55 protein-coding genes and 1 riboswitch (1 of these 56 only partly in view) are annotated in these 53927 nt (G+C 72.1%); of the genes, 26 read left to right on the plus strand and 29 right to left on the minus strand.

Translation table 11 applies throughout. From position 1 onward, the window contains the following. On the plus strand, positions 1-725 hold the 3' portion of the coding sequence (gene meaB, locus ACFWHU_RS20595) for a methylmalonyl Co-A mutase-associated GTPase MeaB (RefSeq protein ID WP_385804707.1). 280 nt of this gene lie to the left of the window's left edge; 725 of the gene's 1005 nt are visible here — the last part of the coding sequence; its start codon lies beyond the left edge, outside the window; its stop codon occupies positions 723-725. Further along, a complete protein-coding gene (locus ACFWHU_RS20600; RefSeq protein WP_387226164.1) occupies positions 722-1789 on the plus strand; it encodes an enoyl-CoA hydratase/isomerase family protein in 1068 nt (355 codons plus the stop codon). The genes meaB and ACFWHU_RS20600 overlap by 4 nt, the downstream gene beginning before the upstream one ends. 29 nt (positions 1790-1818) lie before the next feature. Here ACFWHU_RS20600 and ACFWHU_RS20605 read toward each other — a convergent pair whose 3' ends face one another. After that, entirely contained in the window at positions 1819-2562 is a 744-nt protein-coding gene (locus ACFWHU_RS20605; RefSeq protein ID WP_385804711.1) for a TVP38/TMEM64 family protein, read from the minus strand. A gap of 139 nt (positions 2563-2701) precedes the next feature. Here ACFWHU_RS20605 and ACFWHU_RS20610 point away from each other — a divergent pair, with 139 nt between their 5' ends. The 4 genes from ACFWHU_RS20610 to ACFWHU_RS20625 all read left to right on the plus strand — a co-directional run bounded on the left by ACFWHU_RS20610 (position 2702) and on the right by ACFWHU_RS20625 (position 5852). Further along, a complete protein-coding gene (locus ACFWHU_RS20610; protein ID WP_387226166.1) occupies positions 2702-3400 on the plus strand; it encodes a DNA alkylation repair protein in 699 nt (232 codons plus the stop codon). A gap of 103 nt (positions 3401-3503) precedes the next feature. After that, positions 3504-3641: a hypothetical protein gene (locus ACFWHU_RS20615; protein ID WP_385804715.1), complete on the plus strand. Its 138-nt coding sequence runs from the start codon at positions 3504-3506 to the stop codon at positions 3639-3641. 98 nt (positions 3642-3739) lie between these two features. Beyond that, on the plus strand, positions 3740-4918 hold the full coding sequence (gene tuf / locus ACFWHU_RS20620) for an elongation factor Tu (protein WP_385804717.1): 1179 nt from the start codon (positions 3740-3742) through the stop codon (positions 4916-4918). Positions 4919-5006: 88 nt separating this feature from the next. Then, positions 5007-5852 carry a spermidine synthase gene (locus tag ACFWHU_RS20625; protein WP_387226169.1) on the plus strand — a complete coding sequence of 282 codons (846 nt, stop codon included), beginning with the start codon at positions 5007-5009 and terminating at the stop codon, positions 5850-5852. A gap of 51 nt (positions 5853-5903) precedes the next feature. On the opposite strand, the gene ACFWHU_RS20630 is transcribed toward ACFWHU_RS20625, so the two are convergent. Continuing rightward, positions 5904-6962, minus strand: a complete 1059-nt coding sequence (locus tag ACFWHU_RS20630; protein ID WP_387226171.1) for a hypothetical protein — start codon at positions 6960-6962, stop codon at positions 5904-5906. Positions 6963-7070: 108 nt separating this feature from the next. Between ACFWHU_RS20630 and ACFWHU_RS20635 the strand changes: the two genes are divergently transcribed. Both ACFWHU_RS20635 and ACFWHU_RS20640 read left to right on the plus strand, forming a co-directional pair. After that, positions 7071-7508, plus strand: coding sequence for a DUF4442 domain-containing protein (locus ACFWHU_RS20635; RefSeq protein ID WP_385804723.1), 438 nt, complete (start codon positions 7071-7073; stop codon positions 7506-7508). A 133-nt stretch (positions 7509-7641) separates the two neighbouring features. Further along, positions 7642-8316 (plus strand): DedA family protein, encoded by a 675-nt coding sequence (locus ACFWHU_RS20640; protein WP_385802983.1) that lies wholly within the window; start codon positions 7642-7644, stop codon positions 8314-8316. A gap of 16 nt (positions 8317-8332) precedes the next feature. Here the strand turns inward: ACFWHU_RS20640 and ACFWHU_RS20645 are convergent, their stop codons facing one another. Then, positions 8333-8863 (minus strand): gamma carbonic anhydrase family protein, encoded by a 531-nt coding sequence (locus ACFWHU_RS20645; RefSeq protein ID WP_387226173.1) that lies wholly within the window; start codon positions 8861-8863, stop codon positions 8333-8335. Positions 8864-9065: 202 nt separating this feature from the next. Here ACFWHU_RS20645 and ACFWHU_RS20650 point away from each other — a divergent pair, with 202 nt between their 5' ends. Further along, the gene (locus tag ACFWHU_RS20650; RefSeq protein ID WP_385802986.1) at positions 9066-10292 is read left to right on the plus strand and encodes a cytochrome P450; all 1227 of its coding nucleotides are present in this window, start codon (positions 9066-9068) and stop codon (positions 10290-10292) included. A 65-nt stretch (positions 10293-10357) separates the two neighbouring features. Here ACFWHU_RS20650 and ACFWHU_RS20655 read toward each other — a convergent pair whose 3' ends face one another. From ACFWHU_RS20655 to ACFWHU_RS20675, 5 genes are all read right to left on the minus strand, one after another. Further along, positions 10358-11656 (minus strand): cytochrome P450, encoded by a 1299-nt coding sequence (locus tag ACFWHU_RS20655; RefSeq protein WP_387226176.1) that lies wholly within the window; start codon positions 11654-11656, stop codon positions 10358-10360. After that, positions 11653-12267 (minus strand): ATP/GTP-binding protein, encoded by a 615-nt coding sequence (locus ACFWHU_RS20660; RefSeq protein ID WP_385802990.1) that lies wholly within the window; start codon positions 12265-12267, stop codon positions 11653-11655. Before ACFWHU_RS20660 ends, ACFWHU_RS20655 begins: the two co-directional genes overlap by 4 nt. Then, positions 12248-12607 carry a DUF742 domain-containing protein gene (locus ACFWHU_RS20665; RefSeq protein ID WP_385802992.1) on the minus strand — a complete coding sequence of 120 codons (360 nt, stop codon included), beginning with the start codon at positions 12605-12607 and terminating at the stop codon, positions 12248-12250. The genes ACFWHU_RS20660 and ACFWHU_RS20665 overlap by 20 nt, the downstream gene beginning before the upstream one ends. Then, positions 12604-13026: a roadblock/LC7 domain-containing protein gene (locus ACFWHU_RS20670; protein ID WP_385802994.1), complete on the minus strand. Its 423-nt coding sequence runs from the start codon at positions 13024-13026 to the stop codon at positions 12604-12606. The genes ACFWHU_RS20665 and ACFWHU_RS20670 overlap by 4 nt, the downstream gene beginning before the upstream one ends. Positions 13027-13181: 155 nt before the next feature. After that, the gene (locus ACFWHU_RS20675; RefSeq protein WP_387226178.1) at positions 13182-14906 is read right to left on the minus strand and encodes an ATP-binding protein; all 1725 of its coding nucleotides are present in this window, start codon (positions 14904-14906) and stop codon (positions 13182-13184) included. A 392-nt stretch (positions 14907-15298) separates the two neighbouring features. Here ACFWHU_RS20675 and ACFWHU_RS20680 point away from each other — a divergent pair, with 392 nt between their 5' ends. Beyond that, positions 15299-16042, plus strand: a complete 744-nt coding sequence (locus tag ACFWHU_RS20680; protein ID WP_385802998.1) for an acyltransferase — start codon at positions 15299-15301, stop codon at positions 16040-16042. A 59-nt stretch (positions 16043-16101) separates the two neighbouring features. On the opposite strand, the gene ACFWHU_RS20685 is transcribed toward ACFWHU_RS20680, so the two are convergent. Beyond that, positions 16102-16968 carry an EamA family transporter gene (locus ACFWHU_RS20685; protein ID WP_385803000.1) on the minus strand — a complete coding sequence of 289 codons (867 nt, stop codon included), beginning with the start codon at positions 16966-16968 and terminating at the stop codon, positions 16102-16104. A gap of 95 nt (positions 16969-17063) precedes the next feature. On the opposite strand from ACFWHU_RS20685, the gene ACFWHU_RS20690 reads away from it, so the two are divergent. After that, the gene (locus ACFWHU_RS20690) at positions 17064-17636 is read left to right on the plus strand and encodes a helix-turn-helix domain-containing protein (protein WP_385803002.1); all 573 of its coding nucleotides are present in this window, start codon (positions 17064-17066) and stop codon (positions 17634-17636) included. A 132-nt stretch (positions 17637-17768) separates the two neighbouring features. After that, positions 17769-18332 carry a YbaK/EbsC family protein gene (locus ACFWHU_RS20695; RefSeq protein WP_387226181.1) on the plus strand — a complete coding sequence of 188 codons (564 nt, stop codon included), beginning with the start codon at positions 17769-17771 and terminating at the stop codon, positions 18330-18332. 33 nt (positions 18333-18365) lie between these two features. Here ACFWHU_RS20695 and ACFWHU_RS20700 read toward each other — a convergent pair whose 3' ends face one another. Beyond that, a complete protein-coding gene (locus ACFWHU_RS20700; protein ID WP_147875912.1) occupies positions 18366-18773 on the minus strand; it encodes a CoA-binding protein in 408 nt (135 codons plus the stop codon). Between the two features lie 100 nt (positions 18774-18873). On the opposite strand from ACFWHU_RS20700, the gene ACFWHU_RS20705 reads away from it, so the two are divergent. The 4 genes from ACFWHU_RS20705 to ACFWHU_RS20720 all read left to right on the plus strand — a co-directional run bounded on the left by ACFWHU_RS20705 (position 18874) and on the right by ACFWHU_RS20720 (position 24794). Then, entirely contained in the window at positions 18874-19500 is a 627-nt protein-coding gene (locus ACFWHU_RS20705) for a YigZ family protein (RefSeq protein ID WP_385803005.1), read from the plus strand. A gap of 93 nt (positions 19501-19593) precedes the next feature. After that, positions 19594-20760, plus strand: a complete 1167-nt coding sequence (locus ACFWHU_RS20710; protein ID WP_387226185.1) for an exonuclease SbcCD subunit D — start codon at positions 19594-19596, stop codon at positions 20758-20760. Next, positions 20757-23780 (plus strand): AAA family ATPase, encoded by a 3024-nt coding sequence (locus tag ACFWHU_RS20715; RefSeq protein WP_387226187.1) that lies wholly within the window; start codon positions 20757-20759, stop codon positions 23778-23780. Before ACFWHU_RS20710 ends, ACFWHU_RS20715 begins: the two co-directional genes overlap by 4 nt. Before the next feature lie 66 nt (positions 23781-23846). Continuing rightward, entirely contained in the window at positions 23847-24794 is a 948-nt protein-coding gene (locus tag ACFWHU_RS20720) for an SDR family oxidoreductase (protein ID WP_387226189.1), read from the plus strand. Between the two features lie 22 nt (positions 24795-24816). Here the strand turns inward: ACFWHU_RS20720 and ACFWHU_RS20725 are convergent, their stop codons facing one another. Then, positions 24817-25263 carry an Lrp/AsnC family transcriptional regulator gene (locus tag ACFWHU_RS20725; protein ID WP_387226191.1) on the minus strand — a complete coding sequence of 149 codons (447 nt, stop codon included), beginning with the start codon at positions 25261-25263 and terminating at the stop codon, positions 24817-24819. A 95-nt stretch (positions 25264-25358) separates the two neighbouring features. On the opposite strand from ACFWHU_RS20725, the gene ACFWHU_RS20730 reads away from it, so the two are divergent. After that, entirely contained in the window at positions 25359-25886 is a 528-nt protein-coding gene (locus tag ACFWHU_RS20730) for a rhodanese-like domain-containing protein (protein ID WP_387226193.1), read from the plus strand. A 140-nt stretch (positions 25887-26026) separates the two neighbouring features. Here ACFWHU_RS20730 and ACFWHU_RS20735 read toward each other — a convergent pair whose 3' ends face one another. Beyond that, positions 26027-27709 carry a DUF885 domain-containing protein gene (locus ACFWHU_RS20735; RefSeq protein ID WP_387226195.1) on the minus strand — a complete coding sequence of 561 codons (1683 nt, stop codon included), beginning with the start codon at positions 27707-27709 and terminating at the stop codon, positions 26027-26029. Between the two features lie 41 nt (positions 27710-27750). Beyond that, a complete protein-coding gene (locus ACFWHU_RS20740; protein WP_078078511.1) occupies positions 27751-28251 on the minus strand; it encodes an Lrp/AsnC family transcriptional regulator in 501 nt (166 codons plus the stop codon). Positions 28252-28334: 83 nt separating this feature from the next. Here ACFWHU_RS20740 and ACFWHU_RS20745 point away from each other — a divergent pair, with 83 nt between their 5' ends. Next, the gene (locus tag ACFWHU_RS20745) at positions 28335-29540 is read left to right on the plus strand and encodes a trans-sulfuration enzyme family protein (protein ID WP_385803082.1); all 1206 of its coding nucleotides are present in this window, start codon (positions 28335-28337) and stop codon (positions 29538-29540) included. A gap of 16 nt (positions 29541-29556) precedes the next feature. On the opposite strand, the gene ACFWHU_RS20750 is transcribed toward ACFWHU_RS20745, so the two are convergent. From ACFWHU_RS20750 to ACFWHU_RS20760, 3 genes are all read right to left on the minus strand, one after another. Then, entirely contained in the window at positions 29557-31038 is a 1482-nt protein-coding gene (locus ACFWHU_RS20750; protein ID WP_387226198.1) for a GNAT family N-acetyltransferase, read from the minus strand. Between the two features lie 192 nt (positions 31039-31230). Further along, positions 31231-32832 carry an alkaline phosphatase D family protein gene (locus tag ACFWHU_RS20755; protein WP_387226200.1) on the minus strand — a complete coding sequence of 534 codons (1602 nt, stop codon included), beginning with the start codon at positions 32830-32832 and terminating at the stop codon, positions 31231-31233. A gap of 175 nt (positions 32833-33007) precedes the next feature. Continuing rightward, entirely contained in the window at positions 33008-34486 is a 1479-nt protein-coding gene (locus ACFWHU_RS20760; RefSeq protein ID WP_387226202.1) for a PLP-dependent aminotransferase family protein, read from the minus strand. Positions 34487-34533: 47 nt separating this feature from the next. Between ACFWHU_RS20760 and ACFWHU_RS20765 the strand changes: the two genes are divergently transcribed. Both ACFWHU_RS20765 and ACFWHU_RS20770 read left to right on the plus strand, forming a co-directional pair. Then, the gene (locus tag ACFWHU_RS20765; RefSeq protein WP_385803021.1) at positions 34534-35466 is read left to right on the plus strand and encodes a DMT family transporter; all 933 of its coding nucleotides are present in this window, start codon (positions 34534-34536) and stop codon (positions 35464-35466) included. A gap of 259 nt (positions 35467-35725) precedes the next feature. Beyond that, on the plus strand, positions 35726-36490 hold the full coding sequence (locus ACFWHU_RS20770) for a GntR family transcriptional regulator (RefSeq protein WP_385803023.1): 765 nt from the start codon (positions 35726-35728) through the stop codon (positions 36488-36490). 177 nt (positions 36491-36667) lie between these two features. Here ACFWHU_RS20770 and ACFWHU_RS20775 read toward each other — a convergent pair whose 3' ends face one another. Next, a complete protein-coding gene (locus ACFWHU_RS20775) occupies positions 36668-37825 on the minus strand; it encodes an ROK family transcriptional regulator (RefSeq protein ID WP_385803025.1) in 1158 nt (385 codons plus the stop codon). A gap of 185 nt (positions 37826-38010) precedes the next feature. On the opposite strand from ACFWHU_RS20775, the gene ACFWHU_RS20780 reads away from it, so the two are divergent. Then, positions 38011-38448: a hypothetical protein gene (locus tag ACFWHU_RS20780; protein ID WP_387226205.1), complete on the plus strand. Its 438-nt coding sequence runs from the start codon at positions 38011-38013 to the stop codon at positions 38446-38448. Positions 38449-38457: 9 nt separating this feature from the next. Here the strand turns inward: ACFWHU_RS20780 and mug are convergent, their stop codons facing one another. The 7 genes from mug to ACFWHU_RS20815 all read right to left on the minus strand — a co-directional run bounded on the left by mug (position 38458) and on the right by ACFWHU_RS20815 (position 45103). Next, complete coding sequence (gene mug, locus ACFWHU_RS20785; RefSeq protein ID WP_387226207.1) at positions 38458-39012, minus strand: G/U mismatch-specific DNA glycosylase; 555 nt, start codon at positions 39010-39012, stop codon at positions 38458-38460. Between the two features lie 10 nt (positions 39013-39022). Then, positions 39023-40465: an adenylosuccinate lyase gene (purB, locus tag ACFWHU_RS20790; RefSeq protein WP_387226209.1), complete on the minus strand. Its 1443-nt coding sequence runs from the start codon at positions 40463-40465 to the stop codon at positions 39023-39025. Between the two features lie 96 nt (positions 40466-40561). Then, entirely contained in the window at positions 40562-41368 is an 807-nt protein-coding gene (locus ACFWHU_RS20795) for an SGNH/GDSL hydrolase family protein (RefSeq protein WP_385803032.1), read from the minus strand. Between the two features lie 46 nt (positions 41369-41414). Next, complete coding sequence (locus ACFWHU_RS20800) at positions 41415-42437, minus strand: hemolysin family protein (protein ID WP_385803034.1); 1023 nt, start codon at positions 42435-42437, stop codon at positions 41415-41417. Then, positions 42434-43792: a hemolysin family protein gene (locus ACFWHU_RS20805; RefSeq protein WP_385803036.1), complete on the minus strand. Its 1359-nt coding sequence runs from the start codon at positions 43790-43792 to the stop codon at positions 42434-42436. The genes ACFWHU_RS20800 and ACFWHU_RS20805 overlap by 4 nt, the downstream gene beginning before the upstream one ends. A gap of 139 nt (positions 43793-43931) precedes the next feature. Beyond that, positions 43932-44570, minus strand: coding sequence for a LysE family translocator (locus ACFWHU_RS20810; protein ID WP_387226212.1), 639 nt, complete (start codon positions 44568-44570; stop codon positions 43932-43934). A gap of 74 nt (positions 44571-44644) precedes the next feature. Beyond that, the gene (locus ACFWHU_RS20815) at positions 44645-45103 is read right to left on the minus strand and encodes a GNAT family N-acetyltransferase (RefSeq protein ID WP_385803040.1); all 459 of its coding nucleotides are present in this window, start codon (positions 45101-45103) and stop codon (positions 44645-44647) included. A 122-nt stretch (positions 45104-45225) separates the two neighbouring features. Here ACFWHU_RS20815 and ACFWHU_RS20820 point away from each other — a divergent pair, with 122 nt between their 5' ends. The 3 genes from ACFWHU_RS20820 to ACFWHU_RS20830 are packed head-to-tail and all read left to right on the plus strand — an operon-like array spanning position 45226 to position 46819. Beyond that, a complete protein-coding gene (locus ACFWHU_RS20820) occupies positions 45226-45504 on the plus strand; it encodes a toxin-antitoxin system HicB family antitoxin (protein ID WP_387226215.1) in 279 nt (92 codons plus the stop codon). A 33-nt stretch (positions 45505-45537) separates the two neighbouring features. Further along, positions 45538-46389 (plus strand): PP2C family protein-serine/threonine phosphatase, encoded by an 852-nt coding sequence (locus ACFWHU_RS20825; RefSeq protein WP_387226217.1) that lies wholly within the window; start codon positions 45538-45540, stop codon positions 46387-46389. A gap of 16 nt (positions 46390-46405) precedes the next feature. Then, a complete protein-coding gene (locus ACFWHU_RS20830; RefSeq protein ID WP_385803046.1) occupies positions 46406-46819 on the plus strand; it encodes a fic family toxin-antitoxin system, toxin component in 414 nt (137 codons plus the stop codon). A 27-nt stretch (positions 46820-46846) separates the two neighbouring features. Here the strand turns inward: ACFWHU_RS20830 and ACFWHU_RS20835 are convergent, their stop codons facing one another. The 4 genes from ACFWHU_RS20835 to bioB all read right to left on the minus strand — a co-directional run bounded on the left by ACFWHU_RS20835 (position 46847) and on the right by bioB (position 50849). Then, the gene (locus ACFWHU_RS20835) at positions 46847-47527 is read right to left on the minus strand and encodes a class I SAM-dependent methyltransferase (protein WP_385803048.1); all 681 of its coding nucleotides are present in this window, start codon (positions 47525-47527) and stop codon (positions 46847-46849) included. Positions 47528-47610: 83 nt separating this feature from the next. Then, positions 47611-48396, minus strand: a complete 786-nt coding sequence (gene bioD, locus ACFWHU_RS20840; protein ID WP_387226219.1) for a dethiobiotin synthase — start codon at positions 48394-48396, stop codon at positions 47611-47613. 1 nt (position 48397) lies between these two features. Further along, on the minus strand, positions 48398-49714 hold the full coding sequence (locus ACFWHU_RS20845) for an adenosylmethionine--8-amino-7-oxononanoate transaminase (protein ID WP_387226222.1): 1317 nt from the start codon (positions 49712-49714) through the stop codon (positions 48398-48400). Then, positions 49707-50849, minus strand: coding sequence for a biotin synthase BioB (gene bioB / locus ACFWHU_RS20850; protein ID WP_387226224.1), 1143 nt, complete (start codon positions 50847-50849; stop codon positions 49707-49709). The genes ACFWHU_RS20845 and bioB overlap by 8 nt, the downstream gene beginning before the upstream one ends. A gap of 143 nt (positions 50850-50992) precedes the next feature. Here bioB and ACFWHU_RS20855 point away from each other — a divergent pair, with 143 nt between their 5' ends. Together ACFWHU_RS20855 and ACFWHU_RS20860 are read left to right on the plus strand one after the other, a co-directional pair. Then, positions 50993-52201, plus strand: a complete 1209-nt coding sequence (locus ACFWHU_RS20855; RefSeq protein WP_387226226.1) for an 8-amino-7-oxononanoate synthase — start codon at positions 50993-50995, stop codon at positions 52199-52201. A 250-nt stretch (positions 52202-52451) separates the two neighbouring features. Next, complete coding sequence (locus ACFWHU_RS20860) at positions 52452-52883, plus strand: ATP-binding protein (protein ID WP_387226228.1); 432 nt, start codon at positions 52452-52454, stop codon at positions 52881-52883. Between the two features lie 65 nt (positions 52884-52948). Here the strand turns inward: ACFWHU_RS20860 and ACFWHU_RS20865 are convergent, their stop codons facing one another. Beyond that, entirely contained in the window at positions 52949-53422 is a 474-nt protein-coding gene (locus tag ACFWHU_RS20865) for a C40 family peptidase (RefSeq protein ID WP_387226230.1), read from the minus strand. A gap of 3 nt (positions 53423-53425) precedes the next feature. Beyond that, a riboswitch (cyclic di-AMP (ydaO/yuaA leader) is annotated at positions 53426-53609 on the minus strand. Positions 53610-53927: the final 318 nt, after the last annotated feature.

A 53927-nucleotide genomic window follows, 5' to 3' on the forward strand; every position in this document is an offset into this window, starting at 1 on the left:
CCAGCAGGACCGGCGGCTCCATCCTGGGCGACAAGACCCGTATGGAACGCCTGGCGGTCGACCCGGCGGCCTTCGTCCGGCCCTCACCCACGGCGGGCACCCTGGGCGGCGTCGCCAAGGCCACCCGCGAGACGATCATCGTCATGGAGGCGGCGGGCTACGACGTGGTCCTCGTCGAGACCGTCGGCGTCGGCCAGTCGGAGACCGCCGTCGCGAACATGGTCGACTCCTTCCTCCTACTGAGCCTCGCCCGTACAGGCGACCAGCTCCAGGGCATCAAGAAGGGTGTGCTCGAGCTGGCCGACCTCATCGCCGTCAACAAGGCCGACGGGCCGCACGAGCGGGACGCCCGCTCCGCCGCGCGTGAACTCGCGGGCGCGCTGCGCCTGATGCACCCCGCCGACGCCGCGTGGACACCACCGGTACTGAGTTGCAGTGCCCGCGAGGGCACCGGGCTCGACACCGTCTGGGAGCGCCTGGAGCAGCACCGGAAGGTCCTCGACACCAGCGGGCGCCTCCAGCGCAAGCGCAGCGACCAGCAGGTCGACTGGACCTGGTCGATGGTCAAAGACCATCTGCTGGACCGGCTGCGCGACCATCCGGGCGTACGCCACCTGGCTCCCGCGCTCGAACAGCGGGTAAGGGACGGCTCGTTGACGGCGACGCTGGCCGCCGAGCGGATCGTCGAGGCGCTGGACCTGCCGACCGGGGGAGAGGACCGATGACCGAACGCATTCCTACGGAGGACGAGACCGTTCTCGTACGGCGCGACGGGCGCGTGGGGCGGCTCACGCTCAACCGGCCGCGCGCGCTCAACGCCCTCACCCACGCCATGGTGCGGCGCGTCGACGCCGCGCTCGCCGCGTGGGAGGACGACTCCTCCGTAACGACGGTGGTCATCGACGGCGCCGGCGGACGCGGACTGTGCGCGGGCGGCGACATCCGGGCGATCTACGAGGACGCGCGTACCGGCGGCTCGGAGTCGCCCGCGTTCTGGCGCGACGAGTACCGCCTCAACGCCCGGATCGCACGTTTCCCGATGCCGTACGTCGCCTTCATGGACGGCATCGTGATGGGCGGCGGGGTGGGCGTCTCGGCACACGGCGACGTCCGGATCGTCACCGAACGCTCGCGGGTCGCCATGCCCGAGACCGGGATCGGCCTCGTACCGGATGTCGGCGGTACGTATCTGCTCTCCCGGGCACCCGGTGAACTCGGTACGCATCTCGCCCTCACCGGCACGGCGGTGGGCGCCGCCGACGCGATCCTCTGCGGACTCGCCGACCACTGCGTGCCCTCCGAGCGGCTGCCCGACCTGGCGCGCCAACTCGCCGACACCGACGTGGCGGTGGCCGTACGGCGCCACGAGTCCGCGCCGCCCGAGGGGGAGTTGGCGGCCGACCGCGAGTGGATCGACGCGTGTTACGCCGCGGACTCGGTGGAGGAGATCGTGGACCGGCTCTTCGCCAGCGGGCACCACGGGGCGAAGCAGACGGCGGAGACCATCCTGACGAAGTCACCGACCGCGCTGAAGGCGACGCTGGCCGCCGTGCGCGGGGCAAGGCGGCTGGAGACGCTGGAGGAGGTGCTGGACGTGGAGTACCGGGCGTCGTGCGCGGCGCTGCGGACGCCGGATCTGGTGGAGGGGATCAGGGCGCAGGTGATCGACAAGGACCGGACGCCGAGGTGGGTGCCGGGGGAGCTGGGCGCGGTGACGCCGGGCGACGTGGCGCGCTTCTCGCAGACGCCGCCGGGTGGTGACCTGGGGTTGGCGGGCGGGCTCTCCTGAGCCTGCCCGGCGGTCGAGGGCGCAGCCGGTCAGGCGACCGGCTCCGGGACCCTGGCCTCCGCGGGCGCCGGGCTCGCGGGACGCAACCGGTGGCGCTTGAACCAGGCCAGCACGCCCGCGCCCGCCCCCGTCAGCACGATGAACCCCATCGCCAGCAGGAACGCGGGCGACGTCGGCGACCCCGCCTGGCTCCCCGCGACCACGTACGCCGCCGTGTTCGGGATGCAGCCGATGCCCGTCGCCAGCAGGAACGGCAGCCAGCCCATCTTCGACACCGCCGCACAGTAGTTGGCGGCCACGAACGGGACCCCGGGGAACAGCCGCACCGCCATCATCGAGCGGAACCCGTGCCGGCTCAACTGCCCGTCCGCCGCCGTCAGCCAGCGGCCCCGCAGCAGCGGACGCAGCGCCTCCTGACCGAGGAAGCGGCCGAGGCCGAAGGCGATGCCCGCGCCCAGCACCGTCCCCGCGATCGCCGCCGGGAGCCCGAGCTGCGTACCGAACAGCGCGCCCGCCGCGAGGTTGAGCAGCGGACGCGGCACGAAGGCCGCCGTGCACACCCCGTAGGCCGCGGCGAACAGCACCACGGCCGCGCCGCCGCTCAGCTGCGGCCAGCCGGCCGAGACGAATCTCTGCGGCTCGTAGACCAGCACCGCGGTCCCCGCGCACACCAGCAGGAGCACGAGGAGGGAGAGCCTGGACCAGGGTGAGAGCAGCACCCTCGTACAGCGGACCGTGAGGCCGGCGGACGGCCTGTCGACAGGGTCGAGCATTCGGGGAGACTAACCGACGACGAGATGTGATTGTCATCAAGAGGCGGGAGACAACCGCCACTCGGGCGGTCGCCCGGCCCGTCCGGGGCCGTACGCGGACCACCACGCATTGTCAGTGGCGGCGCATAACCTGCACGTCATGACCCTCGCACCGCCCCCCAGCGCTCTCGCCGACACCGTGCTGGAACGGCTCGTCGTCGGTTACGCCACAGCGGCCGATCCGGTACGGGCGGCGCGGTCCGCCGCGTATCTCAAGGGCGTCGCCCCCTTCCTCGGCATCCCCGCGCCCCAACGCCGCGCCCTGTCACGGCAGGTGCTGGACTCGCTGCCGCGTCCCGACGAGAGGGACTGCGTGGCGATCGCGCTGCGCTGCTGGGAGCTGCCCGAGCGGGAGTACCAGTACTTCGCGGTCGACTACCTCCGCCGTCACGTCCGCCGTCTGTCGTCCGGCTTCCTCCCGGTCGTACGGCATCTCGTCTCCACGGTCTCCTGGTGGGACACCGTGGACGCCCTCGCAGTCCATCTCGCCGGCGGACTCGTCACCGCCGACCGCGCGCTCGCGGCCGAGATGGACGACTGGATCGAGGACGACGACCTGTGGATCGCGCGCACCGCGCTGCTGCACCAGCTCACCTACAAGGAAGCGACCGACACCGAGCGGCTGTTCGGCTACTGCCTCCGGCAGTCCGGGCACCCCGACTTCTTCATCCGCAAGGCGATCGGCTGGTGCCTGCGCGAGTACGCCAAGACCGACCCCGCCGCCGTCCAGGACTTCGTCGCAGGCGCCCGCGACCGGCTTTCCCCGCTCTCCGTACGCGAGGCGCTGAAGAACCTCTGAGCCGTACGCCCGAAAGGCCTAACGCCTACAAGGCGAGCGCCCACAGAGCGGTACGCCCGTAAACCTGTCGACGCCGCGCCGCCGGTCGGACATCATCGACGACATGTTCCGGTACGCCTTCCACGCAGCGCCGTCCGCAGTCGCGGACGCGCCGAAGGCTGCCGCGTTCCTGGCGGCGCACGCGGAAGCGGCCGCAGCGGAGGCCGCCGCGGCGGCGCCGCTCGACGGCGCCCGAAGCTGACCCTTCCCGGATCGTCCGGCGGACCCCACAGGGGGAGGGTCGGCAAGGCCCCGGGGGTCCCCTTCACGCTTCGAGTTCCTGGAAGGAACACGTCAGCCATGCCCAAGACGGCATACGTGCGCACCAAGCCGCACCTCAACATCGGCACCATGGGCCATGTCGACCACGGCAAGACCACTCTGACCGCTGCGATCACCAAGGTCCTCAGCGAGCGCGGGACCGGCACGTTCGTGCCGTTCGACCGGATCGACCGGGCCCCCGAGGAGGCGGCGCGCGGCATCACCATCAACATCGCGCACGTCGAGTACGAGACGGACACCCGCCACTACGCGCACATCGACATGCCCGGCCACGCCGACTACATCAAGAACATGGTCACCGGCGCGGCGCAGCTCGACGGCGCGATCCTCGTCGTGTCCGCGCTCGACGGGATCATGCCGCAGACCGCCGAGCACGTACTGCTCGCCCGACAGGTCGGCGTCGACCACATCGTCGTCGCCCTCAACAAGGCCGACGCGGGCGACGACGAGCTGACCGACCTGGTCGAGCTGGAAGTGCGTGAGCTGCTGAGCTCGCACGGGTACGGCGGGGAGAGCGTCCCCGTCGTCCGGGTCTCCGGGCTCCGGGCGCTGGAGGGCGACCCGCGCTGGACGGACGCCGTGCAGGCGCTGCTCGACGCGGTCGACACGTACGTGCCGGTCCCCGTCAGGTACACCGACGCGCCGTTCCTGCTCCCGGTGGAGAACGTCCTGACCATCACCGGGCGCGGCACGGTCGTCACCGGCGCCGTCGAGCGCGGCACGGTACGCGTCGGCGACCGGATCGAGGTGCTCGGCGGCGGGTCCGGGCCGCAGCTCAGTACGGTCACCTCGCTGGAGACCTTCGGGAAGCCGATGGAGTTCGCCGAGGCGGGCGACAACGTCGCCCTGCTGCTGCGCGGTGTGCCACGCGACGCGATCCGCCGGGGCGATGTGGTCGCCGCGCCGGACAGCACCGTGCCGAGCAGGCGGTTCACCGCGCGGGTGTACGTCCTGTCGGCGAAGGAGGGCGGACGTACGACACCGGTGACGACGGGGTACCGGCCGCAGTTCTACATCCGCACGGCCGACGTGGTCGGTGACATCGACCTCGGCGAGCTGGCCGTCGCGCGGCCCGGTGACACGGTCTCCCTGACCGTGGAGCTGGGCCGGGACGTGCCGCTGGAGTCCGGGCTCGGCTTCGCGATCCGCGAAGGCGGGCGCACGGTCGGCGCGGGCACGGTGACCGAGCTGATCTGACCACCCGCGGGCCGCCGCGCCCGTCTCCTCCACTCCGGGGGAGGCGGGCGCTGTCGGCTCCACCGGGCACGGCACGCACAATGGGACGGTGAGCGAAGCCATCCCCGTCATCCGGACCGTCGACTGCGGCACCGCCCGGCTGCTGCCGGACGTGGACCGGGAACGGGCGTGGCTGCTGACGGTCGACGGCGCGCCCCAGTCGTACGTCGACCTGGACGAGCCGACCCATCTCGAATTCGAGTACACCCGGCGCCTCGGACACGTCGTCGATCGCGCCGCCGACGAGGGCGACCCGCTCACCGTGCTCCATCTCGGCGGCGGCGCCCTCACCCTGCCCCGCTATGTGAGCGCGACCCGGCCGGGCTCGACACAGGACGTCGTCGACGCCGACGGGGCGCTGCTCGCCCTGGTCGCCGAGGAGTTGCCGCTCCCGGACGGGGCCGGGATCGCCGTGCACGACGCCGACGCCCGCGAATGGCTCGCCTCGGCGCCGGCCCGCTCGGTGGATCTGCTCATCGGTGACGTCTTCGGCGGCTCGCGGGTGCCCGCCCATCTGACGTCCGTGGAGTACGCGCGCCTCGCCGAACGGGTGCTGCGGGCCGACGGCCTCTACGCGGCCAACCTCGCCGACGGCGCGCCCTTCACCTTCCTGAAGTCCCAACTGGCCACGTTCGCCTCGGTGTTCGAGGAGCTGGCGCTCATCGCCGAGCCGTCGGTGCTGCGCGGTCGCCGCTTCGGCAACGCCGTACTCCTCGCCTCGCACGCGCCGATCGACACGGCGGCCCTGGCCCGCCGGACCGCGTCCGACGCCTTTCCGGCCCGCGTCGAACACGGCGCGTCGCTGCGGCGGTTCACCGGAGCCGCCCCGATCGTCCGGGACGCCGACGCGGTGGCATCACCCGAGCCGCCCGAGGGAGCGTTCAGCATCGGCTGAGCCCCGAGGCCGGCGCGCACGCGGGGCTCGGGGCTCAGCCGGTCCGGTCGGCTACTTGGCCAGCCGGACGGTGCTCATGATCTTCATCAGCGTCTCGTCGGGGATCTCGTCGTCGACGCCCCTGGCGCCGTACAGGACCCACGTCGTGAAGTCGCCCTTGGCGTTGGTGAAAGTGAAGGCGATCGACTTGCCGTCGGTGTCGCACTTCTCCTTCTTGGGCAGGCCCGTGCTCGCGGCAGTCGAGTAGTGCCCCTTGAGCCCGGCCTTGGTCGTGTACGCCTTGGACTTCTCGACCTTGATCGCCTTCTGCTGCTGCGCCTCGGTCGCCTCCTGCGCGTACGCGGCCCAGACCCAGCTGCCGGACTCGTTGCTGGCGGCGGTCGCCGTGTCCTTGGCGCCCTTGCCACCCTTGGTGCCGGTGCCGCCGAGACTGACGTCCTCGATCTCGCCGTCCTTGTCCGTGTCCTGCTCGCACCAGGCGGACTTCAGGAAGGCCGGAGCGGAGAAGGTGATGGCGGGCGAGCCGTCACCCTTCTCGACGTCCTCGAAGCCCGAGAACACGTCGGGCTTCTCGACCACCCAGTCGGCGGGGACGTCGAACTGCGTCCCGTGATTGGGGTTGGTCACGACCTTCCAGCCCGCGACGGTGGGCTCGCCGACACCCGAACCGTCGCGCGGGTTGTCCTCCGGCGTCGGCTTCGTCTTCGGCTCCTTCGACGCGGACGCCTTGGGGTCGTCGGCGACGTTCGAGCTCTCGTCGTCGTTGCCCAGCACGAAGAAGCCCGTGGCCGCCGCCGCGACGACGACCGCCGACGCGGCGATGATCGCGACCGTCTTGGTGCGCTTCTTGTCCTGGGAGGGATCGGGGCCGCCCGGCCCGCCGCCGTACCCCGGCACCGCGTACTGCTGCGGCACGGTCGGCTGCTGGTACGGGTTGGGCGGCTGCTGTCCCGGCTGCTGCGGGTAGCCGGGCTGCTGCTGATACCCGGGCTGCTGATATCCCGGCTGCTGATAGGGATTCGGCTGCTGGTACCCCGGCTGCTGGTAAGGGTTGGTATTCGGATCCTGCGGGTTTTGCTCGCCCCCGGGCGGCTGCTGTCCTGGCCACATGGCGAGTAACGATAGATGGGTCGTCCCCGCACTGCTACGGCCGCCCTGTCGCAGGATGGCAACTGAGGCTACTCGCGGGTAATATCGCGCCGTATGAGCTCCGATCAGATGACCGTCGGCGAGATGCTCGCCGCCACCGTTCCCATGGCGAGGACTCTCAACATGGAGTTCCTCGAAACCACCGCCGAGCGCGCCGTCGTACGGCTTCCGGACCAGGCCGCCTTCCACAACCACGTCGGGGGCCCACACGCCGGCGCGATGTTCACACTCGGCGACACCGTCAGCGGCGCCGTCGTGCTCGCCGCCTTCGGCGACCAGCTCACCCGAGCCGTACCGCTCGTCGTCAAGGCGGAGATCGGCTACAAGAAGCTCGCCATGGGCGTCGTCACGGCGACCGCCACCGTGGACCGCCCGGTCGCGGACGTCGTCGCCGAACTCGACGGGGGCGGGCGCCCGGAAATACCCGTCACCGTCGTCTTCAACCGGGAGGACGGCGCCGTCACCGGCGAGATGACCATCATCTGGACGCTGCGCCTCAACACCTGACCGGGCCGCCGCCGACGACCGGGGCGCGGTCCGCCCCGGTCATCGAAGGGTGTGCCACCCAGGTAGGCTGCCCGGCGTGCGCCTGGAAGGCGCACGCCGGGCAGCGGCACATCCGACACAGGAGGAATCGGTCTTGCACGTCCAGGAGTGGCTGGAGACCGTACCGGCGATCAGTGTCTATGCCCTGGTCGGCGTGGTGATCGGGCTCGAAAGCCTCGGTATCCCGCTGCCGGGCGAGATCGTCCTCGTCAGCTCGGCCCTGCTGGCCTCGCAGCACGGCGACATCGATCCGTACATCCTCGGCGCGTGCGCCACCGCCGGCGCGATCATCGGCGACTCGATCGGGTACGCCATCGGCCGCAAGGGCGGCAGACCGCTGCTCGCCCGGCTCGGCGGGAAGTTCCCGAACCACTTCGGCGAGGCACAGATCGCCATGGCCGAGCGGTCGTTCCAGAAGTGGGGCATGTGGGCGGTCTTCTTCGGCCGCTTCGTCGCACTGCTGCGGATCTTCGCCGGGCCGCTCGCCGGCGTGCTGCGAATGCCCTACTGGAAGTTCCTCATCGCCAACGTCCTGGGCGGAATCGTCTGGGCCGGGGGCACGACCGCCGTCATCTACTCGCTGGGCATCGTCGCCGAGGCATGGCTGAAGCGCTTCTCCTGGCTGGGCCTCGTCCTCGCCGTACTGATCGGCCTCACGTCGATGCTCGTCATCAAGAACCGCGCGAAGAAGGCGTCCGCGCAGGCCGGGACCTCCGCCGAGGGCGCGGCGGGCCCGCTCGACCCGGAGCCCGTACCCGCCACCGACTGACGGCGGCCGCCCGCTCTCACTCCTCGTGCACGGCCCGATGCCGGTTCGCCAGCTCCAGATAGACCGCCGCGTTGAGCTTGATGCCCTCGCGCTCCTCCTCGGTCAGCTCCCGCCTCACCTTGGCGGGCACCCCGGCGACCAGCGAACCCGCCGGTACGCGCATCCCCTGCGGCACCAGCGCCTGGGCCGCGACGAGTGAGCCGGCCCCGATGTGCGCCCCGTTGAGTACGGTGGCGCCCATGCCGACCAGCACGTCGTCCTCGACTGTGCAGCCGTGCAGCACCGCGTTGTGACCCACCGAGACCCGCTCGCCGATCGTGACGGGGGAGCCCGGATCGACATGGATGGTGCAGTTGTCCTGGATGTTGCTGTCGGCGCCGATGGCGATCGGACCCCCGTCGGCACGCAGCACCGTGTGGTACCAGACGCTCGAACCGGCGGCCAGGGCGACCTCGCCGATCACCACCGCCGTCGGCGCCACGAACGCCGTCGGATCGATCACGGGCTCCTGTCCGCCCACACCCGCGATCAATGCCCGCTCTGCCATGCCGTCTCCTCCGCCTGCCGCCCGGCGCGTCCGTCTGTGCCCCGTGCGTGCCCTCGCGTGTCCGTACGTCCACCGGAACCGTAAGCGACGGGCGCCCCCGCTCCGGCACCAGGTGGGCGACGACACCCCCTGTCTGAACTGACGGCCGATCAATAGCCTGGCCGAAGGCGAATGTTGCCGTCGCTTCGACCTAGGGAGCCCCATGGCCACCGCACAGCAGGTCCCCGACATCCTGTCTGCCGAGTTCGCCGAGAATCCGTACCCCGCCTACCGCATGATGCGTGAGAGCGCGCCGCTGATCTGGCACGAGGCGACCAACAGCTACCTCATATCGCGGTACGAGGACGTGGAACGGGCCTTCAAGGACAAGGCGTCGGCGTTCACCACCGAGAACTACCACTGGCAGATCGAGCCCGTGCACGGGAAGACGATCCTCCAACTGAGCGGCCGGGAGCACGCCGTACGCCGCGCGCTCGTCGCTCCCGCGTTCCGGGGCAGCGACCTGGAGGAGAAGTTCCTGCCGGTCATCGAACGCAACTCCCGCCGGCTCATCGACGCCTTCCGGCACACCGGCAGCGTCGACCTGGTGGACGGCTTCGCCACCCGCTTCCCGGTCGACGTCATCGCCGAGATGCTGGGGCTCGACCGGGCCGACCACGCCCGCTTCCACGGCTGGTACACGACCGTCATCGCCTTCCTCGGCAATCTGTCCGGCGATCCCGAGGTGACAGCCGCGGGTGAACGGACCCGGATCGAGTTCGCCGAGTACATGATCCCGATCATCCGGGCGCGCCGGGACAGTCTCGGCGACGACCTGCTGTCCACGCTCTGCGCCGCCGAGGTCGACGGGGTGCGGATGAGCGACGAGGACATCAAGGCGTTCTGCAGCCTGCTGCTCGCGGCCGGCGGCGAGACCACCGACAAGGCCATCGCCTCGATCTTCGCGAATCTGCTGCTCCACCCGGACCAGCTCGCCGCCGTACGCGAGGACCGGAGCCTGATCGACCGGGCTTTCGCGGAGACCCTGCGGTACACACCGCCGGTGCACATGATCATGCGGCAGACCGCCGAGGAGGTCACCCTCAGCGGTGGCACCGTACCCGCCGGCGCCACCGTCACCTGCCTCATAGGCGCCGCCAACAGGGACGGTGACCGCTTCGCCGAGCCGGACACCTTCAACATCTTCCGCGAGGACCTGACCACGACGACCGCGTTCTCCGCCGCCGCCGACCACCTGGCCTTCGCGCTCGGGCGGCACTTCTGCGTCGGCGCGTTGCTGGCCAGGGCCGAGGTGCGGGTCGGAGTGGGGCAACTCCTCGACGCCATGCCCGGGTTGCGGCTGGCGGACGGGTTCGACCCGGTCGAGCAGGGGGTGTTCACCCGAGGCCCACGGTCACTGCCGGTGGAGTTCACCCCCGTCGCGAGCTGACCCACCACGCGTTCGCCGGACGGGCCCGGCCCGGCCCGTCCGGCGGTGGACGGCGACGGCGCCGCTCACCGCACCACCGGCGTGAACTCCACCGGCAGCGCCGTCAGACCACGCATCCAGATCGACGGGCGCCACCTCAACTCGCCGGGCCGCACGGCCAGTACGACATCCGGCAGCCGCTCCAGCAGCGTCTCGACCGCCGTACGGGCGATCACATCGGCCAGCAGCGGCGCCGGATACGGACACCGGTGCTCGCCGTTGCTGAAGGACAGATGCGCCGAGTTCTCCGCGCCGATGTGCCCGTCGGGCCAGATCTGCGGATCCGTGTTGGCCGCCGCGAGCCCCAGGACCAGACAGTCGCCCGCCCTGATGTGCCGACCGCCCAACTGTGTGTCGCGCACCGCCCACCGGCCGATGAAATTCTGTGTCGGAGTGTCCAGCCACAGCACCTCGTTGAGCGCCTGTCCGACACTGAGCCGCCCGCCCGACACATTGAGCGCGAACCGGTCGTCGGTCAGCAGCAGACGCAGCGTGTTGCAGATCCAGTTGGCCGTCGGCTGCTGCGCCGCCGCGATCACGGAGATCAGGTCCTGGACGATCTCGTCGTCCGCCAGACCCGCCGGATGGCCCAGCATCCGCGAGGTGACGTCCGAGCCGGGCCGGGCGCGCTTGTCCTTAACCAGCCGCTGGATGCGCTCCTGCACCCGTACGTACGCCGAGACCGGGTCGTCGCCCTCCGCCGCGTCCAGCGACACCCGTAGATCACGTACGAGCTCCTCGGTGTCGGCGCCGCCCGCCGGCATGCCGCACATCTGGACGGCCGCCCGCATCGGCAGCGCGTGCGCGTAGGCGGCCATCAGCTCGGCGCCCCCGGAGCCCGCGAACGCGTCGATGAGCTGTTCGGCGATCTGCCGGCAGTCGTGGGCGAGTTCGAACTGGTCCACCGCTTCGAGGGCCTGGGTGATCACGCCGGCCCGCCGCTGGTGCTCGGCGCCCTCGGCGAACAGCACGGACGGCTGATGGCCCACGTACGGCAGCAGCGGCCAGTCGGCTGGGATCGCCGCCCACTGGTTCCAGCGGCGCGAGTCCCTGGCGAACAGCTCGTCATGGCTGGTGACATAGCTGACCTCCGAGTACCCGAGGACCAGCCACGCCGGGATGCCGCCGTCCAGCAGGACGGGGGCGATCGGGCCGTGTTCACGGCGCAGGCCGCGGTAGAGCTGCGACGGGGTCTGCTGGAATTCGAGACCGCTCAGCGGCACCGAGTCGGGGTGCGCGGCGGGGCAGCCGGGCTGCGGCTGCGTCTGCGGGGGCGCGCCCGGTGCGTCAAGTGCCTCGGGCCAGTGGGTGTGTGGATCGGTCATGGCGTCAACTCCCGTGCCATCGCCAGTTCGTACAGGTGGTCCACGAGGGCGATCAGGACGTTCTTGCCGGACGAGCGGACCCGCGCGTCGCAGTCGATCAGCGGGACGTGCTCCGGCAGCGACAGCGCCTGCCGGATCTCGTCGAGCGAGAACGCGGAGATGTCGGCGTCGAACCGGTTGACCGCGACCACGAACGGCGTCCTGTGGTGTTCCAGCCGGTCGATGGCGTACCAGGACTCGCTCATCCGCCGGGTGTCGACCAGGACGACCGCGCCCAGAGTGCCCGAGAAGAGGCGGTCCCACAGGAACCAGAACCGCTCCTGGCCCGGCGCCCCGAACAGATACAGCACCACCCGGTCGCTGAGGCTGATCCGGCCGAAGTCGAAGGCGACCGTCGTCGTGGTCTTCGTGGTGAGTCCGGCGGTCTCGTCGACACCGACGCCGGCCTGTGTCATGACCTCCTCGGTGTTGAGCGGACGGATCTCGCTCACCGAACGGACGAGGGTCGTCTTGCCGACTCCGAAACCGCCCACGATCACGATCTTCAGTCCGGTCTCGGCGGTGTCGGTCAGTGGGGTACGGGCGGGCAGCTCAGAGGTTGCGGAGTCCATGGAGCACCTCCTTCAAGAGGGCCGGGTCGGGAAGTGCGGAGGCGGAGCGCGTCACGGGCGGATGGCGGGCCGTGATCCGGCCCGTCGCCCGGAGGTCGCCGAGCAGGATCCGTACGACCGTCACGGGCAGTCCCAGCTCCGCCGAGATCTCCACGACCGCCGTGGGGTGCCGGCACAGATCGAGGATCGCCCGGTGTTCCGACTGCGTGCCCGGAACCGGCGCGCACTCGCTGACGATCAGGGTGACCAGGTCGAACGAGTCGTGGTCGGCGCGGCTGCGGCCACCGGTGACGGTGTACAGCCGGTCGGGGTCACCGGTGTCGACAGGCCGGCGGGTCATGACGGGGCGGCCTCGGGAGACACCGGGGTCCGGGGCTCGGCCCGCAGATGCTCGCCGATCTGATCGACCAGTTCGGTCATCTGATGGCCCACCACGCCCGGGTCCGCGCCGTCCTCGGCCACCACCGCGAGATGCGCGCCGTCGCCCGCCTCCACGATGAACAGCAGACCGCCGTGGAACTCCGTCATCGAGTGGCGTACACCGCCGGCGCCGTTGCCGAACTCGACGGAGGCGCCCTGCGCGAGGGCCTGGATGCCGGAGCAGATCGCCGAGAGCTGGTCGGCCTGGTCGAGTGTGAGATGGCGGCTCCAGCAGAGTTTGAGCCCGTCGCGGGAGAGCACCAGGGCGTGCCGGGTGCCGGGGGTGCGCTCCAGCAGGCTCTCCAGGAGCCAGGTCAGGCTGTTGTCGGTCGTCGGCATGGGGTGCATGGGTTGCGTGGGGCGGGATCCGCCGGGGGGAAGCGGATCACCGGCCCGTGCCTCCAATCTGAGGTTGCGTACGTTGCTCACGTTCGCTGACGGGGGTGGGCGCCTGGTGTGCCCGTACTTCCGGCGCCGTACGGGGAACGAGAGCCTCAGGACATGTCGCCGGGCTTCGGCTCCGGCTCCTCGAAGGCACCGTCGATGGGAAGCCGGGCGCGGTGGAAGGCGCCGAACTGTGATCCGGCGTCGCGGCCGGGCGGCAGGGCCCCGGGCGCCGCGCCGTTGCGCGGGCGACCGGCGTCGCCTGTGCCGTCCGCGGGCGGCCTGTCGCGGTCCGCCGCCGCCATCGTGCGTCCCGGTGGCCGTACGGGCAGCCCGCCCGGCGTCGCCACCCTGGGACCGTCCTTAGGCGCGCCGGGCGACGGCAGCGCCGCGGGCAGCGGCACCGACGGGGGCGTGACGGCCGGCTCGGTGACCGTGACCGCCGGGACGGGCGCGGCGTGCCGGCCCCTCGGGTCGGACGCGGCGCTCCGCTGCTGGGCGAGGAGTTGCGGCGGGAAGAGCACGACGACGCCGGTGCCGCCGCGTGAGGAGGGGCGGAAGTTGACGCTCAGGTGGTACTTGGCCGCGAGCCGTCCCACGACGGCCAGGCCGAGGCGGGTGCCCTGGAGGGTCGCCAGGTCGTTGGCGCGTCCCGACACCGATTCCTCGGCGCGTCGCATCGCCGCGTCCGCCATCTTCAGGCCGCTGTCCTCGATGGTCACCACGATCCCGGCGGAGCGCTCCTCGACGTAGACGTGCACCTCGTCGATCGGCGGGGAGAAGTTCGCGGCGTTGTCCATGAGTTCGGCCAGCAGATGCATCACGCCCTCGGCGGCGAATCCCGCGACGGCCGCGGTGCTGGAGCAGTGCAGCCGTACCCGCCGATAGGCCGCGATCCGGCCGACGGCGCCGCGCAGGATGCTCTCCATCCTGATCGGCTTGTTCCAGGCGCGGCTCGCCCGGCCGCCCATCAGCAGCGCCAGCCGGTCGGTCATCAGCCCGAGCTGCGAGGTGTTGTGATCGAGCTTCAGGAGATCGCCGAAGACCTCCTCGCCGTGACGTTCCTGCATCTCGCGCAGATCGGCGAGCATGCTCACCGCCTTCGCCTGAACCCGGCTCAGGGCCTTGGCGCTGGCCGCCTGGGCGGCGGAGCCGCGCCGCTCGCTGATGGCGAAGTCCCGCACGACCGCCTCGGTCAGGACGCGGAGCCGGGGATCGGACGGTCGCTTCAGATCGGCCAGTACGGTGTCGGCGCCCCGGCCCTCGCGGAGGGAGCCGAGCGCGGTGGGCAGCGTCACCGTCGACAGGAGGTCCAGATCGTCGGCGATTCGGCCGAGCCTGGCCACGACTGACTCGTGGTCGCCGGTCGCGGCGGTGGCGCGGTGCTCGCCGAGCGCCACCTCGTCCGCGAACGCCCGCAGGACCCGCTGGAGTTGGGGGTCGGACGGCGTAGGGACGGCGGCGAGCGTCTCCTCGGTGCCCGCCCCCTCGCGGAGCCGCTTCACGACGGTGGGCAGCGTGACGTTCACCAGATGGGCCGACTCCGCGTTGTTCCTGGCCAGTCGCGCGTGCAGGGCCTGGAGCTCGCCGCCGGCCGTCACCGATCCACGGCGGTGACGCCGCAGCAGCAGTCCGGCTCCGACGACGACGGCGGCGAGGACCGCCCAGGCGACGGCGAGTGTCGTCAGCGTCCAGGCGCGTGCGGCGGCGGGGGCGGTCACGATCGCGGCGCCGGCCGCCGCCCCCGCCACCAGCAACAGGGCGGGCGGGCCGACGAGTGACAGGGGGCGCGTTGTGAGTATGCGGTGGGGGCTCGGTGCGACTGGCACAGACATTCCGCGGTCCCTCGGTATTCGAGTGCGGGGGGAAACAGACAGGCCGGGCGGCGCGCGTCGGCCGTGGTGGGGGGTGGGGGCGCCGGTCACCGACTGGACGGTGATCTCCCGGGAATCTCCCGGGCCATGCGTGGCGCTCACGCTACTCACGCGCGGCGGGAAGACAGGGCCGTCGCGGGGCGGTGCCCACCAATGAGGGAGTTGGCCCTGAACTCACCCCGCCGGGGGCCGAAGTCGTGGTACCCGCGCGGGAGGGGAGGGCGGGGCCAGAGGGACCGGAGGGGAAGCCGGGGCAGAGGGACAGGAGGAGAGCAGGAGGGGAGCGGAGGCGTGGGGCGAACGTCACAGCACGGGGCCCCGGCTCGCCCCGGCGCCGCCGATACCGTGGACGGGTGCCGAAGAGCAGAGACACGTTCGCCCCACTGACCGCCTGGCGCCGTCGGCTCGTCTCGCGCGCCGTCCAGGGCGGCTGGCGGTGGATCCAGGAGGCGGGCGCCGTGAGCGCCGAGCATCCGGGGAAACTGCGCTTCGGCGGGATCGGCACCGGGACCCGGCTCGCCTTCCCGCAGGGCACGGTATTCGGCGAGCCGTGGATCGAGCTCGGCGACCACTGTGTCATCGGCGAACACGTCACGCTCACCGTCGGGATGATGCCCGGCCTGGACCTGGGCGCGGAGCCGATCCTGCGGCTCGGCGACGGCGTCGTCCTCGGCCGTGGCAGTCATGTCATCGCCGACTCGGCGGTGACCATCGGCTCGAACACGTACTGCGGCCCGTACGTCTACATCACGTCCACGAACCACAGTTACGACGATCCGGAGGTGCCCGTCGGCAAGCAGTGGCCGCGTACCGAGCGGGTCTCGGTGGGGCCCGGGTGCTGGCTCGGCACCGGCGCGGTGATCCTTCCGGGTGCGCGGCTCGGCCGCAACGTGGTGGTCGCGGCGGGCGCTGTCGTACGGGGCGAGGTGCCCGACCACGCGGTGGTCGCCGGGGCGCCCGCGCGCGTCGTACGGAGCTGGGATCCGGAGCGGGGCTGGCAGCCGCCGTTGCGTACGCCCGCTCCCGTACCGATCCCCGAGGGCGTCACCCCGCAGGAGCTGCTCGCGCTGGCCGAGCTGGATCCGGACCTGTCGTAGCGCGCCCGGCGGCGGGGTCCGCCGGGTCGTGACGGTGGGGGCGTCGTACGAGCGGGTGGTCAGCCCGCGGCCAGCAGGACCGTGCCGATCAGCGCGAGCCCGGCGCCCGCCGCCTGGACGGCGCGCAGCTTCTCCTTCAGCACGCCACGAGCGGCGATCGCGGTGATCACGGGATACAGCGAGGCCAGGACGGCGGCGACCGTGACAGGACCGTTCTGCGCCGCGATCGAGTAGGTGCCGTTGGCCGCGACGTCCGCGAGGCCGACGAACGCCAGCGCGGGCAGGGCCGCCCGGATCACCTGGAACCCGCCCTCCTCCGGCAGTGCGCGTGCGCCCCGCCTCACCGACACGAACAGCGCGGTACCGCCCACAGCGACGTTGGTGACGCGCTGCACGAACAGTGCCAGGAACAGGCCGGTGATCGACGTCGACGCCTCGGCGATCAGTGCCATGACCGCGCCGAATCCGATCGCGGCGACCAGCGTCAGCGCGATCGCCTGACGCTGGACCGCCGCTCCGCGCAGCTCGGGCCCGCCGGCCAGCACGATGCCCGCGACGGCCACGGCGATCCCGGCGAGCTGGAGCAGTCCGGGGCGCTCGCCCACGACGATGCCCACACCGACCGGTACGGCCACGCCGATCGAGCCGAGCGGGGACACGACGCCCATCGGGCCGAGCGCGAGTGCTTTGTAGAAGGCGAGCATGGCGACGGGGCCGACGACGCCGGCCGCGACCGCGTACCAGAGCTGAGGTCCGGTCTCGCTCCACGCGCCGGTCGCGACGACGACCACGCCGAGGACGGCGACGGCGATCGACTGCGACACCACGACCACCGTCAGGGCCGGCGTGCGCCGGGTGAGCAGCCCGCCGCCGAAGTCGGCCAGACCCCAGAGCAGGGCGGTGGCCAGCGCGAACAGTGCGGTCATGGAGCGAACCTCGCCAGTACAGTGTGATGGACGGTTGGTGCACCACACCGTAGTGCACTCTATTGAACTGTTCCATTGAATATATTGGACGGAATGTGTCGGAGCTCGATCAGCTGACCCAGTCGCTCGCCCGTAACCTCAAACGGTGGCGCGGCGAGAGAGCCTTCACTCTCGACGCCCTCGCGGCCCGGTCGGGGGTGAGCCGGGGCATGATCATCCAGATCGAGCAGGCGCGCACCAACCCCAGCGTCGGCACGACGGTGAAACTCGCCGACGCGCTCGGCATCAGCATCACCACGCTCCTCGACTACGAACAGGGCCCGCAGGTCAGGGTCGTACCGGCCGAGCAGGCCGTCCGCATGTGGTCCACCGACGCGGGCAGCTCCACCTCCCTGCTGGTCGGGACCGAGTCACGCGGCCCGCTCGAACTGTGGTCGTGGAAGCTGATGCCCGGCGAGCACAGCGAGTCCGACGCGCACCCGGACGGCACGACCGAGCTGCTGCACGTCTCCGCGGGCGAGCTGACCCTCGTCGTGGACGGTGCGACGCACGCCGTGGCCGAGGGCTCGTCGGCGGTCTTCGAGGGGAACGTGCCGCACGCCTACCGCAACGAGGGCGACACGACCGTCGAGATGACGATGGCCGTCTCCATCCCGCCCGCGCGCTGAACGACCGCACACCGTGCTCACCCGCACCGAGCTCACCTGCACCGTGCTCACGCGCCCCGTGCTCACGCCACTCACGTTCATCCGTCGAGACGCCCGCTCCCGGCCGTCGGCCCGCCTGTTAACTTGACGCCCATGCGCGCCCCCATCGGAGACTTCACCGACGCCCGACCCGCCCCCGACTGCCTCGACCTGCTCACGGAGCCCGTCGCCGCCGCCGTACGGGCCTGGCAGGGCGATGTGCCCGCCGAGCAACTGCTCTACGTGGACACCGACCCGGAGATCGCGGACACCGCCGCCTTCGTCGAGCACCACGGGGCCGATCTGCTCGACCGGTCCGCCAACTGCGTCGTCGTGGCGGGCAAGCGCGGCGGCGAGGCCACGCTCGCCGCCTGTCTCGTGCTGTCCCGGACGCGCGTCGACGTCAACGGAGTCGTACGCAAGCAACTCGGCGCCCGCAAAGCCTCGTTCGCCCCGATGGACTCCGCGACCGGTGAGACCGGCATGGAGTACGGCGGCATCACACCGATCGGCCTGCCCGCCGGCTGGACACTGCTCGTGGACGCGGCCGTCGTGGACACCGAGTGGGTACTGATCGGCAGCGGACGCCGCCGGGGGAAGCTGATCGTGCCCGGCAAGGCGTTCACCACCCTGCCGGGCGCCGTGGTCATCGACGGGCTCGGCGTCGCCACCGACTGAAGACGCTCAGCGCTCCTACGGCCGGCGGTCTCCTCAGCCGAGGCGCGGTATCTCGATGGCGGGGCAGCGGTCCATCACCATGTCGAGACCGGCGGCCCGCGTGCGCTCGTACGCCTTCTCGTCGATCACCCCGAGCTGGAACCAGACCGCCTTCGCACCGATCGCGGCGGCCTCGTCGGCGACCGGCCCCGCCAGCTCGCTGTTGACGAACACATCCACCACGTCGACGGGGAACGGGATCTCCGCCAGCGACGCGTACCCCCGCTCGCCGTGGACCGTCTCCGCCTTGGGATGCACCGGCACCACGCGCTTGCCGAAGCGCTGGAGCACGGCCGCCACGCCGTAGGCCGCCCGCGAACGGTTGCCGGACAGGCCCACGACCGCCCAGGTGTCGCCCGTGGAGGTCAGAATCCTGCGGATCGTCTCATCGTCTGCGTACATGCCCGGACAACGGACGGCGCGGCCCGGCAATTCCCCCGCCCCACCCATTGGCGAGGGCCCGCCATGCGCGCCCGGTGGTGGCAGAGCCTAGGGTGGCGCGATGCATGAGCAGTACCGCACCGTCGCCCGACAGGGTGTCCACGAGACCGAGGTCAACCGGTCGCGTTTCCTCTGCGCGCTCGCGCCCGCCGCCACCGAGGAGGAGGCACGGGACTTCGTCGCGGGCGTCCGCAGGGAACATCCCACCGCCACGCACAACTGCTTCGCCTATGTCATCGGCGCCGACGCCTCCGTACAGAAGGCCGGCGACGACGGCGAGCCGGGCGGCACGGCAGGTGCGCCCATGCTCCAGATGCTCATGCGCCGGGACGTGCGGTACGTCGTCGCAGTCGTCACGCGCTACTACGGAGGCGTCAAGCTCGGCGCGGGCGGGCTGATCCGCGCCTACGGAGGCGCGGTGGGCGAAGCGCTCGACCGGGTCGGCACCGTCACCCGCCGCCGCTACCGGCTCGCCACGATCATCGTCGACCACCAGCGCGCCGGAAAGCTGGAGAACGAACTCCGGGCCACCGGCCGCACCGTGCGCGACGTGCGGTACGCGGAGATAGTGACCATGCGGATCGGACTGCCCGCCTCCGACGTCGGCGCCTTCCGCGACTGGCTCGCCGACACCACCGCCGGAACAGCCCTGCTGGAGTTGGGCGGTGAGGCGTACGGCGACATCTGACACCCACCGGGACCGACGGGCCGTCAGTCGCCCCACGGGCGAAATGCCGGTACCCACACGTGATGTCCGACCCCACCGTTACTCTCAAGGATCATGAGATTCCTGCACACGTCGGACTGGCACCTGGGACGGTCGTTCCACCGGGTCGGCCTTCTCGACGCACAGGCCGCCTTTCTCGACCATCTCGTCGCGACAGCGCTGGCGCACGAGGTCGACGCGGTCCTCGTGGCGGGCGACGTGTACGACAGGGCGGTGCCGCCGCTCTCCGCCGTCGAACTCTTCGACCGGGCGCTGCACCGGCTCGCCGAGGCGCGCGTACCGACCGTGATGATCTCCGGGAACCACGACTCGGCCCGCCGACTGGGCGTCGGCGCCGGACTCATCGACCACGCGGGCATCCACCTGCGCACCGACCCGGCCCGCTGCGCCACCCCCGTCGTGCTCTCCGACACCCACGGCGACGTGGCTTTCTACGGCCTGCCCTACCTCGAACCGGCCCTGGTCCGCGACGAGTTCAAGGCCGCCAGGACGGGCCACGAGGCCGTGCTGTCCGCCGCCCTCGACCGCGTACGGGCCGACCTCGCCGCACGGCCGGAAGGCACCCGGTCCGTCGTCCTCGCGCACGCCTTCGTGGCCGGCGGCGCCGCCAGCGACAGTGAACGCGACATCACCGTCGGCGGTGTGTCCGCCGTGCCCACCGCGACGTTCGACGGCGTGGACTACGTGGCCCTCGGGCATCTGCACGGCTCACAGGCCCTCACCGAGCGCGTCCGCTACTCCGGTTCACCCCTCGCGTACTCCTTCTCCGAGACCGACCACCGCAAGACGATGTGGCTCGTGGACCTCGGAGCCCGCGGCGAGATCGACGCCGAGCGGATCGACTGCCCGGTACCGCGCCCGCTCGCCCGCGTCCGCGGCACCCTCGCCCATCTCCTCGACGACCCGGCGCTCACCCGCCACGAAGAGTCCTGGATCGAGGCGACGCTCACCGACCCCGTACGTCCCGCCGAGCCCATGGCGCGCCTCGCCGAACGCTTCCCGCACACCCTCAGCCTCGTCTTCGACCCCGACCGGGCCGACGAGGACGTCGTCGCCTCCTACGCACGGCGCCTCGAAGGCCGCAGCGACCAGGAGATCGCCGAGGACTTCGTGGCACACGTCAGAAACGGCGCCGGCCCCGACGACCGGGAACGGACCGTGCTGCGCGGCGCCTTCGACCATGTACGCGTCGACGCCGCCGTACGCGAGGTGACCGGATGAGACTGCACCGGCTGACCATCACCGCCTTCGGCCCCTTCGCCGACACCCAGGAGGTCGACTTCGACGCACTGTGCGCCGGCGGGATCTTCCTGCTCCACGGCGCGACCGGCGCCGGGAAGACCTCGGTCCTCGACGCCGTCTGCTACGCCCTGTACGACGCGGTGCCCGGCGTTCGCCAGATCAAGGGCGGCGCCGCCAAGGACGCCTCCCTGCGCAGCGACCACGCCCCCGCGGGCACGTACACGGAGGTCTGCCTCGAACTGACCGTCGGCGGACGGCGGTTGGAGATCACCCGCAGCCCCGCACAGACACGCCCCAAGAAGCGCGGCACCGGCGTCACCATCGAGAAGGCCCGGAGCGGGCTGCGGGAGCAGGCCCCCGCGAGCGGCGACTGGCGCGCGCTGAGCCGCTCCCACCAGGAGATCGGCGAGGAGATCGGCCAGCTCCTCGGAATGAGCCGGGAGCAGTTCTGCCAGGTGGTCCTCCTGCCGCAGGGCGACTTCGCGCGCTTCCTGCGTGCCGACGCCGAGGCGCGCGGCAGACTCCTCGGCCGCCTCTTCGACACCCGCCGGTTCGCCGCCGTGGAGGAGCGGCTCGCCGAACTGCGCCGGGGCGCCGAACAACAGGTAAGGGAAGGCGATCAGCGGCTGCTCGACATCGGGCAGCGGATCGCCGGGGCGGCGCGTGGAGGCATCGAACACCCGCTGCCCGCACGGCAGCCCGGCGATCCGGGCCTCGCGCCCGCCGTCCTGGAATGGGCCGCCGTCGCCCGCTCCACGGCCCACGAACGCCGGGACATCGCCGAGTCCGCCCTCGCGGGCGCCGAGAGCGGGCAGGCCGCCGCACGCCGACTGCTCGACGACGAACGCGAACTGGCGCGGCTGCAACAGCGGTTCGCCGACGGACGGCGGCGCGCCGACGCCCTCGAAGCCCGCCGCCCCGAGTACGAGGCTGCGCGAGCCAGGCTCGACCGCGCCCGCAAGGCGGACCAGGTCGCCCCCGCACTCGCCCTGCGCACCGACGCCGAGCGCGCGCACCGCACGGCCGCCGCCGACCTCGACCGGGCACGCGCCCTGCTCCCCGCCGAACTGACCGACACCGGCGCCGACCATCTCTCCGCGCTGGAGCGGAAGATGCTGGAGGAGCTGGGCCGGGTCGACGCGGCCCGGGGCGCCGAGCGGCGCAGCGCGGAGATCAGCCGCGAACGGGCCGAACTGGACCGTCAGGCGCGCGCGGACGAAGAACTGCTGGCCGACGCGGCGGGATGGCTCACCGGCTGGGAGGCCGCCCGCCGGGGACACCAGGAACGCGTCGAGACGTCCCAGGAGGCGGCGACCCGCGCCGAACAGCTCGCGGGAGCGCTCGAACCGGCGCGCGCACAGCTCGACGCGGCCCGCGCGCGCGACGCGCTCGACGCACGGGCCGCCGCTTCGGAACGCCTCCTGAACACCGCCCGTGAGCACGCCAACGACGCCAAGGAGACCTGGCTCGACCTGCGCGAGCGACGGCTGCGTGGCATCGCCGCCGAACTCGCCGCCCGGCTCGTGGCGGGGGAGCCCTGCGCGGTCTGCGGCTCCGCCGACCACCCGGCGCCCGCGCGGGCCTCGGCGGGCCAGGTCGACCAGGCGTCGGAGGACGCCGCGCTCGCCGCCTCCCGCAGAGCCGAGGCGGCCGTCACGGAGGCCGAGCGCGACCACGCCTCCGTAAGAGAGGAGTACGCGGCGGCCCGGTCCGCGGCCGGCGGATCGACCGTCGCCGAACTGGTCGCGCTCACCGAGCGCCTGGGCCGCGAGCACACGGCGGCGCACCGCCTCGCCGCCGACACACACGCCGCCCGTGAGGCGCTGGCCCGCGCCGAACGGGAGCGTGAGGACCGGCTCACCGCACAGCGGTCCGCCGAGAACCGCGTCGCGGCCCGTACCTCACGGCGCGAAGCGCTCGACCAGGAACAGACCGGCCTCGAATCGGAGCTGGTCCGCGCCCGCGGTGACGCCGACAGCGTCGCCGAGCACGCCGATCGGCTGACGAAAAGGGCCCGGCTGCTCGCCGAAGCGGCCGACGCGGTAAGGGACTTCGACACCACGGCCCAGCGCCTGAAGGACGGCGACGGCCGGCTCGCCGATGCCGCGTTCCGTGCGGGATTCGAAACACCGCGCGAGGCCGCGGCGGCCTTGTTGTCCGGCCCCGAACAACGCGAACTGACCCACCGGATGGACGACTGGCAGGCCGAGGCCGCCACCGTCGCCGACCGGCTCGCCGAGTCGGACGCACGCGACGCCGCAGAGGCACCGCCCGCCCGGCTGGACACGGCGCTGATGTCCTACGAGGCGGCCGAGACCGCGCACCGCGCCGCCTCCTCCGCGCTCACGGGTGCCCGCGAGCGGAGCGGCGAACTGGTCAGGCTCTCGCGGCAGGCCGAGGAGGAGGTGCGACGCCTCGGCCCGCTCCGTACGGAGTACGAGCGGGTGGCCCGCCTCGCCGCGCTCACCGCGGGCACCTCCACCGAGAACGACCGCAAGATGCGCCTGGAGTCGTACGTCCTGGCCGCCCGGCTCGAACAGGTCGCGGACGCGGCGACCGCGCGGCTGCTGCGCATGTCCTCGGGCCGCTACACCCTGGTCCACTCGGACGCGAGGAGCGGCGGCGGCAAGCGGTCAGGGCTCGGACTCCACGTGGTCGACTCCTGGACGGGCAGCGCGCGGGACACGGCGACCCTGTCCGGCGGGGAGACGTTCTTCGTCTCCCTCGCCCTCGCGCTGGGTCTCGCCGACGTCGTCACCGACGAGGCGGGCGGCGCGCGTCTGGACACCCTCTTCATCGACGAGGGGTTCGGCAGTCTGGACGACCAGACGCTGGACGAGGTCCTGGACGTGCTGGACTCGCTGCGCGAACGCGACCGCAGCGTCGGCATAGTCAGCCATGTCGCGGACCTCCGCCGCCGGATCCCGACCCAGCTGGAGGTGACGAAGACCCGCCGGGGCTCGACGGTCAGTCTCCGGACGGGCGGCGCCGACGGCTGAGCGCGGCTCGCCCGCCCCGGGGAATCCGTATGACACGCGCCGGACGGCCGACCATGATGGGTGCCCATGCCTCAACTTCCCGAGCCCAGCGCCGAATCCCTCCGCCGTGAGTACATGCCGCTGCGGGGTCGTACGGCCCTCGTCACCGGTGCCAGCCGGCGCGGCGGCATCGGGTACGCGGTCGCCCGCAGGCTCGCCGCGTACGGCGCGAGCATCTACCTCCATCACCATGTGCCGCACGACCGGGCCCAGCCCTGGGGAGCGGATCCCGACGGCCCCGAGGGCGTCGCGGCGGGCGTGCGCGAAGCCCTCGGGTATCCGGGCGCCCAAGTGGCGCACGGGCCCGGCGACCTCTCCGATCCCGAAGGCCCGGCCAAGGTCTTCGCGGCGGCGAGTGAGGCGCTCGGCGGCGTGGTCGACATCCTGGTGGCCAATCACGCCCTCAACGGCTCGGACGGCAGCCTCAAGGACATCGACGCGCAGCTGCTCGACGCGCACTGGGCGACCAACACGCGCTCCGTGATCCTGCTGATCCAGGCGTACGCCAAGCTGCGGGCCGCCCATCCGGTCCGTATCCGGCGCGGCAGCCGTGTCGTGATGATGACCTCCGGCCAGGATCTGCGGGCCGGTATGCCCGAGGAGATCGCCTACAGCCTCTCCAAGGGCGCCCTCGCCTCGGCCACCCACACTCTGGCCGCCTCACTCGGCGGCATGGGGATCACGGTCAACAGCGTCAACCCCGGCCCCGTGGACACGGATTACCTCACCGGCGAGGCGTACGACAGGATCGCCGGGATGTTCCCGGCCGGACGGTGGGGGATGCCGGACGACCCGGCGAGGCTGATCGCGTGGCTCGCCACGGACGAGGCCGAGTGGATCACCGGCCAGGTCATCAACTCGGAGGGCGGTTTCCTGCTGAGCGGGGAACACTTCAGTCCCGTCCCGGGCGGCCCCTGGCCCCGCGAACGCCCGGCGGACCCGCGCCCGGGCTCTCGCCCGCGCCCGGTCGAGTAGCCGGGCCGTCAGGGCTCTCCTCCTACGGAGCCACCGACCGGCGCCGCAGCGGGGACGAGTAGACCACGCTCGTCGTGACCGAACCCAGCGTCGCGATCCGGCCCGTGACCGCCTCCAGATCGCTCATCGACCGGGCGGCGACCTTCAGTACGAAGCAGTCGTCGCCCGTCACATGGTGCGCCTCCAGAATCTCCGTCATGCCCGCCAGCAGATCGTGGAACGGCTTGTAGTTGCCGTGCGGATAGCGGAGCCGTACGAAAGCGAGGATCGGCCGCCCGAGCCGCTCCTGGTCGACCACGGCCGTGTACCCGGAGATCACCCCGGCCTCCTCCATACGCCGCACCCGCTCCGTAACGGCGCTCGCCGACATCGAGACGGCACGCGCCAGTTCGGCGAAGCCGGTCCGTCCGTCGCGTTGCAGGACGTCCAGAATGAGCCAGTCCGTGGCATCCGGGGAAAACTCGGTCATGAGCCACAATTAGCAGAGAGATCCCCGGCCGAACAAGTCAAGTGCCGGGGAATCTGCCTTCATAAGAGCGTCCCCGCCGCCATACCGTTCTGGGCATGACCACTTCCACCCGCGCCGGTTCAGGTGCCAACGCCGTCCTCGCGGTGGCCCCCGCCGCCCCCGCCGAAGCCGCCGCCCACTTCGCGGCGCGCCTCGCCTCGTACACCGATGTCTCCGACGTCGCCGCCGCGCTGTCCACCGGCGCGGACCCGGGCTTCGTCCTGCTGGACTCACGCTCGACGGAGTCCTGGGAGCAGGGCCATGTCCCGGGCGCCGTCCATCTGCCGACCGCGCTGATCCCCGGGCGGGCGCAGGAGTTGCTCGACAGGTCCGTGCCCGTCGTCACGTACTGCTGGGGCCCCGGCTGCGACGGCGCCGCCCGCGCGGCCCTCGCACTCGCACTGCTCGGCTACCCGGTGAAGGAGATGCTCGGCGGCATCGAGTACTGGATCAGGGAGGGCTTCGAGATCGAGACGGGCACGGGCCCGGGTGCGGGTGCGGGGCCGCGGGACGCCGGCCGAAGGGAACGGCGCGAGCCCGACCCCCTGACGACACCCCGCGCCGCGGCGTCCTGCGGCTGCTGACCGGACCCGATCAGCCCGCCCGGCGCGCGGCTGAGCGCGGCCGAGCGCGCCGGACAGCCGCGTCGCGTCCACCCGCCGTACGGAGCGGCCACACGCCGTACGGAGAAGGCGCCCGGCGTCATCACGCCGGGCGCCACCGTTCAGAGCTTGGACAGCTCGTCCACCAGATCGTCCAGCCCCAGCGAGCCCTGCGACAGCGCGGCCATGTGCCACGCCTTCGCGTCGAACGCGTCGCCGTGCCGCTCGCGCGCGTTCGCCCGGCCCAGCAGCCACGCCCGCTCGCCCAGCTTGTAGCCGATGGCCTGGGCCGGCATCGACAGATAGCGGGTCAGCTCGCTCTCCACGAAGTCCGCGGGCCTGCCGCTGTGGTTCCCGAAGAACTCCTGCGCCAGACCGGGCGTCCAGCGCTCACCCGGGTGGAACGGCGAGTCCGCCGGGATCTCCAGCTCCAGATGCATCCCGATGTCCACGATCACCCGGCACGCACGCATCATCTGCGCGTCCAGATAGCCGAGCCTGCGCTCGGCGTCCGGCAGGAAGCCCAGCTCGTCCATCAGCCGCTCCGCGTACAGCGCCCAGCCCTCGGCGTTCGCGCTGACACCGCCCACGGACGCCTGGTAGCGCGAGAGCTGGTCGGCGACATGGGTCCACTGCGCGATCTGGAGGTGGTGGCCGGGAACGCCCTCGTGGTACCAGGTCGACACCAGGTCGTACACCGGGAAACGCGTCTCGCCCATCGTCGGCAGCCAGGTGCTGCCCGGACGCGAGAAGTCCTCCGAGGGGCCGGTGTAGTACGGCGCCGCCGCACCGCCCGCCGGAGCGATACGGGACTCCACCTTCCGTACCCGGTCGGCGAGTTCGAAGTGGGTGCCGTCCAGCGCCTCGATGGCCTCGTCCATCAGGGCCTGGAGCCACTTGCGTACCTCCTCCACGCCCTCGATGTGCTCGCCGTGCTCGTCGAGGTGGGCCAGCGCCTCCCAAGGAGTCGCGCCGGGGAGGATCTTCGCGGCTTCGGTGGTCATCTCGGCGTGCAGCCGGTGGTACTCGGACCAGCCGTAGGCGTAGGCCTCGTCGAGATCGAGGTCCGTGCCGTTGAAGTAGCGCGACCAACGGGCGTAGCGCTCACGGCCCACCGTGTCGCTCGCGCCCCGGACGGCCGGCGCGTACACGTCGCGCATCCAGTCGCGCAGTGCGGCGACCGCGCCGGTGGCGCCGGCCGCCGCCGCGTCCAGCTCCGTACGGAGCGAGTCGGGCCCGGCGGACGCGAACTCGTCGAACCAGCCCCTGCCGTCGCCCGCCCACTCCGTGAGCTGGCCGACGAACGTCGCGGTGGGACGGGGCCCGGCCGGCAGATTCCGCTCCAGGCCGAGGGCCAGCGACTCGCGGAACCCGTCCAGCGCGGCCGGTACGGCGCGCAGGCGCTGGGCCACAGCCGCCCAGTCCTCGTCCGTCTCGGTCGGCGTCACGGTGAAGATCTCGCGGACGTGGTGGGCGGGGGAGTGGATGTTGCTGACGGCGCGCAGGTTCTCCTCGGCGTCGTGGACGGCGAGTTCGGCGGTGAGCCGTTCACGGAGCAGCCTGGCGCAGCGCCGCTCCTGGTCGTTGTCGGCTCCCGGCAGCTTCGTCGCGATGTCGAGCTTGGCGAGGGTCGCGCGGGCGAGGTCGGCGACCTCCCGCGCTCCGGCCGGTGAGAAATCGGGCAGGCGGCCGGAGCTTGCCGCGACGCCCAGGAAGGTACCGGTGATCGGATCGAGTTCGATGAGTGCGTCGACATAGGCGTCGGCGACCTGGCGGGGCAGCGCGCTGCTGGAGGTGTCTGGCATGGCGACATCCTCTCCGAGCGAGGACCGCGCGTCACCCTACTTCAGGACCGCGTTGCCGGTGGAATGGCTGATGAAGGCGGCATGAGGGGACCGCAGTCCCACTGCTGGAAGACCAACCGCGTCTCGACACGGGCCACTTCCGGCCGTGAGGTGAACTCGTCCACCACGAGCCGCTGAAGATCCGCCGTGTCGGCCACCGCGACAAGGACCAGATAGTCGTCGGGCCCGGTCAGATGGAACAGCGAGCGGGACTCCGGCAGGCCCCGGATACGCTCCACGAACGGCTTGATCAGCTCGCGGCGGTGCGGCCGGACCTGCACGGACAGCAATGCCTGGAGCCCACGGCCGAGTTTGGCCGGATCGAGGCGCAGCTGGTGTCCCAGAATCACACCGGAGCGGCGAAGTCTGGCCACCCGGTCCAGACAGGTGGACGCGGCGACGCCGACCTCGGCGGCGATCTCCCGGTAGGTGGTCCGTGCGTCGTTCTGCAACAGGCGCAGTATGTGCAGATCGACCGTGTCCAGTACGACTGACTCACTCATCCGGCGAACGTAACACGGAGGATTCCCCGGGGTTCCCGCCGGATGTTCAGAGTGCTCCCATGGACTCCCTGGATGCCGACGGCATGACCGAACCCGTAGCCGTACCCCTGTCCGCGACCTTCCCCCGGGCGCTGGCGACCGAGGCCGTGCACGCGGGTCGCGAGGACCTCGCACGGCTCGGTGTGCACGCGGCGCCGATCGATCTGTCGACGACCTACCCCTCCTACGACACCCGTGACGAGGCGGCGCGGATCGACGAGTTCGCCGCCACCGGCGCCCGCCCCGAGGGCCCGCCCGTGTACGCGCGCCTGGACAACCCGACGACGGCCCGCTTCGAGACGGCGCTCGCCCGGCTGGAGGGCACCGAGAGCGCGGTCGCCTTCGCGAGCGGCATGGCGGCGCTCACCGCCGTCCTGCTCGTACGGTCCGGACTGGGCCTGCGCCATGTCGTCGCCGTACGGCCTCTCTACGGATGCAGCGACCACCTGCTGACCGCCGGCCTCCTCGGTACGGAGGTCACGTGGACCGATCCGGCGGGCATCGCCGACGCGATCCGCCCCGACACCGGCCTGGTGATGGTCGAGACCCCCGCGAACCCGACCCTCGCGGAGGTCGACATCGCCGCCGTCGCCCATGCCTGCGGCTCGATACCGCTGCTGGTCGACAGCACCTTCGCCACGCCCGTGCTGCAACGGCCCGTCGAGCACGGCGCGCGGCTCGTCCTGCACAGCGCGACGAAGTATCTCGGCGGGCACGGCGACGTCCTCGGCGGAGTCGTCGCGTGTGACGAGGAGTTCGCGCGCAAGCTGCGCCAGGTGCGGTTCGCGACCGGCGGTGTCCTGCACCCGATGGCCGGCTACCTGCTCCTGCGCGGTCTGTCCACGCTGCCCGTGCGGGTACGGGCGGCCTCGGCCACCGCGGCCGACCTGGCCCGCAGGTTGGCCACCGACCCGCGCATCGCCCGCGTCCACTACCCGAGCATCGGCGGGGCGATGGTCTCCTTCGAGGTGTACGGGGACCCGCACGAGGTGATCGCCGGCGTCCGGCTGATCACCCCGGCGGTCAGCCTCGGCAGCGTGGACTCGCTCATCCAGCATCCGGCCTCCATCAGCCACCGGATCGTGGCGGAGGGAGACCGGCGTTCGGCCGGGGTCAGCGACCGGCTGCTGCGGATGTCGGTCGGCCTGGAGGATGTCGAGGACCTCTGGCGGGATCTGACCGAGGCGCTCAGCGCCCGGTCCGGTCGCGTGTCGCGATCCCCGGAGTCCCGGAGCGGGGCTCGTACGTGACCTCGTACGGCGCCCGCTACCGGGTCCCGTACGTAGCACCCGGCCGGATGCCGTACGACGTCCCGTGTGCCGTCTCGTGCGTTGTCTCGTCCGTGGCGGCCGGCGCCTGCGGCTCGTCCGTTCCCTTGAGACGGGCGGTGACGACCAGCGTCCCACCCTCTATCTGGTAGTCCAGCGGCAGCCCGAGTCCGCGCATGGCGGCGACCATGCCGGTGTTGGACGCCTGCGTGACGGCGTACACGCTCGCGCAGCCCGCCTCGACGGCGAGCGCGACCAGCCGGCCGAGGAGTTCGGAGCCGATGCCGCGCCGCTGCCAGGCGTCCTCGACGATCAGCGCGACCTCGGTCTCGTCGCCGTCCCACAGCAGGTGGCCGAGCGCGACGAGGCGTCCGGACGCCGTCTGGACCTTCAGCGTCCGCCCGTGCCGCGGGCTCAGCAGATGGTCGAGATAGCGGTCCGCGTCGCCCACCGGACCGTGGTAGCGCAGGCCCAGGGTGTGCTCGGAGCAGCGCTCGTGCATCGCCGCCGCCGCGTCGACATCGCTCTGGTCGGCGCGGCGCACGGTGATCCTGCCCTCGGGCAGTGTCAGGACGTCCCGGCTGCGCGGGACGCGCGGGCCGAGGCGCGCGTCGAGTTCGACCAGGGCGCGGGCCCTGGCGAACTCGGTCGGCGTGAACGGCAGATGGTGACGCTCGACGGTGATCGTGCCTCCGTTCGGGTCGCGCATCCGCATCGTGGTGCTCTCCAGGATGCCCTCGACGGGAGCGCTCTCGCCGATCGGACGGCCGGTGGGGGAGACGGCGGGCAGCGAGTGGATCGTGCAGCGGCCGAGCAACTGGCGTAGGGCCAGGGGCAGTTCGGCGGCGTCCAGGGCGGTACGGGTCGCCAGGCCCAGCACCCGGGTCGGCGCGTCCACGAGATCGTGCGCGTCGGCGCGCTCGATCCAGATGTCGCTGCCGCCGGCGAGGGAGATCTCGCGGGTGAGCTGCCGCGCGGGCAGCGCGGCGGGCGCGCGCAGCAGGAACTCGTCGACGGTGCCGGTGGCCAGCGGGTGCGTCTGGAGCGTGAGGATGTCCACCCGGCGGCGGGCGAGGACAGTGCAGAGCGCGGCCAGCGAACCGGGCGCGTCACGCACGGTGGCCCGCATCCGCCAGAGCGCGGTTGCGGTGTCCGTGGCGTCGTCGGTCTGCCCCTCGGCCCCGGCCGGAGCGCCTTCGGGTGTAGCCGACGCGCCGCCGGTTGACGCACCGCCGGCCGACGGCGCGTCAACCGGCGGCGCGTGGCCGTGGCGCCTTGACCACCATGTGTGGAATGCGGCCGTGATGATCAGGGCGATCGCGGAGACGACGAGCAGGAAAGGTCCGTCCGGCCCGTGCGCGATCATGTTCGCGACAGCGTCGGCGACCGCCACCGCGGTGAACAGGGCGGCCAGTTCGACGAGATCCCGGCGCCAGTGATGGGGGCGCCGGGCACTCTTCGATGAAGTCACATCGGTCATGACCTCACTGTGACGGAGCGGTGTTGCGCGATCACGAACGTACTGTGACTGATGGGTAAAAGATGCTTCTGTTCGCCTATCAACTACTTTTGGTTGATTTATGGCGTGCGATGGCCGCGCCCCGTTCCACCTTGACGACCGGGGCGGGGCCCGCGTCCTCCGCCGAGGCTACCCGCCCCGGACACCCGGGGCCTACTGGCCGACCCGGCCCGGCTTCAGCACCTTGCTGAACAGCACCTTGTTCCCCTCGGCCCGCAGCCGCACAGTCAGCTCGCCGCTGCCGCCGTCGATGTCCACCTCGCCGAAGTACTGCGACGACTCCATCGGTGAGACGTTCGCCCGGTCCGGCGCCTGGACGAAGACACGGTTCGGCCCGAAGGTCCCGTCCAGCGCGTTCGCCTGGAACCCGCCCGCCGCCAGCGGACCCGACACGAACTCCCAGAACGGCGCGAAGTCCTTGAAGGCCGCCCCCTCCGGCTCGTAGTGCTGCGCCGACGTGTAGTGCACGTCCGCCGTCAGCCACACCGTGCCGGTGATCCTGCGGTGCTTGATGAACCGCAGCAGATCGGCGATCTGGAGCTCCCGCCCCAGCGGCGCGCCCGGATCGCCCTGCGCGATCGCCTCGATGTTCGCCGTACCGTCCGGCACGACCAGACCGATCGGCATGTCGGCCGCGATGACCTTCCACACCGCCCGCGAGCGTGACAACTCGCGCTTGAGCCAGTCCAGTTGCTCGGCGCCGAGAATGCCCGTCGTGTCGTCGGCCTGCCGGCCGGGCGAGTTGGCGTTGCGGAACGAGCGCATGTCCAGCACGAACACGTCGAGCAGCGGCCCGTACCGCACCACCCGGTGCACCCGCCGGTCCTCGCCGCGCGCGCGGAGCGTCGGCACCGGGAAGTACTCGCCGAACGCCTGGATCGAGCGCGCCGCCAGCACGTCGACGTCCTTCTCCTGGTACCGGACGTCGTCCAGGATCTGCCCCGGATACCAGTTGTTGCGCACCTCGTGGTCGTCCCACTGCACGATCGTCGGCACCTGCGCGTTGAACCGGCGGACGTTGTGGTCGAGCAGGTTGTAGCGGAACTGGCCCCGGTACTCGTCCAGCGTCTCGGCGACCTTCGACTTCTCCTCCGTGACGATGTTGCGCCAGACCCGCCCGTCCGGCAGCGTCACCGACGGCACCAGCGGCCCGTCCGCGTACACGGTGTCGCCGCTGCACAGGAAGAAGTCCGGGTCGAGCCGGCGCATGTCGTCGTACGCGCGATAGCCGCCGATGTCCGGGTTGATGCCCCACCCCTGGCCGGCGATGTCGCCCGACCACAGGAACCGCACGCCCTGCCGGCGCCGCGCCGGGGCCGTACGGAACGTGCCGTACACCGGCTCGCTCGTACGCCGGGGGTCGTCCGGGTCGGCGAGCGTCACCCGGTAGTGCACCTGCTCACCGGCGGGCAGTCCGCGCAGCGGCGTCGTTCCCGTGAAGTCGGTGCCGGGGCCGAGGAGCGGACCGTGCCAGGTGCGCGCGCGGCGGAACGACTCGGTCGCCGACGTCTCCACCAGCATCCGCGCGGGCCGGTCGGAACGGATCCACACCAGTCCGGACGACGAGGTGACGTCGCCCGTCTGGACACCCCAGTCGGCGCTCGGCCGGCCGGAGCGCGCCTGGGCGGGTGCGGCGCCGGCGACCGTTGCGGCGACGGCGGCGGTCGTGGGCAGGGCCAGTGCGGCGGAGGCGGCGAGGGAGCCGCGCAAAACGGTGCGGCGGTCCGTGGCGGGACTGGGGGAACTGTTCGTCATCGAAGTGCCTCCTGCTGCGGGCTCGGTAGGACCGTGACCTGGGGAATGGTGCGACGTGCCATACGTAGCGCCCGGCGACGGCCGGCACACGAACCCCGGGTGAACAACCCGCCCCCCGGACCCGCTCTCCCCGGACCCGCCCCCTACGCCCCGTCGTTCACCACCATGCCCGGCATCAGCCCCGCCCGACCGCCTCGGCCAGCAGCCGCACCCCGCGCGTGATCTCCGACGGCGACTGGTGCGCGTACCCCATCACCAGCCGCACCCGGCCGTCGTCCGGCCGCGCCGTCCCGTGGTACGCCAGCGCCCGCAGCGCGACACCGGCAGCCGCCGCCCGCTCCAGGAACCGCGCCTCGGGGCCGTAACGCCCCGGCAGCAGCGCGATGACGTGCAGACCCGCCGCGATACCGCTGACCTCGGTGCCGGGGAAGTGCTCGTCCAGCGCCGCGATCAGCGTGTCCCGGCGCCGCTGGTACGCCAGCCGACAGCGGCGCAAGTGGCGGTCGTAACCGCCCTGTTCGACGAAGTCCGCGAGCAGCGCCTGCTCCAGTACGGGATTGCCGAGGTCCATCGTGCGCTTGCGCTCGACCAACTCCTCGGTCAGCTCCTCCGGCGCCAGCAGCCAGCCGATCCGCAGCCCCGGCGCCATCGACTTGCTGACCGAGCCCATGTACGCCACGCGCTCCGGGTCCAGGCCCTGCAACGCGCCGACCGGGGCCCGGTCGTAACGGAAGTCCCCGTCGTAGTCGTCCTCCAGGACGAAGCCGTCCACCGACCGTGCCCAGTCGAGGAGTTCGGTCCTGCGCGCCGCCGAGTAGGCGATACCGGACGGGTACTGGTGGGCCGGGGTCGTCAGCACCGCGCGTACACCCGCCCGCGCCGCCGCGCCCGGCACCAGACCCTCCGAGTCCACCGGCAGCGGCACCGAACGCAGCCCGGCCGAGCCGAGCACCGCGACGTTCTCCGGGCTGCCGGGGTCCTCGACACCCATGGTGCGGACCCCGCGCCGGTGCAGCGCGAACCCGAGCAGCGTCATCGCCTGCGCCACCCCCGAGCAGACCAGCAGCCGCTCCGGATCGGCCACCACCCCCCGCCGCCGGGTCAGCAGCGCCGCCAGCGCCGTACGCAGCTCCGGCAGGCCCCGCGGATCCGGATAGCCGAGCGCCCGGTGCGGCAGCCGCGCCAGTACGGCCCGGTGGGCGGCGCCCCACGCGGCGCGCGGGAACAGCGAGAGGTCGGGCGTACCGGGTACGAAGTCGGCCCGCGCGCCCGGCGGATGGGGCGCCCGGTCGCGCACGGCAGGGGCCGCCGCCCGCACGGCGTCGCCCACCCAGGTCCCCGAACCGTGCCCGCTGCGCAGATAGCCCTCGGCAGTGAGCTGTTCGTACGCGTCGGTGACCAGGCCGCGCGACACACCGAGATCGGCGGCGAGTTCACGGCTCGACGGCAGCCGGGTACCCGCCGCCAGCCGCCCCGACCGCACCGCCTCACGCAGGGCCGACTGGAGCACACGCCCACGGCGCCGGGCGGGCGCGGACGCGAGCAGCACGTCCCACGCGTCGGTCCACGCCGTACGCGACCCGGCGGCCGTCCCGTCCACGCGACCGGCCGCGCCGTCACCCGAAGTGCCCGAAGTGGTTCCCGATACCGTCATGGAAGTGGACCTTAAACCGGACCACCTTCCTCCGTAGCGTCGCCCTCATGACAGCCACACCCCGGGGCAACTCCCTGACCGGCATGCTTCTCGCCGCCTTCGCCTGCACGCTCGTCGGAGCCTCTTTCACCGCCAACAGCGTCCTCGGCGACTACCCGTACGCCGGCGGCCAGGCCCTGCGCTACGGCATCGCCTGTCTGCTGCTCCTCCCGCTCGTCGCCCGGGGCGCCGCAGCGCCCCTGCGCGCCCTCACCCGCCGGCAGTGGGGCCGGCTCGCCGCCGTCGCCGGGGTCGGCATGGTCGGCTTCAACCTCTCCGTCATCGCCGCCGAACGCACCGCCGAGCCCGCCGTCCCCGGTGTCTTCGTCGGCTGCGCGCCCGTCGTCGTCGCCGTCCTCTTTCCCCTCCTCGGCCGGCGCCGCCCCGCGCGCGCCGTCGTGTACGGCGCGCTGCTGGTCGCCGTCGGCGCGTTCACCGTCCAGGGCTGGGGGCGTACGGACGCCGCCGGCATCGGGTGGTCGGTCGCCGCGCTCGTCGGCGAGGTCGGCTTCGCCGTACTGGCCGTACCGGTGCTGCGTCCGCTCGGACCGAAGCTGCTCTCCGCGACGGTGGCCGGCGTCGCCGCGATCGAGTCCACGATCGCCGGACTCGTCCTGGACGGAACCGGGTTCGTGCGCGTCCCCACCGGCGAGGAGGCGGTCGCGCTCGGCTGGCAGGCGGCCGTGGTGACGGTGGTCGGATTCATCTGCTGGTACATGGGCATGCAGCGCATCGGCGCGGAGCGGGCCACGCTCTTTTCCGGCCTCATCCCGGTGGCGGCGGCCCTCACCGCACCCTTGGTGGGCACCGGGGCCTACGGGCCCGCGCAGGCCGCCGGGAGCCTGCTCGTGGGCATCGGTGTGGCGCTCGGCTCCGGGGCGTTCCGGGCGCGGGCCGCGGCCCGCCGGGTCGCGGAGAGGGAGCGCGTCCCCGCCCCCTGACATGCCTGTATGTGTCTGTCCCGACACGTCAGGTCCCCGCCTCCGGGTCTCCCACCTGCTGATGTTGTCGTTTCACGCCAAACCCGCGAACTCTGCGTGAACGGTCTGTGGCAGAGTGCGATTCCGTTCGGGAGTGCGCGCAGGATTGGTCTTGACCAACGCGATCGGCCGTCCTACTCTCGGAGAGTTAGTGCAGGAACCTTTAATAAACAAGTGCATGGAAAAGCCGCCGGGGACACGGCGATTGCGGAGGATCACGGTGGGGACCACGCAGCTCGAAACGGTGCCGGAGCCCAAGTACTGGCACCTCAAGACCGTGCTGGGCGAGGCGCTCGACTCCGACTTCGCGGTCGGTGAGGTGCTGCCCAACGAGCGTGACCTCGCCGCCCGCTTCGGCGTCGCGCGCGCGACGCTCCGTCAGGCGCTCGAACAGCTCGAACTCGAAGGCCGGTTGCAGCGCCGCCGCGGCGTGGGCACGACCGTCGCGCCGCCGCGGATGGGTGTCGACGTGTCGACCACCCAGCAGGAGTGGCCGGGCGCGGACCCGGACGCCTGGCAGCCCGTCGACTCGGTGACCGCCGCGCCGCCCGTCGCCGTGGCCAAGATGCTCGGCAGGGACGCGGCCGACGAGGTCCACACGGTCCGCAGGACCCGTGTGACACACGGCCAGACCGTGGCGGCCGAGTTGCTGTACGTCCCCTCGGAGTCGGTGCCCGAGCTGCCCGCCATAGACATCCCGTCCGGCCCCGCCCGCGCGCGCAGCGTGCTGCGTGAGCTCCAGCGGCTCGGCATGGAGGGCCAGGACCGCGCCGTGGAGCTGGGCTCGGCCCGCGTGGACGACGCCAAGGAGCTCGACCGGCTGCCCGGCGCGCCCGTGCTAGTCGTCACGACCCGCTACCTCGCCGGGGGCCGTACGGCGGCCGTCTCGGTGGCGACGTACCGGGCCGACACCTGCCGGCTCACCTTCGGGGACACGGGCGACGTAGAGATAAGCCACCACCCGGACGAGCGCAAAGCCTCCTGACGGCTGTTCTTCGTCCCACCGCGGGCCTGTCACCAGGCCCGCGACGCCTGAACGGGCACTGCCCCCGTAGCCCCCCCGAGGGGGCACGGGGGCCCTGCGTTCCCGGGAGTCGGCCAAGTACGGCCGGTCATCGACGACAACGCCGATCCGCCGATCCTCGAAGACCAGCCGGAGGCCCTAGCGGCGGGCCGTCACCGTCGCGTCGACCGCGAACAGTTGTTCCTCGACATGGTCCAGCGCCAGACGCAGCGCACCCGTGGCCACCGCCGCCTCGCCCAGCAGTGACAGCGTCACCCGGGGCGGGCGCAGACAGTAACGGGACAGTTCGTCGCGCAGCGGGTCGAGTACGCCGTCGAGACCGGCCGCCCAGCCGCCGATGACCACCAACTCGGGGTCGAGCGCCAGGACCAGGGCCGCCACGTCGTGGACCAGCCGCTGGATGAAGCGCTCCATCGCCTGCTTCGCCCCGACGTCACCCTGCTTCGCCAGCGCGAACACGCGGGCCACCGCCCGCTCGTCCAGCGGATGCAGCGGCTCGTCCGTCGTCGAGAGCAGCTTCTCCGGTGTCACCTCGCGGCCCAGCAGATGCAGCGCCCCGATCTCACCTGCCGCGCCGCCGAAACCACGGTGCAACCGGCCGCCGATCAGGGATCCCGCCCCCGGGCTCAGACCGGCCAGGACGAACACGATGTCGTCCGATTCGGTGGCCGCACCCTTCCAGTGCTCGGCCACGGCCGCCGCGTTGGCGTCGTTCTCCACCAGGACCGGGCAGCGGAACGAGCGGCGCAGCCGCTCGCCGAGCGCCAGGCCCGTCCACTCGGGCAGCGCCGTACCGAGCCGTACCGTCCCGTCGGCCTCCACGATGCCGGGGCTGCCGACACCGACCGCCCGCAGCGAACTGCGTGCCACCCCCGCGCGGCGCAGTACGTCGGAGACGACGACCCGCACCCGGTCCAGCCGCTCGTCCGCCGACGCCGTCTCCGTGGCATCGCGCGAACTGGCGCCGATGATCCGGCCGTCGAGACCCGACAGCAGCGCGGCGACCCGGTGCGGCCCGATCTCGATGCCCAGCAGATGCCCGGCCTCGGCCCGGAACCGGAACCTGCGCGCGGGACGGCCCTGTCTGCGGGCCTCGCCCTCGCCCGGCGCCGCCTCCATGACCAGACCGGTCTCCATCAGCCCCTCGACGACACCTTCGACCGTGGGCCGCGACAGACCGGTGATCCGGGTCAGATCGGTGAACGTGGGGCAGTCGGCGCCCCGCAGGGCGTGCAGCACCACCGCGGAGTTGATCCGCCGCAACAAGGAAGGGTCCCCGCCGGTCAGCCGCCCCACGGTATGTCCTCCAAGCTCGTGCGCGTGTCTGCCGGATGGTACTCGGTGGTCGCCGAGGCGGCTAACGGTCGACGACACGGAGACCTCGCGGTGCCGGAAAGCTCCCGATGACGGCCGGAAGCCACCGTTCACGGGGCACGTCTGACGGCATGCCAATTGTCAGTGCCGGGCGCTTTACTGGAGTCATGAGCACCGCACGGCACGTCGCCACCATCGATCTGCTGTGTGCCCGGTCCTTCCCCGCCGAGCGCGCCGCGTCCGAGGCGGGGACGAGCGGGCCGGGGTATCACCTGGCGGAGCTCGCGAGCGGCGACGGCTTCTGGGAGGACGACGGGACGCGCCGCGCCCAGGAGGCGGAGCAGTACGAGGCCGAATGCGCCGCCCTCGCGTCGGTGCTGGCCGCGCGGTGGGGGGAGCCGCAGCTCGTCAGCCTCTGGAGCACACGCGTGCGCGCCGGCGAGGGCGAGGAGATACCGGAGCCGTGGCGCGAACTGTCGGCCGGAGTGGGTTACGTACACCTGTGGCGCAGCGAAGGCCGCTGGGTCGCGGTCGGCGTGTCCCAACACGGCGAGGAACACCCGTTCCAACTCCTCGCGGCCGTCACGGAGACGGACCCGCCGTAGGCACAGGCCCTAAGCCTGCGTCCTGTCCGGCATTCCCGCCGCCACCCGCAGCCTGCCGAACTCCTCCGCCATCGTCTGCGCCGTCCAGTGCGCGTTCAGACCGCTCGGGTTGGGCAGTGCCCAGATGCGGGTCGTGCCTATCGTCCGCGTCTGCGGTCCGATCGCCGCCGCCCGGTCGCCGAACGCCGTGCGGTACGCGGTGATGCCGACGACCGCCAGCCAGCGCGGCCGCAGCCGCTCCACCTTCGCCACCAGGCGCCGGCCGCCCTCCCGGTACTCCTCGTCGCTCAGTTCGTCGGCCCGCGCCGTCGCCCGTGCCACGACGTTGGTGATGCCGAGGCCGTAGGTGAGCAACTCGTCCTGCTCGGACGGCGCGAGCTGCCGCGGGGTGAAGCCCGAGAGCCGCAGCACCGGCCAGAAGCGGTTCCCCGGCCGGGCGAAGTGGTGGCCCGTCGCCGCCGACATCAGACCGGGGTTGATCCCGCAGAAGAGCACACCCAGATCCGCCGCGACCACGTCGGGGATGACACGGTCGCGGGCGGCGGCCAGCTCCTCGGGCTTCACTTCCCCGGCTTCAGAGGATCGACCCGGGCGTGTATCCGGCGGCCACGGGGTGCCGCTTCACGATCTCCTCGATCCGGGCGAGCACGGCGGCCACCTGGTCGCCGGCCGCGCCGGTGAACGACAGCTTGTCGGCCATCAGCCCGTCCAACCGCGCCCGGTCCAGCGGCATCCGCTCGTCGGCCGCGAGCTTGTCCAGCAGCTCGTTGCGCTCCGCGCCGCGCTCGCGCATGGCGAGCGCCGACGCGACCGCGTGCTCCTTGATGACCTCGTGCGCGGCCTCCCGGCCGACCCCCGCGCGTACGGCGGCCATCAGCACCTTCGTCGTCGCCAGGAACGGCAGATAGCGGTCCAGCTCGCGGGCCACGACCGCCGGGAACGCGCCGAACTCGTCGAGGACCGTCAGGAACGTCTCCAGCAGCCCGTCGAAGGCGAAGAACGCGTCCGGCAGCGCCACCCGGCGGACGACGGAGCACGACACGTCGCCCTCGTTCCACTGGTCACCGGCCAGCTCGCCCGTCATCGACGCGTAGCCGCGCAGGATCACCATCAGCCCGTTGACGCGCTCGCAGGAGCGGGTGTTCATCTTGTGCGGCATCGCCGACGAACCGACCTGGCCCGGCTTGAAGCCCTCGGTCACCAGCTCGTGCCCGGCCATCAGCCGGATCGTCTTCGCCACGGAGGAGGGACCGGCGGCGAGCTGCACCAGCGCGGTCACCACGTCGTAGTCCAGCGAACGCGGATACACCTGGCCGACCGAGGTGAAGGCGTGGCCGAAGCCCAGATGCCCCGCGATCCGGGACTCCAGGTCGGCGAGCTTCGCCGCGTCACCGCCGAGCAGGTCGAGCATGTCCTGCGCCGTGCCGACCGGACCCTTGATCCCGCGCAGCGGGTAGCGGGCGAGCAGGTCCTCAAGCCGGCCGTAGGCGACCAGCAGCTCGTCGGCGGCCGTCGCGAAGCGCTTGCCGAGGGTGGTCGCCTGCGCGGCGACATTGTGCGAGCGGCCGGCCATGACCAGCTCCGCGTACTCCCCGGAGAGCCTCCCCAGGCGCGCGAGCACCGCCACCGTACGGTCGCGCATCAGCTCCAGCGAGAGCCGGACCTGCAACTGCTCTACGTTCTCCGTCAGATCCCGCGACGTCATGCCCTTGTGGACCTGCTCATGACCGGCGAGCGCGTTGAACTCCTCGATCCGCGCCTTCACGTCGTGGCGGGTGACCTTCTCGCGCTCGGCGATCGACGCCAGATCGACCTGGTCGAGCACCCGCTCGTAGTCGGCGAGGGCGGACTCGGGCACCTCGATGCCGAGATCCCGCTGGGCCCGCAGCACGGCGAGCCACAGCTGCCGCTCCAGCCTCACCTTCTGCTCGGGGGACCAGAGCACGGCCAGCTCCGCCGAGGCGTAGCGGCCGGCGAGGACGTTGGGGATACGGGGCTTCACAGACGCAGCAGTCACGTAGCCGGATTCTACGTGGCCGTTCCCGCTGGTCCGAGCCGCGCCCTTGTCCGTAGGGGATCCGTACGGGAAGAGGCAGGATCCGAAAGGCAGGCCCTACGCCTGCTCGTGCCGCACGCCCGCGTCACCGGGCAGCGGCTCGTACGGCAGCAGCTCCGGCCGCTTCGGCGCCCTGCCGTCCCCCGACGACCGGCCCGTCAGCCGACGGCCGATCCACGGCCCCAGATGCTGCCGCGCGAACCTGGCGTCCCCGGTGCGCCGCATCAGCCAGCCCGTGGGCAGCGCGGGCGCCAGCTCCGCGCGCCAGTCGTCCGCCGGCTCCATGCCCAGCGCCTGCCACACGGCCTCGGCGACCCTGCGGTGGCCGTCGGCGGTCAGATGCAGCCGGTCCACGTCCCACATGCGCTGCTCGCCGAGCACCCGCGACCCGTACAGATCGACCACCACCGCGTCGTGCCGCGCGGCCAGCTCGTCGATGAAGGTGAAGAGGTTCTCCCAGCGCGACTTGAAACGTTCCGTCACCGGACCCCGGCGGACGGGGCTGTGCATCAGCACCAGCCGTCCGCAGTTCGGTGCCAGCCGCTCGACCGACTCCTCCAGCTTCCCGAGGACCAGACCCGGGTCGTACTTGGGCCGCAGTGTGTCGTTCAGCCCGCCGACCAGAGTCACCACGTCCGCGCGCATCGCGGCGGCGGCGTCCACCTGCTCGTCGAGGATCTGGCCGATGAGCTTGCCGCGTACGGCGAGATTCGCGTAGCGGAAACCGGGCGTACGGGCGGCGAGACGGGCCGCGAGCAGATCCGCCCAGCCCCGGTACGACCCGTCCGGCTGGAGGTCCGACATGCCCTCGGTGAACGAGTCCCCGAGGGTGACCAGGCTGGTGTACGTGGCGTTCTTCTCCATGGCCGAGCGATCGTATCGCGCGCCCCGGGCCCTCCCGGACGGGGCCTCAGGTCCCCTGCGAATGCCTCCCGACCAGCTCACGCAGCACGTCCTCCATGGTCACCAGACCTTCCAGCTTGCCGTCCTCGTCCAGCACGGCGGCCAGGTGCGTACGGCTGCGGCGCATCGCCGTCAGCACGTCGTCGAGCGGGGTGTCGGCCCGCACCTGGGCGATCGCCCGCATCCCGGAGACCGGCAACGGCTCGTCGCGCGGCATCGCGTCCAGGGCGTCCTTCACATGGAGGTAGCCGAGGATCCGCCGGGACTCGTCCACGACCGGGAAACGGGAGAATCCGGAGTCGGCCGCCAGCGCCTCCAGGTCGACGGGGGTGATCCCCACCCGTGCCGTCACGACCTGGTCCAGCGGCATGACCACGTCCCGTACGGGCCTGCGTCCCAGCTCCAGCGCGTCGTGCAGCCGTTCGGCGGCGCGGTCGTCCAGGAGCCCGGCGTCACCGGCGTCGGTGACCATCCGGGACAGTTCGGCGTCGGAGAACGTCGCCGACACCTCGTCCTTGGTCTCCACGCGCAGCAGCTTCAGCAGCACATTGGCGAACGCGTTGACCGTGAAGATCACCGGACGCAGCGCACGGGCCAGCCCCACCAGCGCCGGGCCGAGGAGCAGCGCCGTGCGCACCGGCTCCGCGAGCGCGATGTTCTTGGGCACCATCTCGCCGAGCAGCATGTGCAGATAGGTCGCCAGGGCGAGCGCGATGACGAACGAGATCGGGTGCACCACCCCGTGCGGCACACCCACCGCGTCGAAGACGGGCTCCAGCAGATGAGCGATGGCCGGCTCGGCGACGATGCCGAGCACCAGCGTGCACAGCGTGATGCCGAGCTGGGCGGCGGCGAGCATCGCCGAGACGTGCCGCAGGCCCCACAGGACGCTGCGCGCACGCCGGTCGCCCTCCTCGGCGGCGGGCTCGATCTGGCTGCGGCGCACCGAGATCAGGGCGAACTCCGCGCCGACGAAGAAGGCGTTCACGACCAGGGTCAGCAGTCCGACGAGCAGCTGGATCACGGTCATCGTCCGGCCCCCCTGCCGTGGTCGTCGCCGTCTTCGTCCTCGGCGGGCGCCGGCAGGGGCGCGTGCAGCAGTACGCGGGCGGCGCGGCGCCCGGAGGCGTCGACCACGTCGACGCGCCAGCCGCCCAGCTCCACGCGGTCGCCCTCGACGGGGATCCGCCCGAGTTCGGTGGCGACGAGACCGGCCAGCGTCTCGTACGGCCCTTCGGGCACTCGCATCCCGATGTTCCACAGCTGGTCGAAGCGCGCGGCGCCGTCGGCCGACCACAGGTCGCGGCCGTCGGCGTCCTCGCCGGCGCGGGCCAGGTCGGACGTCTCGTGCGGGTCGTGCTCGTCACGTACCTCGCCGACGACCTCCTCGACGATGTCCTCCAGCGTCACGACACCCGCCGTCCCGCCGTACTCGTCGATCACGACCGCCATGGTGCGGTTGCCGGAGAGCCGGTCCAGCAGCCGGTCCACGGTCAGCGACTCCGGTACGAGCAGGGGGTCACGCATCAGCTCGGACACCGTCGTACGGGCGCGCCGCCCGTCGGGGACCGCCAGCACGTCCTTGATGTGGGCGACGCCCACGACGGTGTCGAGACTGTCGTGGTAGACGGGGAAGCGGGAGAGCCCGGTGGCGCGGGTGGCGTTGGCGACGTCCTCGGCGGTGGCCTGTACGTCGAGTGCGGTGACCTGTACGCGCGGCGTCATCACGTTCTCCGCGGTCAGCTCCGCGAGATTGAGGGTGCGTACGAACAGTTCGGCGGTGTCCGCCTCCAGCGCGCCCTCCTTGGCGGAGTGCCGGGCGAGCGCGACCAGCTCCTGCGGACTGCGGGCCGAGGCCAGCTCCTCGGCGGGCTCCAGGCCCAGCCGCCGCACCAGACGGTTCGCCGTGTTGTTGAGATGGCTGATGAACGGCCGGAAGGCACCGGTGAACACCCGCTGCGGCGTGGCGACGACCTTGGCGACCGCCAGCGGCGTGGAGATGGCCCAGTTCTTGGGGACCAGCTCGCCGACCACCATCAGCACGACGGTCGACAGGGCCGTACCGATGACCAGCGCCAGCGACGACGCCACGGACGGCGAGAAGCCGACCGCCTCGACGGGGCCACGGATCAGCTTCGCCACCGAGGGCTCGGCGAGCATACCGACGACCAGATTGGTCACCGTGATGCCCAACTGGGCCCCGGAGAGCTGGAAGGTGAGGCTGCGTACGGCCTTCATGGCGCTCGCCGCGCCACGCTCGCCGTTTTCGACCGCCCGTTCGAGGTCGCTGCGTTCCACCGTCGTCAGGGAGAACTCGGCGGCGACGAAGGCTCCACAGGCCAGCGCGAGCAGCACGGCCACCAGGAGCAGGAGCACTTCGGTCATCGGTTCACCTCCGTCCCATGATCGGTCAGGGGCCGGCGGGCGGCGCGATATCCGCCGCTGTCGGTGAAGACGCCTGTGTCATGTCCTGAGCGAACGGCCCAGCATAGTGCCGTGATCGGGAGCGGCGACGGCCACCGGCCTACTCCTTGTGCCCCGTCGTGGCGACCGTGACGCCGAGGCCGATCATCGCGAATCCGCCGGCCCCGCCGACCATGGCGAGCCGCCTCGGCGAGCGGGCGAACCAGCCCCGCGCCGTGGCCGCGGCCAGCCCCCACACGCTGTCGCACACCACCGCGATGACGTTGAAGACCAGTCCGAGCAGCAGCATCTGGAGCGTGACGTGTCCCTGGCCGGGGTCGACGAACTGGGGAAGCACGGCGGCGAAGAAGACGATGTTCTTGGGGTTGGCCACACCGACGGCGAACCCTTCCCAGAAGGTGCGCAGATCGCTCCGCGCGGGAGCGTCCCCACCGAACGACGCGTGCAGCGAACCACGCCGGCGTATCGCCTTGATCCCCAGGTAAATCAGGTACGCGGCGCCCACCAGCTTCAGCGCCGTGAACGCGACGACGGAACGTTCGACGACGGCCCCGACCCCGAACGCCACGCCCACGACGAGCACATAGGCCCCCAGTGCGTTCCCCGCCACCGTGGTCAGCGCGGCGCGGCGCCCCTGCGCGAGGGCCCGCCCCACCACGAAGAGCACGCTGGGGCCGGGAATGACGATCAGCAGGAACGACATGGCCGCGAAGGCGAGGAGACGGTCGGGGGTCGGCATGGCGCGGATCGTAGGTGTGCCGTCCCGCCCCCTGCCACCGGTTTTCCGGCCACCGCCCTCGGCCCCCGGGCCGGTCAGTCGGCGAGTGGCTTCACCCAGCGCCGCCACTGCTGCTGGGGGCCGTACCCGGACGCCTCCCACGCCCGGTGCGCGAGCGTGTTGCGGTCGAGCACCATAGCGTCGGCCCGCCGTCCCCCCAGCCGGACGAAGCGCTCCTCGGCGGCCGTGAGCAGGGCCGCCCCGATGCCCCGGCGCCGCCGGTCCGGATGGACGGCGAGCCGGTAGAGGTGGCAGCGCCACCCGTCGAAGCCGGCGATCACGGTGCCGACGAGCTCCCCGGCCCGCTCGGCGACGATCAGCGCATCCGGATCGCGGGTGACCAGCCGTTCGACGCCCTCGCGGTCGTCGCTGATGCTGGTGCCCTCGGCCGCCATCTTCCAGAAGGCCAGTACGTCGTCGAGATCGGCCCGCGTCGCGGGCCGGATCCGGAGCTCGCCGTCCGTGCCCGGCCCGTTCGTCATCGCTACGTCCATGGACCGATCCCAGCACCGGGCCGCCCGCGCCGTCGAACGGATTCCGCGATGTGGTCGGCCCCCGGTCCAGGACGCCGACGGCGCACTTGCCGACGCTAGCGTCCGCGCGCTAGCTTGGTCGGGTGGCGAAGACTCAGTTGAACGTACGCGTGGACGAGACCACCGCGGAGGCCGCCCGGCGGCAGGCGGGTCGGCGCGGGATGAGTGTGAACCGCTACATCGAGGAACTCGTGAAGCAGGACGCGGGTGAAATCGGGAAGACCTTCGTCGAGTCCGCCGCCGATTTCATGAAGCAGTACGAGTCCGTGTTCGCGGAGGAGTTCGACACGGACACCGCCCCCACGGGCCGGGGCAAGGACCGCGGCACACGGCGGGGCGCGGGGCACGAGGGCGCACGCTGAGGCCGGATCCCGGTCCGGCAGGATTCGCGGCCGATGACCGGGACACCTGAACCACCCGACTGCGTCGTGTGCGGCGGGACCGTCGCCCCCGACGGCCACTGCTGGGACTGCGGCGAGCCACAGCCCGCCTACCGCTCGCACATCGAGACCACGCTCGCCACCGTCGCCGCCGGCGTCAGTGACCGCGGCAAGCGGCGCGGCGTCAACGCGGACGCCATGGCGCTGACCGCGACCGGCGCCTGGACGATCGGCGTCGTGTGCGACGGAGTGTCGATGTCGCCCCGCGCGGAGCGTGCCGCGCGTGTCGCGGCCGACGTCGGCGCGGACCGTCTGCGGGCGGGACTGCGGGAGGGAACGCTGCCGGAGACCGTCCTCGTGGACGCCGCCGCCCGCGCGGGCCGCGCCGTCAGCGCCTTGGCCGCCTCCTTGGACGAGGCCCCGGCCTGTACGTACGTCGCGGGCATCGCAGGCCCCGAGGGCATCTGGTGCGCCTGGATCGGTGACAGCCGCGCGTACTGGCTGCCCGACGACGGGACGTGCATGGCGCTGACCGAGGACGACTCGGGCCGGCACGACGCCCTGACCGCCTGGTTGGGCGCCGACGCCGGCGAACCCCTCGCGCGCGTCCGGAGCTACCGCCCACCGGGACCGGGCCGACTGCTGCTGTGCACGGACGGGTTGACGCGCCATCTGCCGGAGGCCGAAGGACTGCGCGCCGTCCTCGCCCGACGCAGGCACTCAACACCGGTTGGCCACAGCCTTCTTGAGGACGCGCGAGTGCTGATCGGGTACGCCATGGACGCGGGCGGGCAGGACAACATCACCGCACTGCTCATCCACGTCGGGGATACTGATCATCGCGAACTCCCCGCCTCCGCCCCCTAGTGAGACAGCTGCCCCCATGGAAAACGCCGATTCTTCTGACTCACCGTCACATGCCAACCTCACGTTACGGATCGATCTGTCCTGGCTCCTCATGGTCGCCGAGCACAAGATGCCCGGTGATCCCCAAGTCACCGACTGGGGCGCGCTCGTGGGCGCCGTCAGCCGGCACGAGGCCGAGATATTCGGCACCCCCGTCTACAGCGACCCCCACAGCCGCGCGGCGGCCCTGTTGCAGAGCCTCCTGCACGTGCCCGCGCTGGAGCGGTCCAACGCCATGTACGCCTCGGCCGTCGCGTACGGCTATCTCGTCGCGAGCGGCCTGAAGGTCGTCACCTCGCCCGAGCAGGTCAGGGACCTGGCCAAGCTGGTCAAGGACGGCAGGGCAGACGTACGCGTCATCGCCGAGGAGTTGCGCGGCTGGAGCCTGTGAGCCCTGTCGTCGCCGGGCCACGCCTTGTCAGACCAGATCCGCCCGCGGTCGGTACGCCACGCCGAGCACGCACGGCGAGGTCGGTGTCCGCGGGCCGGGATCCGGTACCCGCAGTGAGCGGTGCGTGCCGGACTCGAAGCCCGCGTCGTGGATCGCGGCGAGTGGGTCCCGTGCCGGATGGCAGCCGCCGAAGAGCGTCGGCCACACCGTGCGCTGGAGCGCCTTCTGCACCGTCGCCATGCCACGCTCCCGGGCCAGCCCGTGTTCGAAGAAACGCAGCTCACCGCCGGGACGCAGGACCCGGCGGACCTCGGCGAGCGCCCGTGGCACGTCCCGTACGGTGCACAGCACCAGGGAGGCGACGGCCGCGTCGAAACCCTCGTCCTCGACGGGCAGCGCCTCCGCCGTGCCGGGCCGCACGTCCACCGAGACCTCGGCCCGCATCGCCGCCCTCACCGCCAGTTGCCGCAGGCCGCGCTCCGGCTCGATCGCCACGACCTCGGAGACGGCGGCCGGGTAGTGCGCGAAGTTCAGCCCGTTGCCCGCGCCGATCTCGACGACCCGCCCCGACAGACCGGCCAGCAGCTCCGCGCGGAGGGCCGCGATACCGCCCTTCGTGTCGGCGGCGACACTCATCCGCGCGTAGAAGCGCGCGAAGATCGGGTGGTGCACGGAGTCCTTGGGGGGCATGCGGTTGCGTAGATGCATGTGGCGGGTCTCCTCCGGCGTACGGGCGACACCGCGATTGTTCCCCGTACGGCTCCGCTCAGCAGCTCATGGGCCGGAACTCGTTACCGTTCCGCCGACGCGGTGTGTGACCCGGCATCCGACGCGGCACCCGAAGCAGTACCGGACCGGGCACCCGACAGCGCGTCCGCCGTGAACCGCGACGCGTCCCAGCCCCCGCCGAGCGCCGGAGCCAGCCAGTGCGCCGCGCTCGCACGGAACCGGGCCGGGGCGAGCGCGCCCGCGCCGTGCGGTACGGCCCCGAGCAGCGGGGCACCCGCCACGTCCGGCAGATCGGCCAGATTGCAGCGCGCCGCCAGATCCGGCACGGCCGGCCAGCTCCCGATCACCACACCGAGCGCCGCCAGCCCGCGCACCCTCAGTGCCTCGGCCGTCAGCGCGGTCACGTTGAGCGTGCCGAGCCCGGCGGGCGCCACCACCAGCACGGGCGCGGCGAGCAGCCGGGCGGCGTCCGCGAGTGTGCCGCCCTCCTCGTCGAACCGTACGAGCAGCCCGCCCGCGCCCTCGACCAGCACCAGATCGTGTTCGGTGGCCAGTTTCCCGGCCGTCTCGGCGATGTCTTCGGCCCGCACCGGCGGCGCACCCGCCCGCCGGGCCGCCGTGGCGGGCGCCAACGGCTCGGGGAACCGCGCCAGTTCGACCGTCGTGACACCGCCCGCCAGACGTATGACCTCGTCGACGTCCCCCGGCTCACCGGCGCCGACACCGGTCTGCGCGGGCTTCAGCACCGCGACGTCGAGGCCCCGGGCCAGCGCGGTCGCGGCCACGGCAGCCGTGACGACGGTCTTGCCGATCTCCGTCCCGGTCCCGGAGACGATCAGTACCGGCATCTCAGGCCTCCCGCGCCGCGGCCGCCACCGCGCGGCAGATCCGGGCGATGTCGTCGTCGTCCGTGACGTACGGCGGCATCGTGTAGACGAGATCGCGGAACGGCCGCAGCCACACGCCCTCGCGTACCGCCGCGCGTGTCGCCGACGCCATGTCCACCTCGCGGTCCAGTTGCACGACGCCGATCGCGCCGAGCACGCGCACGTCCTTCACGCCGGGCAGGGACGCCGTCTCGGCGAGGCCGTCACGCAGCCCCGCCTCGATCCGCTTGACCTCGCCCTGCCAGTCCTGGCCGAGCAGCAGGTCGATCGAGGCGCACGCCACGGCAGCCGCCAGCGGGTTGCCCATGAAGGTGGGTCCGTGGGCGAGGACGGGCACCTCGCCGCGCGAGATGCCCTCGGCCACCGCCGAGGTGCACAACGTCGCGGCCATCGTGAGATAACCGCCGGTCAGGGCCTTGCCCACACACATCACATCGGGGGAGACGCCCGCGTGCTCCGCGGCGAACAACGCGCCCGTGCGGCCGAAGCCCGTCGCGATCTCGTCGAGGACGAGCAGTACGCCGTACTCGTCGCAGACCTCGCGCAGCACCCGCACGTAGTCGGGGGAGTGGAAGCGCATACCGCCCGCGCCCTGCACCACCGGCTCCACGATCACGGCGGCCAGTTCGTCCGCGTGGCGGGCGACGAGGGCGCGCAGGTGGTCCGCGTAACCCTCGTCGTACGGCTCGAAGTCGGCCGGCGGCGCGTCGGCGAAGATCTGGCGCGGCAGCACCCCCGACCAGAGCCCGTGCATACCGCCGTCGGGGTCGCACACCGACATCGGCTGCCAGGTGTCCCCGTGGTAGCCGCCGCGCCATGTCAGCAGACGCGACTTGGCCGGGCGGCCCAGCGAACGCCAGTACTGGAGGCACATCTTGACGGCGACCTCCACCGACACCGAACCCGAGTCGGCGAGGAAGACATGCCGCAGCGGTTCGGGGGTGATCTCCACCAGCCGGGCCGCCAGCCGGACGGCCGGCTCATGGGTGAGCCCGCCGAACATCACATGGCTCATCCGCGCGAGCTGGCCGTGCGCCGCCTCGTTGAGGACCGGGTGGTTGTAGCCGTGGATCGCCGACCACCAGGACGACATGCCGTCGACCAGCTCGTCCCGCCCCTCGGCGGGCCGGGCGAGCCGGAGCCGTACACCCGAGGCGGACTCCACCACCAGCGGGTCGGTGCGGCCGGGCATCGGGCCGTAGGGATGCCAGACATGGGCCCGGTCCAGCGCCAGCAGCGCGTCCGGATCCAGAGCGCCCCCGCCCGATGTGTCAGGCATTGGGCGCCAGGTCCGTACCCGCACCGCGCCGCCGTACGGTCACCAGGTCCGTACGGGCGGACGCGGTGTCCGCCCCGGCCGGTTCGGCACCGTCCACCGGCGTACCCGCGCACGGGCTGTCGCAGCCACCACCGCGGTGTCCGGGCAGCGTCGTCGTGTCCGTGCCCTCCACCTCGAACCCGGCGTCCGCGATCATGTCCAGGTCCGCCTTGCCCTCCTGGCCCTCGCTGGTGAGGTAGTCACCGAGGAAGATCGAGTTGACCAGGTGCAGCGCGAGCGGCTGCATCGTCCGCAGATGCACCTCACGCCCGCCGGCGAGCCTGACCTCCACGTCGGGGCAGACGAACCGCACCATCGCCAGAATGCGCAGCGCCCGCTGCGGAGTCAGATTCCACTCGTCGGCCAGCGGAGTGCCCTCGAAGGGGATGAGGAAGTTGACCGGTACCGAGTCCGGGTCCAGCTCGCGCAGTCCGAAGACCACGTCCACCAGGTCGGCGTCGCTCTCGCCCATGCCCGCGATCAGCCCGGAACAGGCCGACAGACCCGCGCCCTGCGCGTGCCGCACCGTCTCCACCCGGTCCGCGTAGGTGTGGGTGGTGGTGATGTCGCCGTACGTCGCCTCGGACGTGTTCAGGTTGTGGTTGTACGCGTCGGCGCCCGCCGCCTTCAGCCGCTCCGCCTGACCCTCCGAGAGCAGCCCGAGACAGGCGCAGACCTCGACGTCGGCATTCTGTTCCTTGATCGCGCCGATGGTCTGCGAGACGCGGTCGACGTCCCGGTCCGTCGGGCCCCGGCCGCTCGCGACCAGACAGACCCGCTTCGCGCCGCCGGCCACTCCGGCCGCCGCCGCCTTGGACGCCTCGTCGGGCTTGAGCCAGGTGTACTTGAGGATCTCGGCCTTGGATCCGAGGCGTTGCGAGCAGTACGAGCAGTCCTCGGGACAGAGCCCGGACTTGAGGTTGACCAGGTAATTGAGTTTGACCCGCCGCCCGAACCACTGGCGGCGCACCTTCCCGGCCGCGGCCACCACATCGAGCAGATCGTCGTCGGAGGTCGCCAGCACGGCGAGCGCTTCTTCGCGCGACGGCAGCTCGCGCCGAAGGCCCTTCTCCACCAGTGTGTTCAGCAGGTCCATGGCGCCGATCCTGGCCTACGGCGGGCCTCCGGGCCAAGGATGAATCCTACAAGACAGGTGCATTCAGGTGTGTGTATGACCACACTCGAGCCGGGTTCGACCACGGTTAGGGTCTGTGGGCTGCCTACAAAAGGACCTGAGCCGTGCCAACCGAGCCGCCGCCCGTGCCGAGCACGCCCGCCCCGTCGGCTCCGCCGGATCCGTTCGGCTGGATCGACGACGAGGCCCGCCGGCGCGAGCGTTCCGGTCTCGTCCGTACGCTGCGGCCCCGCGACGCCGGCTCGGCGCTGCTGGATCTGGCGAGCAACGACTACCTGGGGCTCACGCACCACCCCGTGACGACGGGCGCGGCGGCCGACGCGGCGCGCCGCTGGGGCGCGGGCGCCACCGGCTCCCGGCTGGTCACCGGAAGCACCGCCCTGCACGCCGAACTGGAGCGCGAGCTGGCCGCGTTCTGCGGTTTCGAGGCCGCGCTCGTCCTGTCGTCCGGATACGCCGCGAACCTCGCCGCCCTCACCGCGCTGACCGCGCGCGGCTCGCTCGTCGTGTCGGACGCCGCCAACCACGCCTCCATCGTGGACGGTTGCCGTCTCTCGCGCGCCGAGACCGTCGTCGTACCGCACGCGGACCCGGAGGCCGTGGACAAGACGCTCGAAGCGCGCGAGGGTTCGCGGGCCCTGGTCGTCAGCGACTCGGTGTTCTCGGTGGACGGCGACGCGGCGCCGCTCGCGCGGTTGGCCGAGGTGTGCCGTACGCGGGGCGCGGCGCTGCTCGTGGACGACGCCCACGGTCTCGGTGTGCTGGGCGACGGCGGCCGTGGCGCCGTCCACGCGGCGGGTCTGGCGGGCGACCCGGGGACCGTCGCCACCGTCACGCTCTCCAAGTCGCTGGGCAGCCAGGGCGGCGCGGTCCTGGGGCCGGCCCGGGTCATCGACCAACTCGTCAACACCGCGCGGTCGTTCATCTTCGACACCGGACTGGCGCCGGCCGCCGTGGGCGCCGCGCTCGCGAGCCTGCGGCTGCTGCGCGAGGACCCGTCGCTGGCGGTCCGGGCGCGGGCGGTGGCGCACGCGCTGCACCAGGGGCTGACCGGGGCGGGGCTGACCGCCGTACGCCCGGACGCGGCCGTCGTCTCCGTCCGGGCGCCCTCCCCGGACGCGGCCGTGCGCTGGGCCGCCGACTGCCGGGCCGCGGGGCTGGTGGTGGGCTGCTTCCGGCCGCCGTCGGTGCCGGACGGGATCTCCCGGATCAGGCTCACGGCCCGTGCGGATCTGACGGACCGGCAGGTCGCCGCGGCGCTCGCGACGATCGTCGCGACCGCGCCCGCCGGTGCCGTGGGGCGGGCCGTCTGACGCACGCGTAGGTGCCCGCCCACGGGTGTCCCACCTCGGTCGCCGGGGCCGGAAACTTGAGCCCGCTCAAATACGTTTGCGCGTAGCAGGGTTCACCGCTTAGAGCGACAACCGGGGCCGTATCCCGGCGGATCGCCCGTGCGCCGGGTGCCGTTGATGGCAGTGTGTCGCGAAGCGCAATCCGGGGACGTACTCGCGGGCATCTGCCGTAGGTCGGTCTGCGTCCCGGTGGGAAAGGGACAGCGTCGCCATGGCAGACCATCAGGAAGCATCCGTCACCCTGCCGAGCGATCCCGCCTCGGTACCGGAGGCACGCAGATATGTCGCGCGCGTCCTCTCGGAGTGGGGCCTGCCCGACGACGCCGAGACCGCCGAAACGGTTCGCCTGATCATCTCGGAGCTGGCGACCAACGCCGTGCAGCACACCTTCGGGACGTCACCGACCTTCACGGTCGACGTCACGCTGGAGCGCGACGAACGGCTGCGCGTCGGAGTCACCGACAGCCATCCGCGGTGGCCGCGGCGGCTCCCGGCCGCGGTCCAGCAGGACAACGGCCGTGGCATGGTCATCATCCGGGCGCTGACCGCCGAGTACGGCGGCGGACTGTCCGTCACTCCCACGGCGGACGGCGGCAAGACGGTCTGGATCACCCTGCCCTGGACGGTCCCCGCCCCGGGCTGACCCGCCGCACCCGCGCACCGGAACAGCGCACCGGCTACCGCGCACGGCCCGCCACCCGCCGGGCGTCAGCGGACGCGGCCGTACCAGACGCTCTTCGACCAGATGCGCTCCAGCCGCACCACCTGGCCCGACTTCGGCGAATGCCAGATCTTGCCGGCTCCGGCGTAGATCCCGACGTGGTAGACGCTGTTTCCGTAGTGGAAGAAGACCAGGTCGCCCCGTTTGCGGCTGGAGGCCGGGATGTGGCGCGACTTGTTGTACTGCTGCTGCGCCGTGCGCGGCAGCGACTTGCCCGCCTTCTTGTACGAGAACACCGTCAGGCCCGAGCAGTCGAACCGGTGCGGACCAGCCGCCCCGTGCTTGTACGGCGCGCCCTTCTTGGAAGCGGCCACATGGAGAGCCTTGGCGGCGGCGGCGTGCTGGGCGTGCGCCTCGGACACGGCGCCGGGCGCCAGCATCGTGCCGCCGACGGCGGCGAGGAGGACCGATGCGGTACCGGCCCGGGAGAGCAGCGACGGGACATGCGTCTGCGCGGACATGCGCAACCCTTCGTCAGCCGCCTGTGAAGGATGACCTGTCGGGTTCGGACAGGCGAAGATGTCCGGCCGCTCGCGCGGCTTCACCCCGAGGAGCGGTCCATGGTCGGAACGCCCCGAACTGCTCGGGTCCTCCACTCCTGCCGATCCACTCGTGTCGACCAGTCATCCGGAGCGGCGGCAGGACTCGGCGTCCACCCGGACCGCCCCGCCGAGGTGGCGGGGGCTTGTCGTCCAACGGATCTTGACGCGGCATCAGCGAAATTCCGAGCCGCAACGACTGGATGTGACCCTCGTCACTTTTGGGCTATTTGGGCCCCTGTGGGCGATTCGGTGAACGGCTGATATGACCACTCACGCGCTGTACCTGCGACGCAGCGGTGTGTTACGGCCGGACGGCCGATCACCCGTCGCAACTCGCCGTCCCGATCTCGGCGGGCGCGTCGATACGCCGAACGAGCGGGCAATTCCCGTACGGACGCGTCCATACGGGGCGGTCGGCCGCCGG

Origin of the sequence: Streptomyces sp. NPDC060366 (genome assembly GCF_042725135.1) — a bacterium.
Classification (GTDB): domain Bacteria; phylum Actinomycetota; class Actinomycetes; order Streptomycetales; family Streptomycetaceae; genus Streptomyces.

Excerpts from the sequence above, each read along its gene's own strand:
- ACFWHU_RS20795 (WP_385803032.1), bottom strand. The coding sequence starts at position 41,368 with ATGGAGAAGAACGCCACGTACACCAGCCTGGTCACCCTCGGGGACTCG.
- ACFWHU_RS20720 (WP_387226189.1), top strand. The coding sequence starts at position 23,847 with ATGCCTCAACTTCCCGAGCCCAGCGCCGAATCCCTCCGCCGTGAGTAC.
- ACFWHU_RS20660 (WP_385802990.1), bottom strand. The coding sequence starts at position 12,267 with ATGGACTCCGCAACCTCTGAGCTGCCCGCCCGTACCCCACTGACCGAC.
- ACFWHU_RS20755 (WP_387226200.1), bottom strand. The coding sequence starts at position 32,832 with ATGACGAACAGTTCCCCCAGTCCCGCCACGGACCGCCGCACCGTTTTG.
- ACFWHU_RS20610 (WP_387226166.1), top strand. The coding sequence starts at position 2,702 with ATGACCCTCGCACCGCCCCCCAGCGCTCTCGCCGACACCGTGCTGGAA.
- ACFWHU_RS20655 (WP_387226176.1), bottom strand. The coding sequence starts at position 11,656 with ATGACCGATCCACACACCCACTGGCCCGAGGCACTTGACGCACCGGGC.
- bioD (WP_387226219.1), bottom strand. The coding sequence starts at position 48,396 with ATGCCGGTACTGATCGTCTCCGGGACCGGGACGGAGATCGGCAAGACC.
- ACFWHU_RS20830 (WP_385803046.1), top strand. The coding sequence starts at position 46,406 with ATGGAAAACGCCGATTCTTCTGACTCACCGTCACATGCCAACCTCACG.
- ACFWHU_RS20605 (WP_385804711.1), bottom strand. The coding sequence starts at position 2,562 with ATGCTCGACCCTGTCGACAGGCCGTCCGCCGGCCTCACGGTCCGCTGT.
- ACFWHU_RS20845 (WP_387226222.1), bottom strand. The coding sequence starts at position 49,714 with ATGCCTGACACATCGGGCGGGGGCGCTCTGGATCCGGACGCGCTGCTG.
- ACFWHU_RS20740 (WP_078078511.1), bottom strand. The coding sequence starts at position 28,251 with ATGAGTGAGTCAGTCGTACTGGACACGGTCGATCTGCACATACTGCGC.
- ACFWHU_RS20730 (WP_387226193.1), top strand. The coding sequence starts at position 25,359 with ATGACCACTTCCACCCGCGCCGGTTCAGGTGCCAACGCCGTCCTCGCG.
- ACFWHU_RS20810 (WP_387226212.1), bottom strand. The coding sequence starts at position 44,570 with ATGCCGACCCCCGACCGTCTCCTCGCCTTCGCGGCCATGTCGTTCCTG.
- ACFWHU_RS20745 (WP_385803082.1), top strand. The coding sequence starts at position 28,335 with ATGACCGAACCCGTAGCCGTACCCCTGTCCGCGACCTTCCCCCGGGCG.
- ACFWHU_RS20735 (WP_387226195.1), bottom strand. The coding sequence starts at position 27,709 with ATGCCAGACACCTCCAGCAGCGCGCTGCCCCGCCAGGTCGCCGACGCC.
- ACFWHU_RS20860 (WP_387226228.1), top strand. The coding sequence starts at position 52,452 with ATGGCAGACCATCAGGAAGCATCCGTCACCCTGCCGAGCGATCCCGCC.
- ACFWHU_RS20665 (WP_385802992.1), bottom strand. The coding sequence starts at position 12,607 with ATGACCCGCCGGCCTGTCGACACCGGTGACCCCGACCGGCTGTACACC.
- ACFWHU_RS20865 (WP_387226230.1), bottom strand. The coding sequence starts at position 53,422 with ATGTCCGCGCAGACGCATGTCCCGTCGCTGCTCTCCCGGGCCGGTACC.
- ACFWHU_RS20650 (WP_385802986.1), top strand. The coding sequence starts at position 9,066 with ATGGCCACCGCACAGCAGGTCCCCGACATCCTGTCTGCCGAGTTCGCC.
- ACFWHU_RS20725 (WP_387226191.1), bottom strand. The coding sequence starts at position 25,263 with ATGACCGAGTTTTCCCCGGATGCCACGGACTGGCTCATTCTGGACGTC.
- ACFWHU_RS20825 (WP_387226217.1), top strand. The coding sequence starts at position 45,538 with ATGACCGGGACACCTGAACCACCCGACTGCGTCGTGTGCGGCGGGACC.
- ACFWHU_RS20700 (WP_147875912.1), bottom strand. The coding sequence starts at position 18,773 with ATGTACGCAGACGATGAGACGATCCGCAGGATTCTGACCTCCACGGGC.
- ACFWHU_RS20760 (WP_387226202.1), bottom strand. The coding sequence starts at position 34,486 with ATGACGGTATCGGGAACCACTTCGGGCACTTCGGGTGACGGCGCGGCC.
- ACFWHU_RS20835 (WP_385803048.1), bottom strand. The coding sequence starts at position 47,527 with ATGCATCTACGCAACCGCATGCCCCCCAAGGACTCCGTGCACCACCCG.
- ACFWHU_RS20780 (WP_387226205.1), top strand. The coding sequence starts at position 38,011 with ATGAGCACCGCACGGCACGTCGCCACCATCGATCTGCTGTGTGCCCGG.
- ACFWHU_RS20765 (WP_385803021.1), top strand. The coding sequence starts at position 34,534 with ATGACAGCCACACCCCGGGGCAACTCCCTGACCGGCATGCTTCTCGCC.
- ACFWHU_RS20630 (WP_387226171.1), bottom strand. The coding sequence starts at position 6,962 with ATGTGGCCAGGACAGCAGCCGCCCGGGGGCGAGCAAAACCCGCAGGAT.
- ACFWHU_RS20815 (WP_385803040.1), bottom strand. The coding sequence starts at position 45,103 with ATGGACGTAGCGATGACGAACGGGCCGGGCACGGACGGCGAGCTCCGG.
- ACFWHU_RS20670 (WP_385802994.1), bottom strand. The coding sequence starts at position 13,026 with ATGCCGACGACCGACAACAGCCTGACCTGGCTCCTGGAGAGCCTGCTG.
- ACFWHU_RS20615 (WP_385804715.1), top strand. The coding sequence starts at position 3,504 with ATGTTCCGGTACGCCTTCCACGCAGCGCCGTCCGCAGTCGCGGACGCG.
- ACFWHU_RS20685 (WP_385803000.1), bottom strand. The coding sequence starts at position 16,968 with ATGACCGCACTGTTCGCGCTGGCCACCGCCCTGCTCTGGGGTCTGGCC.
- ACFWHU_RS20635 (WP_385804723.1), top strand. The coding sequence starts at position 7,071 with ATGACCGTCGGCGAGATGCTCGCCGCCACCGTTCCCATGGCGAGGACT.
- ACFWHU_RS20695 (WP_387226181.1), top strand. The coding sequence starts at position 17,769 with ATGCGCGCCCCCATCGGAGACTTCACCGACGCCCGACCCGCCCCCGAC.
- ACFWHU_RS20750 (WP_387226198.1), bottom strand. The coding sequence starts at position 31,038 with ATGACCGATGTGACTTCATCGAAGAGTGCCCGGCGCCCCCATCACTGG.
- ACFWHU_RS20800 (WP_385803034.1), bottom strand. The coding sequence starts at position 42,437 with ATGACCGTGATCCAGCTGCTCGTCGGACTGCTGACCCTGGTCGTGAAC.
- ACFWHU_RS20675 (WP_387226178.1), bottom strand. The coding sequence starts at position 14,906 with ATGTCTGTGCCAGTCGCACCGAGCCCCCACCGCATACTCACAACGCGC.
- tuf (WP_385804717.1), top strand. The coding sequence starts at position 3,740 with ATGCCCAAGACGGCATACGTGCGCACCAAGCCGCACCTCAACATCGGC.
- ACFWHU_RS20600 (WP_387226164.1), top strand. The coding sequence starts at position 722 with ATGACCGAACGCATTCCTACGGAGGACGAGACCGTTCTCGTACGGCGC.
- ACFWHU_RS20715 (WP_387226187.1), top strand. The coding sequence starts at position 20,757 with ATGAGACTGCACCGGCTGACCATCACCGCCTTCGGCCCCTTCGCCGAC.
- bioB (WP_387226224.1), bottom strand. The coding sequence starts at position 50,849 with ATGGACCTGCTGAACACACTGGTGGAGAAGGGCCTTCGGCGCGAGCTG.
- ACFWHU_RS20805 (WP_385803036.1), bottom strand. The coding sequence starts at position 43,792 with ATGACCGAAGTGCTCCTGCTCCTGGTGGCCGTGCTGCTCGCGCTGGCC.
- ACFWHU_RS20705 (WP_385803005.1), top strand. The coding sequence starts at position 18,874 with ATGCATGAGCAGTACCGCACCGTCGCCCGACAGGGTGTCCACGAGACC.
- ACFWHU_RS20710 (WP_387226185.1), top strand. The coding sequence starts at position 19,594 with ATGAGATTCCTGCACACGTCGGACTGGCACCTGGGACGGTCGTTCCAC.
- ACFWHU_RS20645 (WP_387226173.1), bottom strand. The coding sequence starts at position 8,863 with ATGGCAGAGCGGGCATTGATCGCGGGTGTGGGCGGACAGGAGCCCGTG.